We start from the raw sequence: 56702 nt of genomic DNA, 5'->3' as shown, positions 1-56702 counted from the left end.
GTCTTGCCGGCGACGTCAACGCCCGGGATGGCGGCGTTGGGACCGGACCCGTCGGGGCCGGTCACCAGCACCATCATGTCCTTGAGCATAGACGCGGTACTGGCGCTCGTGGCCTGGCTGTACACCTCGGGGCTGGTCTGGGTGACCACCGAGCGGTCCGCGTCACGGACCGAGTCGACCAGGTACGGGTGCATGACCTCACCGGAGTTGGCCACACCGGCGGCGACCATGGCCATCTGGAGCGGCGTCGACTCGACGTTGGACTGGCCGATGCCGGCGCGGCCGAGGATGCTGTCCTCGCTCTCCACCGGGGCCAGGCTCGGGATCACGTTCAGCGGGACGTTGAACTCCTCGCCCTCCTCCGGGTTGAACCCGAAGGCCGTCGCCTGCTCGGACAGGGCCTCACCGCCCATCTCGATCGCCCAGTTGGCGAACGAGGTGTTGCAGGAGATCTGGATCGAGTGCGCCAGAGTGTCCGGGCTGCCGCCGTTGCAGGTGCCGCCCGGGGTCGCGTTGGGCAGGTTCGGACCGCTGTTGAACGACAGGTTGTCCGGAGCGTCCTGGGTGCTGTCCGGGCCCGCGTCCAGGTGCTCGATGGCCGCGGCCGCGGTCACGATCTTGAACGTCGAACCCGGCGCGTAGCGCTCGCGCAGCGCCCGGTTCAGCAGCGGCTGGTCCTCCTGGTTCTCGAGGGCGACGTAGTTCTCGCCGGCCTCGGTGATGTCGGTGATGCTCACGACGTCGTTGGCGTCGTAGGACGGGTACGAGACCGAACCGAGGATCGCCCCGGTGTCGGGCTCGATGGCGACCGCGGCACCGTTCATCCCGAGCTGCTCGAACCCCTTGAACCCGGCCTCCTGGACCGCGGGGTCGATGGTCAGCTCGACGCGTGCGCCCTCGGGCTCGCGGCCCGTGATCATGTCGCGGAAGTTGCGTACGGCCAGCCGGTCGTCGCTGCCGTCCAACAGCGCGTTCTCGGTGTACTCGATCCCCGAGGCGCCGTAGCTGCGGAAGGAGCCCACGACCGGCGTGTACATGGTGCCGCCCGCGTACTCCCGCTGGAAGCGCGCCGGTTCGTCCTCCTCGGAGATGTCCGTGGAGAAGGCGACGTTCTCGTCGCCGATGACGATCGGCCCCCGCTGCTCGGTGAGGCGCTCGGTGTACTGGCGCGAGTTCAGCGGGTCCTCGCGGATCGCCTCCGCCTGGAACCCCTGGATCCAGGTCAGCTGGAGCATCAGGGCGCCGAAGAGGAGCATCGCGAAGACGCTGAGGCGTCGGATGGGAGTGTTCATCGTCGGATCACCTGCGTGGCCCCCTCGTCCTGGATGGCCTGCGGGGCGGGACGCCGCGCGTTGTCGCTCATCCGGAGCAACAGGCCGATCATCAGCCAGCTGGACATCAGGGCTGAACCGCCCGCGGCCAGGAAGGGTGTGGTCATACCGGTCAGCGGGATGATGCGGGTCAGACCGCCGAGCACCACGAACACCTGGAAGCACATGACGAAGGCCAGGCCGCTCGCCAGCATCTTGACGAACAGCTCACGCGAGGCCAGCGCGATGCGCATGCCCCGTTGCACCAGGAGGAAGATGACGAGCAGGATCGCCATGAGCCCGGTCAGGCCGAGGTCCTCGCCCAGGGAGGCGAGGATGAAGTCGCTGTCCGCGGCGAAGATGCGGTGTGCCTGACCACCGCCCATGCCGGTACCGAACACACCTCCGTAGGCCATGCCGATCTGGCCCTTGACCAGCTGTTCGCTGCCGCCCAGCCGACCGTAGACCTCCGGGTCGAAGGCGTAGAACCAGATGTCGACGCGCTGTCGGAAGTGCCAGAAGATCTGGAAGGCGAGCGCCGCCGCCCCCAAGAACACGCTGACGCCGATGATCACCCAGGAGGAGCGCTGCGTGGCGACGTACAGCATCGCCAGGAAGGTGCCGAAGAGCAGCAGCGACGTGCCGAGGTCCTTGGTGATGACCAGAAGGCCGATCGCGGCGACCCAGCCGACGACCATCGGCATGAAGTCGCGGGCGCGCGGCAGGTCCATGACCTTGAACCGGCCGATCTTGATCTGCCTGGCCGCGAGTGAGAGCACCTGCCGTTTGGTGACCAGATAGGACGCCAGGAAGATCACCAGGGCGATCTTCGCGAACTCGGAGGGCTGGAGGGTGCGGCCGGCGATACCGATCCAGCGGCGGGCGCCGAACTCGGAGACACCCAGGCCGGGGACCATCGGCAGCGCGATGAGGATGAGCGCCGCCAGAGCGCTGATGTAGGTGTAGCGCTGGAGGACCCGCGGTTCCTTCAGGAAGAACAGCAGGGCGATGCACATGACCATGCCGACCGCGGTCCAGATCAGCTGCATGCCCACACCGGCGTGCTCGATGTCCCCGGAGTCGGCGGCGTCCAGACGCCAGATCATCGCGACGCCGATGCCGTTCAGGAACAGCGCGCAGGGCAGGATCAGCGGGTCGGCGTAGGGGGCGATGAAGCGAAGCGCGACGTGCGTGGCGAGCGCCAGCGCACCGAAGATCAGACCGTAACCCCACATGGCTCCGGGGATGGAGCCGTTGAGGTTGAGCCCTGAGACCGCCATCGCGCTCATGGTGATGACGATCGTGATCCCGATGAGGACCAGCTCCGCGTTGCGGCGTTGGATCGGGGGTAGCGCTGTGGGTGCCTCAGGGGCGGTGGTGCTCACAGGGTCACCCCGATTCCTCGGTCTCGGTCTCCTGGTCGGCGCTGTCGCCCGAGTCCGCCTCGAGGTCGCTGACAATGCTCTTGGCGTCGGCCAGGTCGTCCGCCGTCCAGGTGTTCTGGATCGCCTCGCGGTCGGTCGGGGTGAGCGAGTCCACCTGGATCTCGGTGCCCTCGACCTCCTCGGACAGGCTGAAGCCGGCGATGTCGGTGTCGATGCCCTGGTAGATGCTGACGGTCCGGCCGTCCGGGGAGATACCCACGTAGTACTGGCTGTCCACGTACTGGCGGCCGAAGTAGTAGCCACCGCCCGCGACCAGGGCCACCACCACGAGGAAGACCAGGATGATCGGCCACCAGCTGCGCGTGCGGTACTCCGGCTCGGAGGCCTGTCCGCGCGCGGTCGGCGCGTCGTAGTCGTCGTGGGTGTTGTACGGCTCCTCGTGGGGGGCGCCGTAGGCGGGGTTCCCGTCGTGGCCCGGGTGGTCCTGTCGGCCCGGGATCTCCGCCTGGACCGGGTCCATCTCGGCGGTGTCGCCGCCGGTGCCGCGCAGCTCCTGCGCCCGTCTGGCGGGGCTGCTCTCGTTGGGCCCCGTCGATTCGTCGCGCTGGTCCGCGGCACCGACCGTCTGGGAGGCGGGCGTCGGCCCCTCGCGGTCGGTGTCCGTCTCGATGACGTCCGCGACGACCGCGGTGATGTTGTCCGGTCCGCCACCGCGGATGGCCAGCTCGATGAGCTTCTTCGCGGCCGCCCGGGGGTCGCTCTCGGTGGCGAGCGTCTCGTGGATGGTCTTCTTGCTGACCACACCGGACAGCCCGTCCGAGCAGAGCAGGTAGCGGTCGCCGACCTTCGCCTTGCTGATGGAGATGTCCGGGTCGACCGGGGTCTTGCCGTCCAGCGCGCGCAGGATCAGGGACCGCTGCGGGTGGGTGGCGACCTCCTCCTCGGTGATCTTGCCCTCGTCGACGAGGGTCTGCACCAGGGTGTGGTCGTGGGTGATCTGCTCGAAGCGCGGACCGCGCAGCAGGTAGGCGCGCGAGTCGCCGATGTGGATCAGCGCGACCTGGGAGCCCGACCACAGCATGGCGGTCAGGGTGGTGCCCATGTTCTCGAGCTGGGGTTCCTGCCGGATGCGGATGGCGAGGGACTCGTTGGCGTGCTCGACGGCCCGCTGGAGGACCTCGGCCATCTCCTCGGCCCGGGGGTCGTCCCGGGTGTCGAGCTGGCGGATGGACGAGATGGCGATGGAGCTGGCCACCTCACCGCCCGCGTAACCGCCCATGCCGTCGGCTACCGCGAGGAGGTGTTGGCCGGCGTAGCCGGAGTCTTCGTTGCCTTCGCGGAGGCATCCTACGTCGGAGTACGCCGCGTATCGGAGAGCGATTGTCATTTGCGCAGTTCCAGGACGGTTTTGCCGATACGGATGGGCTGACCCACCGTGATGGGCTGGGGGCGGTTCAGCTTCTGCTGGCCGAGGTAGGTGCCGTTGGTGGAGTTCAGGTCCTCGACGAACCAGCGGCCGTTTTCGGAGTAGACACGCGCGTGGCGGCCCGACGCGTAGTCATCGGTGATGACCAGGGTCGAGTCCGGGGCGCGCCCGATGAGGATGGGCTGTGAGGCCAGGTTGACCGTGGTGCCGGAGAGAGACCCCTGGGTCACGGCCAGGACCGTGGGCTCGTTGCGGCGCGGACGCTGCGGTCGCTCCTGTGACGACGACGGCGCCCGGCGCTGGGGCGGACGCGCCGCAGGGCGGGGTTTCTTCTTGGCCTTCTTCTTCGACTGGCCGAAGAGGTCCGTGCGGATGACGCCGACCGCCATGAGGACGAACAGCCAAAGCACCGCGAGGTACGCGATCTTGATCAATATGAGGGTCAAGTTGGACATCGAACTGCTCTTCAGCCCCTGTCGTGCTTCGGCCGGGGTGGCGGTCATCGGCGCCGCCACCGTGTCTGCCCCACCTTCGAGTCGGTGAGTCTAGGTCGCTGATCCGCGGCCCAGCCGGCCGCGGCCATTCTGCCCGATCGGTCAGGTCTTCGCGGAGACTACCCTCCCGGCCGGATATCCGACACAGGTCCTTATCGGTCCTGACCCGGACTTCGACCTCTCAGACGCCGGTTTGGGGCGGTTGGTTGCGGTCCGGTTGGTCCGGATCGTCCGACTGGTCGGGGTCGGGTGATCAGTCCCGGCGGAAGGTCATGGTGGTACGACCCAGACTGATCCGGGTGCCGTCCACCAGCCTGGCCTGCCTGACCTGCTGTCCGTTGACGAAGGTTCCGTTCGTGGATCCCTTGTCCTCCAGGATGACCTCTTCGCCGTCGACCCGGATCTCCACGTGGTGACGGGAGACGCCGTTGTCGACCAGGCGCAGGTCGCAGTCGGTGCCGCGGCCCAACAAGGTGACCGGTGTGGTCAGTTCGAAGGACTGCTGCATGCCCTGGCTTGCGATGTTGCCTTCAGCGGTCGCACCGCCGGGCGAGATGAGCAGACGAGGACGGCCGGTCTGGCGCTGTCCTGCGCCCGGACCCGGATCACCGACCGGCTGACGGACCTCGCCGTCCTTCACCATGGTCCCGCGCACGACACCGGAACGGATTCGGAAGCGGCCCGTCTTGAGGCCGTCGTCCGACCTGAACTGGACCCGCACCGGACCGACGAAGGAATAGCCCTGCTCGGTCGCGTAGTCGCGAGCCAGCTTGGACAGCTCCTGTCCGAGGCTGTCGGCGTAGACCTCCAGGCGCTCCTTGTCACTGGCTGAGAGCTCGACGATGAAGTCGTTCGGGACCAGTGTGCGTCCCTGGGCCACGATCGCTGCCCGCTCGTCCATTTCCCGCTGGACCGCGCTCGCGACCTCGACCGGCTGGAGCTCAGACTTGAAGGCCATCGCGAAGGTGCCTTCGATCATGCCCTCGAGCCTGCGCTCGAAGCGTTGGAGCACTCCCACGAGGTACCTCCCTTTGTACTCCACTCCGTATGTGTAGACGATCGTAACCGGGCCGGGGTGCCCCTGGTTTCAGGCGCACCCCTGTGAGGGCCCTCTCCGAGCCCCGATCCGGGCCCGCCGCAAACGGTGTGCAACCCGCCTCCAAGCCGTGCTAGCCTTATTCATGTCGCCAGGGGGAACAGGCAAAAGCCCGGATCACCTGGCAACACAACTGAATGCATGTCACTCGGGCGGGTGGCGGAACGGTAGACGCGCACGGTTCAGGTCCGTGTGTCCGAAAGGATGTGAGGGTTCAAATCCCTCCTCGCCCACTCGACTCCAGACGACCCTGGTAGCAAGCTAGCGCTTGTTCCCAGGGTCGTCTTCGTCGTGCCCTTGGGGGACGACCCCCAACCCCCCGGTGTGCCGCTCGGCCTCCGGCCGTCGCGCTTCGCGGCACGACCGTGGCTGACCTGGTCTTTCGGCTCCCCTGCTGGGGTTGGGCGCTGCTTTTCGCCTCCGGGTCGGGGTTGGGTACCGCGGCCGGCTCCCCGGGCGCGGCTGACCTGGGTTCTTCGCTCTCCCACCGGGTTCGGGTGCTGCTTTTCGCTTCCCGGCCGGGGTTGGGCACCGCGGTTGTCGTCCCGGTGGCTGAGCTGGTCTTTTTGCTCCCCGGCTGGGGTCGGGCACTGCTTTTTGCCTTCGGGGCGTGATCGGGTTCCGCGGTTGGTTCTTCGGGGTCCGAACCGGCTTTCGGGCCCTTCCTCTGAGAACGGCCGCTACTTTCTGCTTTTGAATGGTGGCAGCGCGTTGTCTTTTGTTGTGGGGGCCACCCCATGGCGACTCGGGGCGTGGACATGGGGTGGCTCCTGGGGGGATTTCGGGTTGGTCTTAATCCGGGTGAGGCGTGATCAACGATCTTGGATCGTTAGCTTCCGGGCAACCCGCCGTCCGGGGCCGGAAGCGGTCAATCCCCCTGCCGCCCGCGTGTCAGGTCCCGAAGGCCCACGTCGGCCAGGGGCTTGGGGTCGGGGTCGCCGTCGGCGATCACCACCGCGTAGCGGTAGGCGAGGGTCTGGCCGGGGGCGGCGTCCACTTCCTCGTCGAAGAACGGGGCCGGGCTGACACAGGCGTACATGCCGTTGCGGACGAACCACCGGGTCGGGTGGCCGGGGTTGGTCGGGCAGTCGACGAACACCAGGGTGGACGTGTGGTCGCTGCCGTCGTGCTGTCCGGTGAACGCCAGCCAGGGGGAGCGCTCGCCCATCAGGTCGTCGCCCCCTTCGCGGTGCTCGTTGCGGGCCCTGCCGTTGGTGAAGGAGCGCGGACCGCGCCAGAAGAGGCCGCCGTAGCCGGCGTTCGGCCTGCCCTCGGTGGTGGGGCTGCCGAACCGGATCGTGGTGTCGGTGCGGTTGGTGAAGGACGTCTCGAAGACCAGGGTCCAGGAGTCCGGGGAGACGGTGGCGGTGAAGGAGCGGCGCTCCGAGAACCAGGTCTCGCCCTGCTGGGTGACCCATTCGAGGAGTTCGGTGACGGTGGCCCGCTCCGGGGTGACGGTGACCTCCTCGAACTCCAGGTGGTCGGTGGAGCCGTTGTTGTCGAGCTGTTGGTAGCCGCCGTCGCGGAGGTAGGTGGGCCCGCCCCAGAAGTTGGCCGGGCCGACGTTGGGCAGGGACCAGGCGATTCCCTTGTGCCAGACGTGGTCGTGCGGTCGGTACAGGCTGACCGTGGCCCCCGAGAGGGTGCGCAGGGGGTGGAAGTAGGGGCGGGGCGACTCCAGCTGGGCGTCCCAGGGCCGGTAGACGTAGCGCAGCAGCTCCTGGTCGTCGTGGCTCAGCCGCAGGGAGCGGTCCTGTTCGTGGACGAGGGACAGACCTCGGGGACGGGGTTCCACGTTCACCTCACTGCTCGATGAAGTACTGCTCGGGGTTGGTGGGTCCGGGGTCGTTGTAGACCGAGGAGGACGGCATGGAGTCCGGCACGTTGCGGAAGTCGTCGGCGACGATCCCGTAGCCGGTCGGGCTGAGGCTGATGCCCATCGCGTAGAACTGCTCCTGGGAGACGGCCAGCAGCTCCTCCATGAGTTCGAGACGGAGCTCGGGGTCGGCCTCGGCCTCGACCGCGTCGTACATCTCCATGTGCTCCCGCACGTCCTGGGGCGGCTCGACGGAACGGCTGTCCTCGCCGTCGGAGACGTACCACTTGGCCCACGGGATGGCGAAGTTGGACTCGCCGTCGTGGAACGGGCCGTACCAGCGGGGGTCGTGGACGGCGTCCATCAGACCGGCGTCACCGGACCACACGTTCGCGTCGTGGTTGTTGTCCTCGCGGTTGCTCTGCCACAGGGCGCGGTCCTCGGTGTTGAGGTCCACGTCGATGTCCAGGTCGCCCCAGAAGCCCACGACCATCTCCATGGAGTCGACGATGTCGGGGCGGAAGTCCGTGGGCACGGACAGGCTGAAGCGGACGGGGGTGCCGCCGGGGCTGACCCGGACGCCGTTCTCGACCTCGTAGCCCGCTTCGTCGAGGATCTCGTTGGCGAGGTCGACGTCGTACTCGGTGTACTGCTTGGCGAGCTCCTCGCTGAAGAAGGGGGTGTCCTCGCGCGGGGCGCCCTGCCAGGGCTCGCCCTGTTCCTGGTAGACGACGTCGATGATGTCCTGGCGGTTGATGGCGTGCGACAGGGCGATCCTGAAGTCCTTGTCGTTGAAGATCTCCCGCAGCCCCTCGTCCTCGTGGGTGAGGTTGAGGGAGATCATCGCGGTGTTCATCTCGCCGGGCACCAGCTCGAAGAAGTCGTAGCCGCCGGACTCGCGGTTCTCGGCCAGCGTGGGCCGGTTGGCCAGGGTGTTGAAGTGGCGGGAGTGCATGTGGAACTCGCCGTTGAGGGCGCGGACCAGCATGACCTCCTCGTCCTGGAGGATGTCGAAGTTGACCCGGTCGATGTAGGGCAGCTGGTTGCCCTCGGTGTCGACCTTCCAGTAGTAGGGGTTGCGCTCCAGGACCATCCGCCCGGAGTCGGCCAGCGGCTCCACCACCCGCCAGGCGCGCAGGGTGGGCATGTCGGGGTTCTGCCAGTACTGGGCGGAGTTCAGCACGCCCGCCTTGTCGTCGAGCATCTCGATCCAGTCGGTGTACCCCTCCTCCTCGGCGAGCTCGTCGGCGTCGGGGTTGTACTCGATGTGGAACTGCTCCAGGTAGTGCTTGGGCTTCTCCAGCAGCTGGTAGAGGATGAAGTCGTTCTCGATCCACAGGGCGTTGCCCTCGTCGAACGTGATCGTGAGGGTGTGGTCGTCGACCTTCTCCCCGACTCCGGGGTTCGAGGCCGCCATGGGGCTGACGTCGTGGTTGTTGAAGATGTCGTTCAGCGCGAACAGGACGTCGTCCGAGGTGAAAGGCTCGCCGTCGGACCAGCGGACGCCCTCGCGGAGGGTGATGGTGATCTCAGTGGAGTCGTCGTTGTACTCCCACTCGGTGGCGAGGTTGGGCACGGCCTCCTCCCACCCGGGGTCCCATCGGACGAAGTTCTCGTACCCGACGGTCCGGCCGAGCCAGGGCCAGTCGTGCACGCCGAGGATCGCGGTGTTCCACTCGCCCCCGTACCGGCCGATCTCCTCGTGCGGCTCCACGACGAGGGGTTCGTCGGGCAGCCTCTCCTCGAGCGGTGGGAGGTCGCCGCTGTCGACGAGGGCGGCGAGCACGGGCGCCTCGCCGACCCCCTCGGCCTGGTCGGCGCTCTCGGTGTCGGGGTCGAACGAGAAGAACGAGCATCCGGTGGCCATCACGACCGCCGCTGCTCCGGCGGTGACTCCCAGGAGTCTCCGGTGTGGTCTCATTGCCTACTCCTGCCTCAGTGCGGTGGTTGCCCGGGTCAGGCCGGGCGGGGGATCGCTGGGGCCGGTGATCCCGGCCAGGTCGAGGTCGTCGGCGTGGTGACAGGCGACTTCGCGTCCCTGGCCCATGGGGCGCGGGACGGGTACCTCGGTGGCGCACAGCTCGGTGGCGTAGCGGCACCGGGGGTGGAAGGGGCAGCCCGAGGGCGGCCGGGAGGGGTCCGGGACCTCTCCGGTGAGGCGGATGCGCTCGCGCTTCCCGCGCAGCCGGGGGTCGGGGACCGGCAGGGCCGAGATGAGCGCCTCGGTGTAGGGGTGCCGGGGCGCCTCGAAGATCTGCCGGGTGGGTGCGACCTCCACGATCCGGCCCAGGTACATGACCGCGACGCGGTCGCAGACGTGCTCGACCACGGACAGGTCGTGCGAGATGAACAGGTAGGTCAGGCCCATCTCGTCCTGGAGGTCCTGCATCAGGTTGAGGATCTGGGACCGGACCGACGTGTCCAGGGCGCTGACCGCCTCGTCGGCCACGACCAGGCGGGGCCCGGGGACGAGCGCCCGGGCGATGCTCACGCGCTGGCGCTGGCCGCCGGAGAAGGCGTGCGGGTACCGGCGCAGGTGGTTGGGGTGCAGTCCGACGCGCTCCATGACGTCGCGCACCCGCGCCTCCAGCTCCTCCCCCCGCAGGTCGGTGAGCATGCGCAGCGGTTCGCCGACGATGTCGCGCAGGGTCATGCGCGGGTTCAGGGAGGAGTGCGGGTCCTGGAAGACCATGCGCACCTCGCGCTGGTAGACCGGCTCGTCCTCGCGCGGCAGGGACAGGGCGTCCAGGAGGCGGCCCTGCCCGTCGCGGTAGCTGATGGTGCCGGTGGCCTCGGGGCGGACCCGCATGACGCTCGAACCGAGCGTGGTCTTCCCGCAGCCGGACTCCCCCACCAGGCCGAGGGTCTCCCCGGCGCTGATGTCGAGGTCCACTCCGGTCACGGCGCGCACGTAGCGGGCCTCGCGCCGCGACCTGCGGCCCCGTACCGGGTAGGCGACCTCCAGCCCGCGCACGCTCAGGACGGTTTCGGGTGTGTCAGTCGGCATCGACGGTCTCCTCGCTGTCGGCCGGTGCGGTGGGGCCCTCCCGGAGCAGACAGCGGATCCGCCGGCCCGGGCCGGGGACGGTGACCGGCGGGACGGTGGTGTCGCACAGGCCCTCGACGGCCTCGGGGCACCGGGTGCGGAACACGCATCCGGAGGGCTGGTCGCCCGGGTCGGGGATGCTGCCCCGGATGGTGGGCAGGCGGCCCTTCCGCGCGGCTCCGAACCGGGGGACCGCCTCCAGCAGGGCGCGCGTGTAGGGGTGCTGGGGGTCGTGGAAGATCGCGTCGACCGGACCCTGCTCGACCACGGTCCCGAGGTACATCACGGCGACCTCGTCGGCGATCTCGGCGACCACCCCCATGTCGTGGGTGATGAACATGACCCCCATGCCGCTGTCGCGCCGCAGGTCCGCGAACAGGTCGAGGATCTGCGCCTGTGTGGTCACGTCCAGGGCGGTGGTCGGTTCGTCGGCGATGAGCACGCGCGGGCCGCAGGCGAGCGCCATCGCGATCATGACCCGCTGCCGCATGCCGCCGGACAGCTGGAAGGGGTAGGAGTCCACGACGCGTTCCGCGCCGGGCACCCGGACCCGTTCCAGCAGCTCGACCGAGCGTGCGCGCGCCTGTTTGCGGGAGAGCCCGGTGTGCACGCGCAGTGCCTCGCCGATCTGGTTGCCGACCGTGTGCACCAGGGACAGCGACGACATCGGCTCCTGGAACACCATGGCCACGTCGTTGCCGCGGACCGCTCTGATCTCGCGGCTCGTGGGTCCGAGGGCGGCCAGGTCCACCGGCTCCCCCGCGCCGTCGGGCCGCAGGAACACGTGCCCGTCCACCACCCGGCCGGGCGGCTCCACCAACTGGAGGACCGAGCGCGCCATGGCGCTCTTCCCGCACCCGCTCTCCCCGACCACGCACAGGGTGCGCCCCCGGTGGACGCGCAGGTCGACACCGTCGACGGCGCGGATCACCGAGTCATCGGTCAGGAAGTGCGTGCGCAGGCCGCGGATGTCCAGCACGGTCTCTTCGGCCGTGTCGGTGTGTTCGGTCATCGTCGGCCTCCCTACCTGTACGGGTCGGCGGCGTCGCGGACACCGTCGCCGACGAAGTTGAGTGCCAGGACCGCCACCGTCACCGCGGCCCCGGGCAGCAGCACCCAGGGGGCGCCCGAGATCGAGTGGATGTTCTGCGCCTCCTGGAGGAGCACGCCCCAGCTCACGACGGGCGCCTGCAGTCCCAGGCCGAGGAAGGACAACGAGGTCTCGGCGAGGATCATGAACGGCACGGCCAGCGTGAGCGAGGCGATGATGTGGCTGGTGAAGGACGGCAGCATGTGCCGGCCGATGATCCGCCCGCTGCGGCAGCCGTCCAGCCTGGCCGCCGTCACGAAGTCCTCCTGCCGTAAGGACAGGAACCGGCCGCGCACCACGCGCGCCAGGTCGGTCCAGCCGATGAGCGAGAGGATCACGGTGATCGCCAGGTAGGTCTGGATCGCGCCCCACTCCCGGGGGACGGCCGCGGACAGGCCCATCCACAGGGGGATCGTGGGGACGGACATCAGGAACTCGATGACCCGCTGGATGAGGTTGTCGATCCGGCCCCCGAAGTATCCGGAGATCCCGCCGAGGACCAGACCGAGCACGAACGACATCGCGACACCGGCCAACCCGATCGACATCGACACCCGGGTGCCGTAGACGATGCGCGAGGCCATGTCGCGGCCGTTGCGGTCGGCACCGAGGAAGTACACCTCCTGTGCGGGGTCCTTGGCGCCGATCAGGTGCCGGTCCATGGGGACGAGCCCCCACATCTCGTAGGGCTGCCCCTGGACGAAGAACCCCACGGGGATCTTGGTGGACTCGTCCACGGTGTAGTTGTTGGCGAAGGTCTCCGGGTCGCGTTCGACCTCGAAGCCGTGGACGTACATCCCGAGCTCGAAGCCGTCGTCGGTGTCCGCGAAGTGCAGCCGCTGGGGCGGGGCGTGGGTGCGTGAGGCGTCGTAGGCGTGCGGGGTGCTCGGCGCCACGAACTCGGAGAAGACCGACACCAGGACGAACCCGCACAGCACCAGCGCACCGATCACGGCCAGCTTGTTGCGGAGGAAGCGCCGCCGGACGAGGACCCGCTGGGGGACGTCGCCGGGGGCCCTCCCCGGATCGGCCCCGGTCCCGGTCGGGGCCGGCGGCGGGAGGTTGGGGGTGCGCACCATGGGTCAGACCCTCTCGACGTGTTGGTGCCGGATCCGCGGGTCCCACCAGGCCAGCAGCAGATCGGACAGGAGCGTGCCGACGACGGTCAGCACACCGAGGACGAGGATGAAGCTCCCGGCCAGGTACATGTCCTGGTTGCGCAGCGCCTCCACCAGGAGCGGGCCGGTCGTCTCCAGGCTCAGGACGATGGAGACCAGCACCTCCCCGCCGATCAGCGTGGGCAGGATCCACCCGATGGTGCTGATGAACGGGCTCAGGGACATGCGCACCGGGTACTTGAGGATGAGCCGCCACTCCGGCAGCCCCTTGGCCCGTGCGGTGGTCACGTAGGGCTTGCGCAGCTCGTCGAGCAGGTTGGCGCGCAGCACCCGGACCAGGGCCGCCGTGCCCGCGGTGGCGATGATCACCACCGGCACCCACAGGTTGGACATCGCGTCCAGGAGCTTGCCGAGGTTCCACGCGGCGTCGGCGTACTCCGGGGAGAAGACGCCGCCGACGCTCTGCCCGAAGTAGCGGAACGACACCCAGGCGAACAGCAGCGCGAGCATGAAGTTCGGGGTGGCCAGACCGACGAAGCCGATGAACGTGACGACGTAGTCGCCCACCGAGTACTGGCGCACCGCCGAGTACACGCCGATGGGGAAGGCGATCGCCCAGCTCAGCAGGAGCGTGCTGAGCGCCAGGATCAGGGTGAGGCCGATCCGGTTCCAGATCAGTTCGGAGACGTCGCGCCGGAACTGGAAGGACTGCCCGAAGTCGCCCCTGGTGACGATCCCGGAGATCCACTTCCAGTACTGGACGACGACCGGGTCGTTGAGCCCGTACCGCTCCTCCAGCGCGCGGATCTGTGCGCCGTCCACGCCCTGCCCCTGTGCGGACAGCTGCGCGATGTAGGTGGTCAGGAAGTTGCCCGGGGGCAGCTGGATGACCAGGAACGCGACCACGGAGATGGCGAACAGGGTCGGGACCATGTACAGGCAGCGGCGGATCACGTAGTCGCGCACACCGGGCCCCCTTCCGCGGCGGCCCCCGCACGGGCGCTCACAGCGAACGGCCCCCGTTCATGCGGTCGTGGAACGGGGAGCCGGGCCCCAGGTCGGCGGGGGCGACCGGGCGCCCCTCGAAGGAGGAGGCGTACACGGCCGCGACCAGCCGCAGGGAACTCAGGGCGTCCTGCGAGGTCACCGGGGGCGGGGTGCCCGCGCGGACCGCGTCCAGGACCTGGACGACCTGTGCGTGGTGGCCGCTGGAGACTCCGTGCTCCCCCGCCTCCCAGGCCGCGGTGACCTCGTCCTCGAACCCCGGAGCCGGGGTGAGGCGCCAGTCGTCGTCCCCGTAGCCGTACAGGTGGGTCAGCTCGACCGTCGCGCGCTCGAAGTCGATCCGGATCCGGCTCTCCTCCTGCGGGGAGAGCAGGCTGGTGACGACACTCGCGACCGCGCCGTTGGCGAAGTCGACCCGGGCGACGGACACGTCCTCGGTCTCGATGTCGCGGGCCTGGCGGCGCACGACGGCCGACACCTCCGTCCACTCCCCCAGCAGCGCGAGGAGGAGGTCCGTCTGGTGGATGCCGTGGCCCAGGGTCGGCCCGCCGCCCTCGGTCTTCCACCGTCCCCGCCACGGGAGGTCGAAGTAGTCCTGGGGCCGGAACCAGGTGGTGTGGCAGGTGGCCACCAGGGGACGCCCCAGGGCCCCCGAGTCCATGAGCGCCCGCACCCTGAGCGCACCCGAACCGAAGCGGTGCTGGAAGACCGTCGCCATCCACGGGCCGCGGTCCCCGCCCTCGGCGGCGGCCATCTTCTCCGCCTCGGCCAGGCTCAGCGCCGGGGGTTTCTCCACCAGGACCGACGCTCCGGCGCCGAGGCAGGCCTCCACCTGGGCGCGGTGAAGTCCGGGCGGGGTGCACACGTGGACCAGGTCCGGCCGCTCCGCGGTGAGCATCGACTCGAGGCCGGCGTAGCCGCGCGGTATCGAGTGCCGGACCCGGAAGGCGTCCAGCGCGTCCGGGTCGACGTCGACGGCCGCGACGAGCACGGCGCGTTCGGGTTCGGCGAGCAGCGCCTGGGCGTGGAACCGGGCGATGTTCCCGGTGCCGACGATCGCGACGCGAAGGGGCGCCGTTTCGGGGGCGGGAGCGGACTCCGCTGACGGGGGGTTCATGACGGGGGGACCTCCTCGGGGGACGGGGCGGGGGCCTGATCGAGCCGGATGTCGCAGGTGAGCCTGCGGGTGTGGTCCACGGTGCGAACGTCGCCGGTGAGGCACACGGTGACGGGCAGCCCGGCGTCTCCGCTGGAGGCGGCCAGGGTGAGGCGGAGCTCGCCCGGTTCGACGATCCGCCGGCCCGCGGGCCCGGTGTAGGAGGCCAGGTCCGCGTGGACGGTGAAGCCGACCGAGCGCGCCTCACCGGGGGCGAGGGGGACCCGGGCGTAGCCGACGAGCCGGCGGACCGGCTGCGCCACCCGGGCCACCGGATCGGACAGGTAGAGCTGGACGACCTCGGTGCCCGCCACGGCACCGGAGTTGCGGACGGTGCACCCGACCGTCACGGACCCGTCGGTGTCCACTTCGGTCGGCCGGTCCGGTCGCGGGGAAGCACCGTCGACCCGTGGGTCCGAGCACTCGAAGCGGGTGTAGGACAGGCCGTGGCCGAACGGGTGCCGCGCGGTCGGGTCGACCGAGCTGACCTGGCTGCGGTGGGCCAGGGGCGGGCCCAGGTAGGAGGACGGCTGGCCGCCGGGCGTGCGGGGGACCGACACGGGCAGGCGCCCGCTGGGGTTCACCCGGCCGGAGAGCACACCGGCCACGGCGGGCCCGCCCTCCTCCCCGGGAAAGAAGGCCTGGACCGTCGCGGCCAGCCGGTCGGCCACCGCGCCCAGGGCGTACGGGCGCCCGGTGAGGAGCACGGCGACCACGGGGGTGCCGGTCTCCGCGAGCGCCTCCAGGAACTCCTGTTGGACGCCTGGAAGGGTGAGGTCGGTGGCGTCGCAGCCCTCGCCGGTGGTACCCCGGCCGAAGAGGTCGGAGCGGTCTCCGAGGACCGCCACGCACACCTCGGCCGAGCGGGCCGAGGCCAGGGCCTCGGCGAACCCGTCGGTGTCCTCGCCGTCGACGGAACAGCCCTCGGCGTGTTCGATCCGCGCCCGCGGCAGCTCCCCGACCAGGGATTCCAGGAGGGTGGGGATCTCGACGCCCCTGGCCACTCCGGGGTGGTGGCGCCCGACGTGGGCGGGGAACGAGTAGCAGCCGAGCATGGCGTCGGCGGTGTGCGCGAGCGGTCCGACCACGGCCACGCTCCCGGTGCCGGTGAGGGGGAGCAGCCCGTCGGGGTTCTCCAGGAGGACCACGGACTCCTCGGCCAGGCGTCGGGCGAGGGCCCGGTGTTCGTCCGGGTCCAGGTCGAGACCCTCCTCGCCGCCCGGCCGGCCGTTGCCCGCCGCGGCTCCTGCGGCCGGTTCCGCTGTGCCTGCGGCCGGCGGCCCTTCCGGGGACCAGCCGGGGTCGAGCATCCCGAGCGCGCACTTCTGCCGCAGGACGCGCCGCGCGGCCCGGTCGACCGTCTCCTCGGGGACCCGGCCGGCCCGGACCTCCTCGACGAGCCGGTCTCCGTAGCAGGCCACGGTCGGGAGCTCGACGTCCACGCCCGCGTCGAGGGCCAGCGCCCCGGCCTGGGCGGGGGTCCCGGCCACGTTGTGGAGGGTGTGCAGGAAGGAGACCCCGAAGTAGTCGGCGACGACGGTCCCCTCGAAACCCCACGTGTCCCGCAGCAGTCGGGTCAGCAGGCCGGGGTCGGCAGCGGCGGGGAGCCCGTCGTTGTCGTTGTAGGCGTGCATGACGGACCCGGCCGCACCCTCGCGCACGGCCATCTCGAACGGGGGGAGCAGGACGTCCGCGAACTCCCGCGGGCCGACGGACACGGGCGCGAGGTTGCGGCCGGCCCGGGAGGCGGAGTGCCCGGCGAAGTGTTTGAGGGTGGCCACGATCCCGGCGGACTGGAGGCCGCGTACGTAGGCGGTGCCGACGGTGGCGACCAGGTGGGGGTCCTCGCCGATGGTCTCCTCGGTCCGGCCCCAGCGGGGGTCCCGGGTGACGTCGAGCACCGGTGCGAGCCCCTGGTGGACACCGACGTCACGCATGCTCCGCCCGATCTGGGCGGCCATCCGCTCGACGAGGACGGGATCGAAGCTGGCGCCCCAGGCGAGGGGCACGGGATAGACGGTGGCCGTCCAGGCGGCGAACCCGGTGAGGCACTCCTCGTGGGCGACGGCCGGGATCGCGAACCGGTTGGCCGCCATGATCTCCCGCTGGCTCCGGGCCAGGGACGTGCGTCCCGCGGCGGGGTCCACCGGGACCGTGCCGAAGGGGCGCGTGAGCTGGCCCAGGCCCCGGTCGATGGCCTCGTCCCATACGGGGGGTTCCTGCGCCAGGTCGTGCTGGTGCGGGGCGACCGGTGCGCCGGAGGTGTTCGCGCTGACCCACAGCCCGTGCAGCTGGGAGACCTTCTCCTCCAGGGTCATCGCGGCCAGGAGCAGCTCGACACGCCTCTCGGGGGGCGCCGAGGGGTCCCGCCATCCGGGGTCGGCTGCCGTCTGGTCCGCTGTGTCCGTGTGGCCGGTGGGTCGGGTCAAGGAAGACCTTCCTCGGGTGGGTTCGGGAGGTGTCCGGGCGCACCCGAATGCTCCGAAAGTTTCGTAAATTTTCGCGAAACATGTTGGCCGCGAATGTACGTCCGAGTGACTGGAAGGGTCAACCCGTTCAGAGACAGAAATCACATCCGATGACTGAAGTCCCTGTTCTGATGGGGTGAGATAAATCGGTACCGGGTACCGAAAGTTTCGCTCGCGTGCCGGTCGCCGCTTCGATAAGTTTCGAAGCCCCGAGGGCCGGTGGATGCCAGGGCTTGGGGCGAAACCACCCGGGTGGGACACTCCGGGCGTGGGAATCATCGAGAGACTTCATGAGATCGGGCGGCCGCTGGTCGCCGAACAGCTCGCACACCCGACCGTCGCCGGGATCGCCCGGGGCGACCTCGACGAGCGGGCCTTCCGGTACTGGCTGGAGCAGGACCACCTCTACCTGCTGGACTACGCCCGCGCCTTCTCCCGGCTGGCCTGGCAGGCTCCGGACGGGCACCTGGCGGAGCTGGTCGGGATCGCGCACAGCACCCTCAACGAGGAACTGGAGCTGCACCGCTCCCTGTCAGGGGACTTCGGCGCCGACCTCACCAGCAAGGACAAGGGCCCTGCCTGCGCGGCCTACACGGCCTGGCTCCTGGACGCCGCGGCGGACTACCGGGACGGGCTCGCCGCCGTCTACCCCTGCATGTGGGGCTACAACCAGCTGGGGATCGAGCTGGCCGAATCCAGGCCGGAGGACCCGCGCTACCGGCGCTGGGTGGACACCTACGCCGACCCCGGTTTCACCGACCTGACCGCGAAGTACGGGCGCATGCTGGAGGAGGCCGAACCCGACCCGGAGCGCGCGGAGCGCTACTTCCTGGAGGGGATGCGCCACGAGGTCGCCTTCTGGGACACGCCCTACACGTAGGCCGTCCCGCGCACGGGAGGCGTCCCGCGCACAAGGAAGAGGGGCGGACCGGGTGGTCCGCCCCTCTCCACGGGGTCGTCCTGGGGGTGCGGAGGGCCTAGGGGTTGAGTACCGAGTGGACCTGCTCGAAGCGGTCGATCTCGCAGCCGTTGCGCTTGTTGAACTCGGTGTCGATCTCGGTGCCGTCCACCTGGCCGGTGACGTGCACCACCTCGGGGCCGCCGATCTGCATCGTGCACATCATGTCGGAGGTGTCCATGGTGAACGGTTCGGTCCCGGCCTCCTCGATCTCGGCGCAGGCCGCATCGGGGTCGGGGTGGTCACCGCCCGCGGGGGCGCAGGTGAGGGTCCACTCGCCCTCCTCGTAGCCCTCCTCGGCGGTCAGGGCGTCGTCCTCGGACAGGGAGCGTTCGATCACGAGCTCCACTTCGGCGGACTCGTCGGGGGTCGTCTCGTCAGGGGCGTCGGACTCGGTCTCGGGCGATGTCGCGGTCACCTCGGTGGGCTCGTTGCCGCAGGCCGTGATAAGCAGGCCAAGAGCTGCGAGTGCGGCGAGGCGGGTCGGCAGGGCCGTTGCGAAGGTGTGCTTACGCATACTGCTTGGACGCGGGCCCCGGAACCGGGGTTCCACCGGTTCTCACCTTTTTCGAACACATCTGACACAGGGGGTCACCATCATGTTCGGCGGACAGGTCGCAGAGGTTCTCGTCAACGAGGTTCCCGAGGGCGTCTACCTTCTTGACGTCCGGGAGGACGACGAGTGGCGGGCGGGCCACGCGCCCGACGCCGTGCACATCCCGCTGGGGACGCTGGGGGAGCGCGCCGGAGAGGTGCCCAAGGACCAGAAGGTCTACGTCGTCTGCCGGGCGGGCGGACGCTCTGCCCAGGCCGTGATGGCGCTCAACCAGGCGGGCTGGGACGCGGTGAACGTCGCCGGCGGCATGCAGGCGTGGGAGCACGCAGCCCGGGAGATGAAGGCGGAGGACGAGGGCGAGCCCCGCGTCATCTAGAGCGGACCCAGCGTCACCCGAGGCGTCGAATTTGGACGGATTGTGCGAAGCCCTGCCACTCGGGGCCCCGCGGGTGGCACTATGACGACGTGAGTTCCGAGCGCGCGCCCCTCAGCGCCGAAGCCGTGCTGGCCTCTTCAGCGGACGCGGTGATCGGCATTGACGGCGAGCTCCGGGTCACGGTGTGGAACCCGGCCGCCGAACGGATGTTCGGCTGGACCGCGGCGGAGGTGCTCGGCGGTGAACTGCCGATCATCCCCCGGGAGCTGCGGCCGGAGTACGGCGCCGTGCTCGAACAGGTGCGCGCCGGAACCCCGTTGACGATCTTCACCCGCCGCCTGCGCAAGGACGGCACCGCCGTCGACGTGCGGGTCAGCACCGGTTGTGTGCACGACGAGCAGGGGCGGCACGCCGGGTGGGCCCTCGTGCTCTACCCGAGCGAGAAGGAGGTCCAGGCGCAGACCTCCGCGATGGAGCGCGCCCGGCTGGTGCGCCGGCTCACCGACGTGGTGGCCGACATCAACGCCGACCTCAGCCTGAAGTCGGTCCTGGACCGCATCATCAGCAGCCTGACCGAGCTCACCGGTGCCGACGCGGGCGGGTTCGTCCTGCTCAACGAGAACCGGGTCGAGCTGGTCAGCCTCACCCACCTGTCCGACGAGCTGTACGGGGTCAGCGCACCCCTGGAGTCGAGCCTGTTCGGCGAGCTCCTGCGCAGCGGGAAGTCCGTGCTGCTGGCCAACAGCGCCACCCGCAGCCTGGAGGACCTGGTCTGGGCCGACCTGCCCGGCCTGCACACCATCGCCCTGTGCGTGTCCAACGTGCAGGGCCGCCCCTACGGCGCCCTCTACGCGCTGTACAGCCAGCGCAAGGTCGGGCACGTCGAGCTGGAGCTCCTGGAGCTGCTCGCCGAGCACGCCGGGGTGGCGATCGGCAACGCGATGGCCTACGAGGAGCTCAAGCTCCAGCGGGCCAGGGAACAAGCGGTGTCGGACTCCAGCGCCGACGGAATCGCGGTCCTGGACTCCAGCGGCAAGGTCCGCAAGTGGAACCGTTCGGCTGCGGAGCTGACCGGCTACACCTCCGAGCAGATGGAGGGGCGGCACCCTCCGTTCCCGATCCCCGCCGCGCACGGCGAACCGGTCAAGCACCGGAACCGGGGCGGTCGGTGGCTGGAGATCCTCATGGCGCGGATCCCGGACACCGACGAGTGGGTCGTGGACTTCCGCGACATCACCGCGCAGAAGGCGCTGGAGGAGGAGCGGGAGTTCTTCCTGGCCAGCACCGGGCACGAGCTGAGGACCCCGGTCACGGTGATCCAGGGGTACGCGGCCCTGCTGTCCCGCAAGGGCGAGCGGCTGGGCCCGGAGGGGCGCCAGGAGGCGAGCGAGATCATCCTGGACCGCGCCCGCTCGCTCACCAAGCTGGTGGAGCGGCTCCGGCTGGGTTCGGACGTGGCCAGCGGTGAGATGACGGTCGACAAGGTCCCCTTCGACCTCGTGGAGCTGCTCGGCCAGTCCGTCACGGCCTTCCGCCCGCTGGCCGAACGGCAGGACCTGACCCTCGACTCCGGCGGGACCCTCTGGACCGTCGGGGACCCGCTGGTCACCGGGATGGTCATCGACCAGCTGCTGGAGAACGCCCTGAAGTTCTCCCCCAGCGGCGGGACAGTCCGGGTCGAGGTGGAGGAGGGCGAGGACACCGTCACGATCCACGTCGACGACGAGGGCATCGGCATCGACCCCGGCGACGAGGAACGGATCTTCGAACGCTTCTTCCAGAGCGGGGAACGCGGCGACCGCAGGGGGTACAGCGGCCTCGGGATCGGCCTGTACATCGTGCGCCAGCTGGTACGGGAACAGGGCGGTGAGGTGACCGCCCACCGCCTGGAGAACGGCACCCGGATGCGGGTCACCCTGCCCCGGCACAGGGGCGAGGAAGCCGAGCTCGGCACTGTGGTGTCCGAAACACCGAAGGGGAGGGGCGGAGCGGAGATCCCGTCCGCAAAGGCGTAGAACGGTCACCACCCTTCGCAGGAAACAACAAAAACCTCAGAAGCCCCCGAAGCCCTGCGCTGTCGGAGATACACGTCTTCGCGACGGGGAGCGCCCCCGTTGATTCATCTCTCAGCGGGTTTCCCTCGCGGTGGATCGGGGCATTTCCACCCCTGGTGGAATTCGCCGACACACTTCGGGCGGGTTCCGGGCTGACCGAGAAGCACGAACTCGCAGGGACGAAAGCTGTGTCAGGAGACAACGCCGAACGCGGCACCGGGGATCCCCGGAGCCCTCGGAAGGTCGAGCGAAGCGTCGTTCTTCCCTATGCTCCAGAGAGCGTCACCGGGGCCAGACAGGGACTGTGCGCCGATCTGCGCGCCCTGAAGATCCGCACCGACCGCGTCGACGACGCCGCCCTCATCCTCAGCGAACTGGTCAGCAACGCCCTCAGACACGCGAGCCCCCTGCCCGGCCACACCGTGGGTGTGTCCTGGCGGATCGAGGGCGCCCCGGACGCTCCGACCGCCGACTGGTTGGAGATCTCGGTGCGCGACGGCGGCTCCAGCACCATGCCGCGGGTGGCACGGCCCTCCCTGTCCGGCCTGGGCGGGCGCGGCCTGAGCATCGTGCAGTCCCTGGCGGGCCGCTGGGGCACCGAGATGGACGCGACGACGACCACGGTGTGGGCGGTGCTGGAGATCGCCTCCGAAGAGGTGGCCGAGGACCGGAACGGCACCGCCACCGACCTGCCCGTCTCCACCGCGGAGGAGCGGTACGGCCTTCCGGACGCGGCCGACGTGGTCGAGTTCGACCTCCGGGTCGGAGGGGGCGCGCCCGCCTGGGGCGCCCTGCTCTGAGAGGCCGGGCCGAGGCGCTCCGGCCGACCGGCTCACGCGGCTCCCGCGAGCCTGTCCGCACCGTTCCGAGCAGCTGTTTCGGCCTCTCGGGGCGGAGGAACGTGATTGATGGAGCGAAACGCCGCCAACGAGGTGGCCTGGCCACGGCCTGGGCGCTACAGTCGCGACCGTGGAGTTGAAGATATCAAGCCGATCTCAAGATGACGTCGCAGTGGTAACCGTGGGCGGTGAGATTGATCTGTACACGGCCCCCCAGCTGCGCAACGAGCTCGTCGGGGCCCTGGAGGTGGGGGCACGGCGCCTCGTCATCGACATGTCGAGGACGGAGTTCTGCGACTCGACGGGGATCAGTGTCCTGCTCTCCGCGATGAAGCGCTCCCGTGACCGGGGCGGGGACCTGGAACTCGTGGCGCCCAAACCGGCGGTCATGAAGGTCCTCCAGGTCACCGGACTGAACGAGGTCTTCGTCATCCACGCCGATCTCGACGCGTTGCCGGTGGCCGCGGGGACCGGCACCGCGCAGTAGCCGGTGCCAGTGACGCGGAGCGGGCCCGAGGGGCCGACCGGGGCGGGGGTCGCCGTGGTGATCGCCGCCAAGAACGAGGCCGACCGTATCGGCACCACCGTCACCGCGGCGCGCACCCTCCCCGGGGTCGACCTGGTCGTGGTGGTCGACGACGGTTCCAGTGACCGCACCACCGACCTGGCCCTGGAGGCCGGGGCCCGGGTGTTCGGACACAGCCGCAACCGGGGCAAGGGCGCGGCCATGGAGACGGGCGCCGAGGGCGTGCGTCTGGTGGAGGAACGGGAAGCGGCCGAAGGGGCCCCGGGGGTCCCGAGGCACCTGCTCTTCCTCGACGCCGACCTGGGGGCGACCGCCAAGAACGCGGCACCCCTGGTGGAGCCTGTCCTCGAAGGCGCGGCGGACATGACCATCGCGCTGTTCCCCGCCACCCGGATGCGACTGGGCGGGCACGGCTTCGTGGTCCGCCTGGCCCGGGAGGGCGTGCGCAGGACCACCGGTTGGGAGCCGGAGCAGCCGCTGAACGGTCAGCGCTGCCTGACCCGTGCCGCCTTCGACGCGGCCCGTCCGCTCGCCCCCGGCTTCGGCGTGGAGACCGGGCTGACCATCGACGTCCTGCACGGAGGCTTCCGGGTGGTCGAGGTCGAGGTCCCGTTGGAGCACCGCGCGACCGGCACGGACGTGCGGGCCCAACTGCACCGGGCACACCAGTTCGTGGACGTGGCGCGGGCCCTGGCCGCACGGGAGCTGCGACCGACCCTGCACCGGACCTGGCAGGGCGTGACGGAACGGACGCGCGGCACCGGACGTGAACTGTCCCGAAAACTCGGGCACATTGCTCGCAAAAATCGCTAAGACCACACCATGAACGCGATGTGTAGCGATACGCTCGCGCTGTGTTCACTACGATCATGGTTTCCATCGCTCTGCTCGCCGGGCTGGGTGGGCTCGCCCTTGGCCTCTACGCGCTGAACCGGACCCGTGAGATCCGCGGCGAGTACCAGGTACTGGCCCAACGGGCCCTCGCGGTCAACACCTCGGGGGCCGATCCCCGTGCCGTCCGCGACGTGGCCGTGCTGCACTACGACGCCCTGGAGGAGATGTCGGGCGCCCGCTCCTTCTCCCTGGCCATGCTCAACAGCCACGGCGACGGGGTGGTCGTCACCTCCATCAACGGGCGCACCGAGACACGCACCTACGCCAAGGCCGTCACCCGCGGCGAGGCCGACCACCTGCTCAGCCCCGAGGAGTACCGGGTGATCCGCTCGGCCCGCCTGGGCAACGGGGTCGGCGCCGCGCTGCCCGAACCCGCCGCACCGGAACCGGCCCGTACCGGGACCGCCGATGCCGGCACCGCCGACGCCGACACGGGTGCCGGCGCCGAAGAGGACGCGGAGGCACTGGTCACCGTGGTCCAGGGACCGGAGAAATCCGAGGCCGGCCGCGACGGCACGACCGATCGCGACGGTCCGGCCGACGTCCCGGCGGGCACCCCGGCCGAAGGTTCGGCGGACGTCACGGCGGCAGCCGCAGCGGCTCGGACCGCCGCTGACGGGGCCACCGGAGACGGCGGACCCCGGGCGCCGCGGCCCCGTCCCGAAAGCTGACCCGGGGACGGGCCGGGAACCGGCCACCCCCGGGCACCGGGTCCGTATAGCCTGAACAGCATGCCCAACCGTTACGCCTACCTCGGTCCCGAGGGCACCTTCACCGAAGCGGCCCTGCGCGACCTGCGTCCCGACGCCGACGACCGGTCCCGCATCCCGTGTGACGGGGTGGGTGCGGTCTTCGAGGCGGTCCGCGCCGGGGTCGTGGACGGCGGGGTCGTCCCGCTGGAGAACTCGGTGGAGGGCGGCGTCACCACCACGATCGCCGAACTGGTCAACGGCGAACCCCTGCTCATCACCGGTGAGACCGCGGTCCCGGTCGAGTTCGCGCTGTTCGCCCGGCCCGGAACCGTGCTGGAGGACGTCAAACGGGTGGCCACCCACCCCCACGCCCTCGCCCAGTGCCGGGGCTGGCTCGCACGCAACCTCCCGGACGCCGACACCCACACCGTCTCCTCCACGGCAGCCGCCGCGCGCGCCGTGGCCGAGCCGGGCGCGCCCTACGAAGCCGCGATCTGCGCGGTCATCGCGGGGGAGCGCTACGGGCTGCACTCCCTGGCGACCGGGGTCGGCGACCGCTCCGACGCGGCCACCCGCTTCATCTACCTGTCGCGGGCCGGCACGCTCCCCGAACCCACCGGCGCCGACCGCACCTCCCTGGTCGCCTTCATCACCGACGACCACCCCGGTGCGCTCATCGAGGTGCTCAACCAGTTCGCGGTCCGCGGCGTCAACCTCACCCGCCTGGAGTCGCGCCCCATCGGCGACGGCCTGGGCAGCTACTGCTTCTGCATCGACGCCGAAGGCCACGTGGCCGAAGCCCGCGTGGGCGAGGCGCTCATGGGCATCCGACGGGTCTGCCGGGACGTGCGCTTCCTGGGCAGCTACCCGCGCGGCGGCCGGAACACCGAGATCACCCCGGCGATGCGGCCGCGCTCCGCCACCGACGCGGATTTCGCGGAGGCCGAACTCTGGCTCGCCCGTATCCGCGCCGGCGACATCGACTGAGGGCTGTGCCTTTTTGGGCCTCCGCTTCGCTTCGGCCCGTGTTCGGCGCCTTTGCGGAGGGATTCTTCATCCTCGTCCACGCCTGGCTCGTCCCTCGCTGGCGGCTTGACTCGTCTTGCAGAACCCTCCCGGCGCTCGAACGAGAACCCCTTTGGGCCTCCGCTTCGCTTCGGCCCGTGTTCGGGCGCCCAGAAGGGGAGGAACCTTCGGCGTCTACGGTGTGATGGCTCGTTCCTCGCGATCCCACCTTCGGCACCTCCAGAACCCTCCCGGCGCCCTCACGGCAACCCCTTTGGGCCTCCGCTTCGCTTCGGCCCGTGTTCGGCGCCTTTGCGGAGGGATTCTTCATCCTCGTCCACGCCTGGCTCGTTCCTCGCTGGCGGCTTGACTCGTCTTGCAGAACCCTCCCGGCGCCCTCACGGCAACCCCCTTGGGCCTCCGCTTCGCTTTTTGGGCCTCCGTTTCGCTCCGGCCCGTTCCAGGTCCCGGACCGTCCCGCCTCAGCCCTCGGACCGGCCCTGGCCCGCGGTGGCCTTCGCCTCGGTGCCGTCGCTCTCCGACCCGTCCTCGAAGAGCCACTCGTCGGCGGCGGCCCGGCGCAGCTCCAGGTACAGCGCCAGCCGTAGCGCGGTGTCCTTCGGGCGCGCGTCGTCGAGCGCCTCCAGGGCTTCGGTGAGTTCCTCGGTGGTCATCTCACCCAGCGGTTTCACGACTACTCCCCACGGTCGGTGTGCCGCCGGGAGCTCGTGTACCCCGACCGGCCCTTCGACGGAGATACGGCGCCGGGCACGGTTCATGACGTCACTGTCGGCAAAAGATGTGGGCCGGGGGTGAGGTGGGCGGTAACCTGCAAGACGTGATCGACCTTCGCGCTCTTCGAGAAGACCCCGAACGACTCCGTGCTTCGCAGCGGGCCCGCGGTGAGGACCCCGCCGTGGCCGACCAGCTGCTCGAACTGGACTCCAGCCGCCGTTCCGCGCTGGCCCGGTTCGAGAACCTGCGCGCCGAGCAGAAGAGTGTCGGCAAGTCCGTCTCCAAGGCGTCGCCGGAGGAGCGCGAGGAGCTCCTCACCCGGGCCAAGGCGCTCTCCGCCGAGGTCAAGAAGGCGGAGGCCGAGGCCGGACAGCTCGGTGACGAGCTCGACGCCGTCCTGAAGCGCGTGCCCAACCTCGTCGAGGAGGGTGCCCCCGCGGGCGGTGTGGACGACTTCGTGGTCCTGGAGACCGTGGGCGAGCCCCGCAGGTTCGACTTCACCCCGCGCGACCACCTGGAGCTGGGCGAGATGCTCGGCGCCATCGACATGGAGCGCGGCGCCAAGGTCTCCGGCGCACGGTTCTACTTCCTCAAGGGTGTGGGCGCCCAGCTGGAGCTGGCCCTGCTCAACATGGCGATGAACCAGGCCATCGAGGCCGGTTTCACCGCGATGATCCCGCCGGTGCTGGTCAAGCCCGAGACCATGGAGGGCACCGGGTTCCTCGGTGAGCACTCCGACGAGGTCTACAACCTGCCCGCCGACGACCTCTACCTCGTGGGCACCTCCGAGGTGGCTCTGGCCGGGTACCACGGCGGCGAGATCCTGCCCGCCGACGCTCTGCCCAACCGGTACGTCGGCTGGTCGTCCTGCTTCCGCCGCGAGGCCGGTTCCTACGGCAAGGACACCCGCGGCATCATCCGCGTCCACCAGTTCAACAAGGTGGAGATGTTCGTCTACACCCGTCCCGACCAGGCGCACGAGGAGCACAAGCGGCTCCTGGCCTGGGAGCGGGAGATGCTGGACAAGCTCGACCTGCCCTACCGCGTGGTCGACATCGCCGGCGGCGACCTCGGCACCAGCGCGGCCCGCAAGTACGACTGCGAGGCGTGGGTCCCCACCCAGGAGACCTACCGCGAGCTCACCTCGACCTCGAACTGCACCGAGTTCCAGGCCCGCCGCCTCAACGTGCGCTACCGGGACGAGGACGGTAAGCCCCGCTTCGCCGCCACTCTGAACGGCACGCTCGCCACGACGCGGTGGATCGTCGCGATCCTGGAGAACCACCAGCGCGAGGACGGCTCCGTGGTCGTCCCCGAGGCCCTGCGCCCCTACCTGGGCAAGGACGTCCTCGAGCCGGTCCAGGCCGCGAAGAGCAAGAAGTAGGCACCGCGCAAGAAGCAGGCACCGCGCAGGAAGCAGGCGCGGTGCAGGAGGAACGGTGCAGGAGGAACGGTGCCGGAAGCAGCAGCGCTGACCGCACCGCCGGACGCCTGACAGCAGGAACGGAGCCCGCCCCCCGAGCGAGGGGCGGGCTCCGTCCGTGTGGTCGTCGTCGCGGGTCCCGTTACAGGTAGGGCCCCGAACCCATGTGCGGCTGCTCCTCCTGGGCCTCGGCCCCGGGACCCTGGGCCTGGAGCCCGGACATCCCCGGCGGGAGCGCCTTGCGCATGTTCTCCAACTGGGCACGGGCCGCCATCTGCTGGGCGAACAGCGTGGTCTGGATGCCGTGGAAGAGGCCCTCCAGCCAGCCCACCAGCTGGGCCTGGGCGATGCGCAGCTCGGCGTCGCTGGGCGCCGAACCGTCGGCGAACGGCAGGGTCAGCCGGTCCAGCTCCTCGATGAGCTCGGGTGCGAGCCCGTCCTCGAGCTCCTTGATCGAGGAGGTGTGGATCTCCTTCAGGCGGGTGCGGCTGGCCTCGTCCAGCGGGGCCGCCTTCACCTCGTCCAGCAGCTGACGGATCATGCTGCCGATCCGCATCACCTTGGCGGGCTGCTCCACCATGTCGGCGAGCGAGCGCGGTTCCCCCGAACCGTCGTCACCCCCGGATCCGTGGTCCTCGTCGGTTTCGACCACCAGGACCTGTGGTTCCTTCTGGTTGTCTGCGTTGCTCATCGATCCCCTAGTTCGGCTGTGTCCGGCACGCTGTCAACGGGTGAGAAGGATCTTGCCGGTGTGCGCGCTCGATTCCATGACGCGATGCGCCTCCGCCGCTTCTCCGATGGGCAGTGTGCGGTCCACGACGGGGCGGATGGCTCCTTCCTCTACCAACGGCCAAACCTGCTCCAGTACTCCCGAGACGATGGCCGCCTTCTCCGCTTTCGGCCGAGAGCGCAGCGTGGTCGCCTGGACGGAGAGCCGTTTGGCCAGCATGCGGCCCAGATCGATCTCGGTCTTGCGTCCGCCCATCAGGCCGATGATCACCACGCGGCCGTTTGTGGCCAGAGAGCGCAGGTTCGCGTCCAGGTAGGAACCGCCCATGATGTCGAGGATCAGGTCGGCTCCGCCCTCGGCCCGCAGCACCTCGGTGAAGTCCTCGGTCCGGTAGTTCACGGTGATCTCGGCGCCCAGCTCGCGGCAGCGCTCCAGCTTCTCGTCGCTGCCGGCGGTGACCGCCACCCGGGCGCCCAGGGCCCGGGCGAACTGGATGGCGAACGTGCCGATCCCGCTGCCGCCGCCGTGCAGGAGGACGGTCTGCCCGGAGCGCAGGCCGCCGACCATCACCAGGTTGGACCACACGGTGCAGGCCACCTCGGGCAGCGCCGCCGCCTCGACCAGGCCCACGCCGCGTGGGACCGGCAGGAGCTGGCCGACCGGTACGGCGACCCGCTCGGCGTAGCCGCCCCCGGTGAGCAGGGCGCACACTTGGTCGCCGACGGACCAGCCGGACTCCGCCGTTCCGGGACCGAGTTCGGCGATGGTGCCCGAGCACTCCAGGCCCGGGTACTCGGAGGCGCCGGGCGGTGGCGGGTAGTTGCCCTGGCGCTGGGCCACGTCGGCCCGGTTGACTGCGGTGGCGGCCACGTCCACCAGGACCTCGCCCTCCTGGAGGACGGGATCGGGGACCTCGGACCAGGACAGGGCCTCGGGGCCGCCCGGTTCAGTGATTCGGATCGCGTGCATGGGGCCGACAGTACCCAGCTCCGGAACGGAGCGGGAGGAGGGATCTCTCTGTTCAGCGCACCCGCGAGGATGCTTTGCTGTGTCTGTGCGGGTAAGAGAACCCCGAGGGCCCACCCCCGACGATCCCGAAAGGGTCCTTCCTCCACAGAACACCCCCTTCACGCAGGAGAGCCCCGGTGGCACAGCACGAACAGAACGGGTCAGGCGCCGAACAGGAGCCGCACGAGCGCACGGAGTCGGCCTGGCGCCGGACGGACGACTCGGAGGAGTTCGGCGATCCGGCGACCGAGACCACCCAGGGCCCGTCCGCGTCCGTCCCCACACCCAGGGAACAGTGGTTCGGCGGGTTCGAGGGCGCTGCCCCGCCTCCGCCGCCCTACGCCCGCATCCCCCAGGACACCCCGCCGCCGTTGCGGGGGACCGCCTTCCGGGCGCCGGCCCCCGAGGAGGAAGACGAGGAGACCCTCGGCGACCTGGCCGAACCCGCCCTCGACGACTCCGAGGAGACCGTTCCCGAGGAGCCCGACGAGCCCGCCGAGCCCGCCGAGGACCCGGAGGAGATGCGCAGCAGCACGGTCCGGCTCATGCCGGGAGCCCGTGACCGACCCCGGAACCCGGAGCCCTGGCAGGAGGAGCGCCGCCCCCAGCGGCCCCAGCGCCCCTCCCGGCCGGGGGAGGAACAGGACCCCCTGGGCCCGCGCAAACTGCGCCACGACTCCGACGTCCCCGAACCCGAACAGCTGCCCCCGCTGGAGGCCGAACGCACCGAGCGGCTGGCACCGGCGCCGGGGTCACCACCGCCGGATGCCTCCCCTTCCTCCTTCTCCTCCCCCTGGACGGAGCCCGCCCAGGGGTCGCGCTGGCAACCGGGGGTCACGCAGAACAGCGAGGCCGCCGAGCCCACGGGTACCGAGGCCGCCGACAGGCAGGACCCGGGCGCCCCCGACCCCTGGGACGAACCCGGGAACGGGGCGGCCCCGGTGGGACGGACCGAACCGCTCCCTGACAGGCCGAGCCCGCCGCCGTCCCTGACCGGGCCGCGCGCCACCGGGGCGGAACCCCCGCCCTGGGGCGGGTCCGGTGCGTCCGGCGGGTCGGGCGGGTTCGGCGCACCCGGCCAGTCACGCGCGCCCCGCCAGGACGCCGACCACGGGGAGACCTCCGACTCGCTCAACGCGGCCACCCTGGTCCGCAACCGCCGCCAGGGCCCCAGCGGCGGCTGGCGCAGAGCCGTGCACAGCGCCAGCCTCGGTCTGATCAACCCGGGCGAGTCCCCCAAGGTGCTGCGCGAACGCGAGCTCGTCGCCCGCGCCTGCACACCGGTCGCGTCCGGCCACCACCGGGTGGCGGTCCTCAGCCTCAAGGGCGGGGTCGGCAAGACCACCACCACGGTCGCCCTGGGCGCCACCCTGGCCTCCCTGCGCGGAGACCGGGTCCTGGCCGTCGACGCCAACCCCGACCGCGGCACGCTCTCGGACAAGGTGCGTCTGGAGACCGCGGCGACCATCCGGGACCTGCTCAACGAACGACACCTGGTGTCGCGCTACGCCGACATCCGCGGCTTCACCTCCCAGGCCCCCAGCCGACTGGAGATCCTCGCCTCCGACCGCGACCCGGCGGTCTCGGAGGCGTTCAGTGACGCCGACTACCGCGAGGTGGCCCGGATCGTCGAGCACTTCTACTCCATCTGCATCACCGACTGCGGGACCGGGCTCCTGCACGCCGCCATGCGCGGAGTGCTCGGCCTCGCCGACCAGGTGGTGCTGGTGAGCTCGGCCTCCGTCGACGGGGCGCGCAGCGCCAGCGCCACCCTCGACTGGCTGGAGGCCCACGGCCACGGCGGGCTGGTCCGCAGCGCCGTCGTGGTGCTGTCCATGGTCCGCTCCAACAGCAAGAGCAGCGTCGACCTCAACCGGCTGGAGGAGCACTTCGCCGGACGCTGCCGCGCCGTCGTGCGGGTCCCCTGGGACGGACACCTGGAGGAGGGCGCCGAAGTGGACCTGGAGCAGCTCGCGCCGACCACCAAGGACGCCTACCTGCAACTGGCCGCGAGCGTGGGAGAGGCCTTCGCGCGCTAGCGAGGGCTCCGCAGGGAGAGCCGGAGAGGGAGGCCCGACAACGCGCGTCCCTTCCCTCTCTGGTTTCTCACCGCACTGTCACGACAATGGAAGGGAGGGGAAGAGGTGGACATGAACGCACAGGAACGCCCGCCGGCGGTCATCGTGGGGGTGGACGGCTCGACCGCCGCCCACGCGGCCCTGGTCTGGGCGACGGAGGCGGCCGCCAGACGCGGGGAACAGCTCCGGATCGTGCACGGCCTCGGCACGCCGATGGCGATGGGAACCTTCTCCGACTCGAAGGCGGGGCGGGACAGGACCGGCGAAGCGCTCCGGGACGCCGGGCACACGCTGCTCACCCAGAGCGCCGACCACGCGCGCGGGGCCAGGCCCGGCCTGGACGTGGCGACGGTACTGGCCCCGGAGGACGCCCCCGGGGCCCTGCTCGACGAGGCCGGGCACGGGGACGTCATCGTCGTCGGCTCACGCGGACTGGGAGCGGTACGGGCGATCATGCTCGGCTCCGTGAGCGTACGGACCTCGTCGCACGCGCCCTGCCCGGTGGTGGTCGTGCCCGAGGCGGACGACCGGGACCGGCACCGGGGCAGGGTGGTGGTCGGGGTGGACGGCTCGGACTCCTCCCACCGGGCCCTGCGCTTCGCCCTGAACCACGCGCTGGCCACGGATTCGGAAGTAGTGGTGGTCAACAGCTGGGAAGTGCCGCTCCCCGCGGACGAGGCCTCACTGGCCGCCGACGAGCAGTCGCTGCACGAGGAGGTGTTCGACCGCCAGTCCGAGGAGGTGGTCGCCGGGGTGCTGGCCGAGGTGATCGACGACCGGACCGAGAACCTGGAGATCAGCGCCGTCCGGATGCAGGCCGACCCGGTGGAGGCCCTGCTCAAGGCCGGGGAGGACGCCGACCTGATCGTCGTCGGGTCCCGTGGGCGCGGAGGGGTCCGGGGGCTGGTCATGGGCTCCACGAGCCAGGGGGTCCTGCACCAGGCACACGGACCGGTCGCGGTGCTGCCGCCGCACTCCGACGAGACCGGCTGACCGACCGGCGACGAAGGTCCCTGTGGAGGGGGTCTCTTTCCCCTGCGCCGCTCCCGCATGAATTCGTTCTACTCGGTGATGATGGTGGGCAGCTCTGGATCACGTCTCGAGGGGGAACTATGGCAAGCAGCCAGGAACGTTCGGCCAGGGTGGTCGTGGGCGCGGACGGCTCCGACCACTCGCGGGCGGCCCTCGAATGGGCCGCCGCGGAGTCCGTGCGCCGCGGGGTTCCGCTCCACATCGTGCACGCGCTGGGCATGCCGCTGATCGTGTCCGCCTACGGCGGCCCGACCCGGTTCGAACCCACCGACGAGATCTCGGGGCAGGCCACCGTCGTCCTCACCAACGCCGTCGACCTGGTCCAGAAGGCCCAGCCGACCGCCCAGGTCGAGTCGGTGACCGCTCTTGAAGAGGCGCCGACGGCGCTGCTCCACCACAGCGGACCCGGTGATCTGATCGTCCTGGGCACCCGCGGCCTGGGCACGGTCAAGTCGATGTTCGTCGGCTCCGTCAGCGTCCGCGTCGCCGCCCAGGCCCCGTGCCCCGTCGTGGTGGTCCCGTCCGACGACAAGGGCGAGCCGGCCACCACCGAGCTCGACCGCATCGTCGTCGGCGTCGACGACTCCGAGACCGCCCGTCGGGCCCTGGGCCTGGCCGTGAGCCTGGCCGCCGAGACCGACGGCGAGGTCGTGGTGGTCAACAGCTGGGAAGTGCCGTACCCGTACGATCCGCTCGCGATGGCCGCCGCGGGCTACCAGCCGCAGGAGAGCGTGTTCGACCAGCAGTCCGAGGTGATGGTCGCCGAACTCATCGCCGATGTCATGGACGAGCAGCGCGAGGACGTCGACGTCCAGGTCACCGTGGTGCGTACGCAGTCCAACCCGGTCGAGGCCCTCCTCGAGGCCTCGACCGAAGCCGACGCCGTCGTCGTGGGCTCCCGGGGCCGGGGCACCGTGCGGGGGCTCCTCCTCGGCTCGGTGAGCCAGGGCGTCCTGCACCGCAGCAAGATCCCCGTGGTGGTTCTGCCCAAGCACGCCGACGAGGGCGAGTAGCACCCGGCGAAGGGGCCCGGCCGAAGAAGGAACGGTCGGGCCCCTTTCCTGTGTCCGGCGGATTTGGCACCATGTCGACATGACCACACGAAAGGCCGATGCCGCGTAGACGCCCCGGCGCCCTACGCGCGGAACGCCTCCGCCCGACAGCGCCCCGCCCCCACATCCGAGGGCTCTCCTCCGCCACCTGCCACGCCATCCACCTGGTGGAGCGGCGTTCTCGCCACCCTGCCCACTCCGTCGGCTTCACCGCCAAGGCCCTGAACCGGTACGAGCGGTTCTTGGCAGCAAGCCGCCGCGAGGACCCCTTCCCGGACATCGAGGTCTCTGACTGTCCGGGCTGCACCCTCAACAACGTTCGGCACTTCCGCGACGTCCTCGAGCACGTCCTGCGAAAGCTCCCCAGAGGAGCCCGCAGAGAACTGAGCCGCCACCTGGTTCCCCTGGACGCCCGGTACCTCCGCCGCACCCTCCCCAACCCCTTCGCCTACCCGGATCAGCCTTGGTGGCACCGCCGCTTCGACGCCGACTGACCGACGTGATCGCCAAGTCTCAAGGCGTGCGGTCGCCGCGCAGGCGAATGGTGTACACCCGAGCTCCGCGCTCCCCGGATTCCGCCGGGATGGTCCACTCGACGTCGATCGCCGCGGATCACGAAGGCCGCCCGCGAACCCCGTGGGCGGCCTTCTGGCCTCTTTCGGCCAGTCGACACTTCTGGTGCCGCTCCGAGTGCCTTGTCAGACTCGAATCAGCCGTCAGCCGCTGTCCCGGTTGGACGACCGGTAGTCACTTCGAGCCTCTGTGAGCGCCATGCACCCCTCTCAGCCGGACGGTCCTGCCCACCTCGTCGCAGCCCTGGGGCGCGTGCCCGAGGAGGCTGCGGAGTTGTTGGTATGGATCGGAGCCTTTCCCGGTCCTGACCTGCCCACATCGATCATCGTCCAGGCAATGTCGGGCAACGGCCTGGACGAGGAGCCGGTCGACCCACTGAAGGAGCGGGTCGCGCAGATCCTCGACCTTCTGCACGGTCTTGCCCGGCAAGGGCTGATCGCCCGTGCTCCTGACATAGGGCCCGAGCGTTGGACCCTGGACCCCGAACAGGGCGACTTCGCGCGCCGACTGGCCGCCGCCAAAATCGCGTCGGATCAGCAGGAGATCAACTCGTGGGCGGAGAATGCCACCGAGACTCCGGAGCGTTCTGAGGAGAGCCCGGACGACCTTTTCGCGGCGACGATGGAGGAACTGTTCGGACAGGAGCTGAGGATCTACATGGCACAGGAACTCCAGACCATGTCCCGGGAGTCCGGTGACCGTCACAGGGAAGCGGTGGCGACCAACAATCTCGGCCATGTGCTGTGCGATTTCGGACGCTACTCCGAGGCGGTCGGCCTGCTCGAGGCCGCTGAGCGCCTGTACGCCGAGACCGGTGACCACGTCTGGAGCGCGCGTGCGAGGGAGAAGCTGGAGGAGGCCCGTCGTCTCTCCGAATCCTGAGACCGGGCCGGGGCCGGCCGGCCCCGGCGGGGCCGTTTTCACGGAGCGGCTGCGGCTCGAACCGGTCGACTCCGCGAACGCCGCCGACCTGTGGCGGGTGCACCGCGACGACGACGTGTGGCCCTGGTACGGCGACCGCAGGCCGAGCCGGGAACAGGTGGAACGGTCGGCCGCGTTCATGGGCGAATCGTGGCGCCATCACGGTGTGCACAAGTGGATCGCCTATGACCGTGAGAGCGGCGAGGCCGTCGGCCGCGGCGGACTCTCCCGCACACCGGTCGACGACGACTGGGGGCAGCTCCACGCGTTCCTGCCCGCGGAACCGTGGGTGGGCGCCGCACACGAGTCCGAGCGCCCGTTCACCGCGCACGCGAACTGGCTGGAGATCGGCTGGGCGCTCCGGGGCGGGTTCCGGGGCTGCGGCTACGCGTCCGAGATCGGCCGCGCCGGCCTGGGGTTCGCCTTCGACGTCCTCGGAGTGCGGGCCGTGGTCTCGTGCACGGTCCGGCACAACGTGCGTTCGCGCGCCGTCATGGAGCGCATCGGTATGCGGTACGCCGGGGAGATCCGCAGCCGCGGTGTGGTCGAAGGGATCGGCGAACAGGACGACGCTCCGCACGCGGTCTGCGTGCTGCTGCGGGAGGACTGGCAGCGGTAGGGCTCTGACACGGCGAAGGCCGCCCACCGTGCCGGTGGGCGGCCTTCGCTTCTGCGGAGGGTATGGGATTTGAACCCATGAAGCCCCGTTGCACCGGGGGACCCTAACGACCTGTCGACAAAGCGACGAATAGCTTTGTGACCTGCGCTGACGTTCCGGGAGCTTCCCGGCGGTTCCGGGGTCCTCTCGGAGCTATGTGCACTGAATGTGCATCGCGGGGCGTGATCGGGCAGAGGAAGTCGCGCCGGTACCCCAGGAAACAGCAACCACGGGTTCGGTCCCGCGCGGGTTCTGGCGCGGTCGGCCTGAGCTCCCGCACGTCCGGTGTCGCGCCAGGTTCCGTGTGGGCTCGCGGGGTCCATGGGGGCGCGAGCCCTCTGGTACCACCAGTGCTTGATCGATCTCTCTGCGGGGAGTTGCTGACCTAAAGCGGTATTCGATTGTTTTCAGGCTAGTGCACGAGTAACGCTCGAAGACTGCAAAAAATCACCGCCCCTCGAGTTTTTCCCGACCAGGATTGCTTTGATTGATGTCCTCCGCTAGGCATCGAAATAACTCATTCTTCTTCTTGTAAAAATCTATTTTGCAGAGATGTATGCTTGAAAGAAATTCCTGCCGACGGGATTCTCTTTCTTTGTTCGACGGTTCGTATTTCTCGGAGTTGATTATGGGAGAGTCGGGGCGAGGGCCGTACTTATCATTTATCAGACCTTGGGCAGGGTTGTGCAAGTTGGTGAACTCATTGATGGCACGGTATAGTGCTTCTCGAGTTCTATCGGAGAGTAGGTACATTCTTCTTGAGATGGCCCTACTGGGCCGCGAACTCCCCCAGGGAATGTCGTCGACCTTCATTCTCATGGACCGGGCATCTTTCGATTTTGCACGGTCGGATTCGTGAATGTCGGCAATCACATCGTCAATATAAACTTCTAGGTCATGCATCCATTCGCTGACGTCGCTGTAGAGCTCTGTTTGTTCTTTAAGTAGAAAGATGCTCCGCTCTTTCTTGGTTTGTAACTCGATTTGATCGATCGCGCTTTCTGCTTGCAGTTTTCCGGATATTATTGCTGAGTTGATTGATGCCTTTGCTCCTGTCCTTGCCGCAAAATATGCGATTAGTGCTGAGAGGGCGGCGGTGGAAGTTAATGTAGTGATTAGTGTCTGTAGCAAGGATGAGTCTTTCTTTCAGTAGGGACTCAGTCGACTCGGGACCGGGCGCCAGCCCGCAGCCCGAGCCGCTGCGACGGCGCTCGCGCCGTCGCCTTGATCCCATACAGCCCAACTCGGCAAAGCTATCTTAGCGTGTGATATGAATTCTTTCCGGCATCAGTCACATGAGCATGGGAAAGGCTTCGTATTTTTTCTTGCGGTTATCGAATGCAGGCTTTGTTCCTTCCAGGACATCAACAGCGAAGCGTGCTACGTCGACTTCTGATATGCAACCACTGCTGACGGACAAGGTGCGATTATCTGCCTGGCAGTGAATAATTTGGTCTGCATCTCCAACCACTGCAAGATTGGCATTATGTGTTACCACGATTGTCTGCCTTCGGCCAGCAGCTTCATGAATTGCTGGCACTAGGAGTGAAGCTATCGTCGCATTATCAAGATTCTCTTCTGGTTGATCTAGGATCAACGGAGAATTTCGTCGGTCCACAACAAGATAGAATAGCGCCAAAATGAGTCCGCGTTGACCGGGGGAGAGCTGAGATAGAGGAAGGCCATCCCCAGTGATGCCAAAGCGAACTTCTAGCCATGTAAGGTCGAGAAGTTTGGTAAGAAAATCTTCTATCGAAGTTGCTGTGCGGAGAGATAGTTTGGGGTTTCGATGCGCCTCATCGGGGTCTCCTTTCTCATGTTCAAGGCGAATCAGCGAGTTTTTTAGATCATGGCCAAGATGCTCCCAATCTGTGCTTTCAACTCGATTCGGGAAGCTGTTTAGCCATTCCGGAAAGTCTCCGTTTCGTCGGCCATCTAGACTGCTAGATATGCTTCTCCAACTAGGCAAGATCCTAAGCTCTGCTTTGAATTGAAGCCCAGCGTTCTTGACTACACTCGAATCTGCAATGAAGCGGGAGGCCGGCTCATAGAGATCCTGAACGGCAAAAAGCTGCCCGTACAAAGCGTTATGAATCAATCCAGCATGATTGATGAGCGCCTCACGAGCATCATCAATCAATGAAGGGGTTTGGGCTATACGTTCCTTTAGGTGCTCTAGGCCGAGCAAAGAATCCTGGTCATTTTTGCTTCCTATAAGAGAACGTAGGTACTCTTCAGCCTGTAGTACTTCTTGGCGAGCCCGTTCCCTGGCAGCGTCTGCTGAGGCCAGGTCTGACTCGACATTCTTTATCTGGCCCTCTATATTTTTTATCTCGTCGGCCATGGCGCGCTGTTGCTTTTGTATTTCTAGGTTTGCAGTATTGAGGTTATCGAACCAAGTTTCGTAATTGCTAAGGGTTACAGTTAGAGATAGTTCGTGGGCTTCGGATTCCGACTGATCCTGGAAGAATCCTCTGATTTTGAGGTTTAGATTACTCACCTCATCTTTTATCCTGTCAATTTCTTGGGTTACGTTTTCCATGAAAGCTTTATCTCGCTTCATGTCAGCGGATCGGCGATCCATGGAGTTCTTTCGCTCGCAAGCCTCACGATGCTGATCGTCTAGCAGTCGTGATTTCTCCCTTAGTTCTTCGAGTTCTTCATCCTCCCTGCTATTTGCATCGAGCGTCGCAAGCCTCACCGAAGCCTCATTCAAAGCCGATTTGGCATTATTGGTTTGTTCGTTCTTTAGGAATATCTTCGTGTCGACATCTTGTGCATGATTGTCAGCTCGGAATTGAGTAAGGTCGACGTAGGATGCGATTAGTGGACGCAGTCCGCTTCGAAGGCGGTCGATATTATCTTGAGCGCTCCCAGATTTTTGACGTAGAAGTGCATCGAAGTTTGTTTCTCCTGCGCGGTCTTCTTTGCTTATGTGAGTGAAAAGAACGTCCCGCAACTCCTTTTCAAATTCGTCAGCATCTCCCGAAAGCGGATCCGAACTGCAAACTCTTTCGACGAATGATTGGGGGAGGTATTCGACGGATACTGGGGATGAATAGTCCAGTTTGGAATCTAGTTGAACTGTACGGGGCGTACCAGAAGCCCAGTGGATTTTTACGCTGTACTCTCGAGCTGCGGGTCGATTACCTGAGTTCAAGAATCGCTTAGGGTTCAGGAAAGCGAACTCGTGTTGACGTGATGAGTTTCCTGCCAGTGCAATACAGTCCAGTAGCGCTGACTTGCCCTGCCCTTTGTTTCCTACGACGGCAACAAAACCGCTGTTAAGAGGTACCTCATAATCGAATACAGGGTTCTCGATAGGATGGTTTGGCCGGATGGAGACATTTGAAATGAATCGGTCAGGATTTTTCCTGATACGAGTCAAATTTGGCGGCTCATTCCCTACATACACTCGACGGTCGAACTCCTCAAGGGCATGAACGAGACCTGCAAAAGTCGGTGTTGTGTTCATCCAGGTATGGCAAGAGCCGATTCGATCCTTTTCCTTGGAATCTGAAAAGTGGTGGGCGTCGCTACAATCAAGCAGCCTATGGTTAACGTTTGATGCCCGAAGTTTCTCTACTTGCTTACGCCAGGTCGAGATATCTTTGAAGGCAGTGAAAACCAAGCTGGATGAGTTTATGATGCTCTTTTTGGCTGCAATGGATTGGTTGTTCCACTTGACATCAGCCCACTCCGTTTTTCCTATTCCAAGAATTGCGCGACCTTGGAAGTATGACTTCTCTAGAGCTTTTTGGACAGTTTCAAAAGGCACGTTGAAGTTGTTGAATCCTTCAATGGCATCTGCCCCATAATTGTGAACTTCACTCTCGGGAACGCTGGCTTTGATTTTCCTTCCGATATCCGCGAATGCGTCCGGTGTTACGATCCCCTTCCATGAATATGATTCGGAAAAAGGATTTAGCCTGAATTCAGCAGAAAGGGCTGCTATGAACTGCGATTCGATAGTCTCTGGGGGAATTTCAGGATCAAAGATAACATGCAAATTGACGCGTGAGAGATTGCCGTCTGTTCCGCCAAACTGGGGAATCCTCATTTCGACTACAGGGAATACCTGATAAAGATTCTGAAGTCGCCCCTTCGAGCGAGCTTCGATCACTTTTTTGTAGCCCTCAAGGAACCAATAGTCATTGATTCCAATTACTCGGACATCTTTTGGGAGTGATTCCAAATCATCTAGGAATTTATCCCAGGTTTCTTGGTTGTCTGGGCCGTAGTCCTGCACTATTGATGATGGTGTGTGTACATGGAGATCCCAGATTCCCCATTGTGTGCCAGATTTATTTTTCATGATGCCCATGATGGATTTCTTCTGTCTTGTTTTGGGGATTATTTAAAGACTTTGGTTGCGTATTTCAAGGAGAGTGTCCAAGGGAATTTGTTTTTTGCATTCGATCCGCTTCCAGGATCATGCGGTGTGAATCCCTCTGGGTCGATGAGTACGAGGGCTTGTTCCCCACGTAGTTTTTCAACGCTTGCCTTGAATGGTGCACGGTTGGCGTAAGCCGTGTTAACGAAGGGGAGGATTACGGTTGGTACACCGAGGCCGATTGCCTCGTTGACGACGTCCAACACGTAGTTGTCGGCGATGCCGTTGGCCAGCTTGTTGATGGTGTTGAATGTGGCCGGGGCGAGGATGATGGCGTCTGCTTTGGGAGATCGAGGGTCTCCCGGCGCTCGATGTTGGCTGCGGACTGGGCGGCCGGTTTGCTTCTCTAGCGCCTTGACGTCAATGAAGCTGACTGCGGCCGGTGTAGCCATGACCTGAACGGTCCAGCCTTGGTCTTGAGCCAAGCTAATCAGTGTGCCGACTTCCGAGGCCGGCCCTGCCGCGCACACCACCACGTAGAGCGTCTTTTGGTCGCTCACTGAGTTCAGGCACCGACCCTTTCCGCGAGTTCGCTGACGTTCCCGTACAGGTGCCCGCTGGCGCGGGTACGGATGTCGTTGATCAACTGGTGCACGACCGGTCGCGCGGTTAGTTCCTCGCTCGCCATCTCCTCGGCGTTGCGCAACGCGTGGTAGGCATGTTCGGTCTTCCCCCACTGCTGGTAGGCACGGGCCGCGTCGATGAACAGCGTTACCTTGCGCTCCATGACCTCGATGTTGTCCAACTGCACCTGACGCGCATAGTCAATGGCTCTGCCCGCATCACCCAGCTCGACAGCTGCACTGACACGGTGAAGGAGAACGTTGGTGGGGCCGAAGGCGGTCCACTGGTAATTGAAGTCGCCGCCGAGTCGTTCGCCCGCGCTGCCGGCCTCGTCAAGCAGGCTGAGTGCCTGGCCCCGGTCCTCGCGCTTGGCCGCTGATACCGCGCCGCTCAGGAGAAGTGACCCGTACACCGACAGGGATTCCGGCGTGGGCTCGTCCATGGCGCTGTCCACACGTTCGGCCGTGTTGGTTGCCAGTTCCGTCGCTGCCTTGTAGTGCCTTTCACGCATGAGCGCTCGGGTGAACGCTCGGGCGCTGGCTCCCACGACCGCGGGGCTCTCGCTGTCCTCAGCGGCTCGCATGCTCCGATCGGCTGCGAGGTAGGACAATCCCCGCTCCTCGCACTTGAGTAGCAGGCTCGCCGCGACGTGATACGCCTCCGCGCGGAGCGCGTGGACCTGGGCGACGTCGTCCCCGTCTACTCCGGTGGCAGCATCATCCAGGTTCCGAAGCAACTCGGGGAGCTGCTTGGCTACGGCCGTGTAGTGGCACGCCTGATATCCGACCTTGGCGGAGTGCGTCCGCTGGGCGAGTTCTCTCAGACTGGTCGCCGCTCGGGCGGTGCTTCGGTTGGCTCCCGCGTACCTGGTGAGTGCCGCTGCGATCTCGTCCATGTCCAGCATCGAACCACCTGTGGCTTGGAAAAGGGCCGTTCCGGCCAGTCCGAGGAATTTGCGGCGGCGCACCTTTGAGACCTCCCCTGAGCCTGGGCTCCTCTGCGCGGGCAAGCTCGGGACTGCCGAGGCCACCGCGCTCTCATGTCCAGTGAACGCGCCCGGGTTCCTCGGGGCAAGGCCGAACATCATCCGAGACGTGTCGGGCATGCTGATGCCCTCGGCGATCCGCTCGTACACCTCGAAAGACGTGACGGTCTTGCGGCCGTTCAGAATCTCGCTGACCCGTCCCTGAGACAGACCGGTCGCCGCCGAGATCACCATCTGGCTCGCGCCGCCGTACTGGCGCACGAACTGGAAAAGCGCCTGGACATCGCGCCTACGCAGGAACTCGGCCGTGTGTTCTCGCTCCCATGCCCACGACGGGATGGTGATCCGGCTCGTCGGGTGTCCCTGCATCCTGACTCCTCGGCGCTGCGAGTACGGGGACCGCCAGTATCCCTCTTTGTCATCCCGAGGAGGAATGGGTTTCGGAATCCCAACCCGGGATGGTTGGCCCTATGGATGCCAGGAACGGAATGAAGTGCAGGTCATGCCGTGGGCGGGGTTGGAAGTCCGTCCGACCGCGACGACTGGTCGTCGTTCGATCTGTGCCTGGTGAGAAGCAGGCAACGCGTGCAGCGGCCTGTCCCTTTTGCAAGGGGACGGGAGAGGGCTCCGTCACGGCTGAGCCCTCCACTGACAGCGGTCTCGCCTGCTGATCCATGACATGACAGACCCCCGCGACGCGTGCGAGGCGTCCGGGGGCGCGGCCAACCTGAGAAAGCAGGCTGACGTGAGCGACCTTATCGCCCTGATTCGGGCTCTGGTGACTCTGATACGACCCAAACCACGGGGGAGGCATCACCGGACCGGGCCCCGGACGGTGCACCTGCCCCCACCTGTGCGGGTGGACCTGTGGCCCGCACCGGAACCCATCGTGATGGACAGTGGCGACCCCCGTGCCTACAACCTCCTGCGCGGCCCCTACGCGCACTTCGAGCGCAAGCGCACTGCGCATTGGAACGAACGGGACAGGCGGGGGCTGCGTCTGCTCGAACAGATCTCGGCTCCGCCCTCGGCAGTCGATGACATGGCCGAGTTGCGTGACCTGGTGCGCACGGCCATCGCGGTCGGGGCGGTGCGTTCATGAGTGGCGAACACGCCTCACCTCCGGCGGATCGTGCCGCGTTCTACGCCTGGTCTCGCGCCCATGGTGTGCGGGTACGAGTGGCCTGCGAGGACTGGCAGTCCATCACCTACGAAACCGTGGGTACCGGCCCTGACGGGAAACCGGTGGTGCAACGCCTGCGGTGTGAGTTGCCGCCCCAAGTGGCCCGGCGCCGGCTGCGGCTGTCCTACGTCGTGGGCCTGTCCCACGTGGTGGACGGTGCGGTGTGCAACCACGTCCGCACGGTCACCCCTCCTGTGCTGACCTCAGGTGAGGTCGCCGCCCGGCATGACGTGAGTCTTGTGGCCGCTGCCCTGGTTGAGGGCGAACGCCGTGGCCTCTGCGGTGCCACGGTGGAGAACCTGAGCGTCTATGTCGTGGAACGGGCCGCGAACTGGCGACCGTTCTAGATACCCCCGCGTGCCCTGACGTCTCGCCCGAGACCACGGAGGCCAGGGCACGCGGGCTCTCCTCCTCCGGCGATGTGCGCACCTGCTCCGGTTGCGCTTCCCGCCCTCTCCCGGTCGCCGTGCGGGGTTCAAATGTGCCCCCACCTGCTGACAGGGCCATGCAACGCGAGTAAGCTACTCGACCATACGAGTACTAGAGTCACCAGGTGGACATCATGTCGAGTCTGGAGTTCGCTCCGCCCAAGTACGTACAGATCGTGCGGGCGATCCAAGAGCGCATCGAAGACGGGACCTATCCCGTGGGGGAGATGCTTCCCTCCGAGTCCCGAATGGTCCGCGAGTTCGGGGCTGGACGCTCCACGGTCGTACGGGCGCTGCAAATCCTGAGCATGCAGGGCTGGATCGAACGCGAACACGGGCGCGGCTCGTTCGTGCGCGGCGTCCCTCAGCAGACCTCCGAGCGCTCCCATGCCGGGGCCAGTGCCTTCGACGCCTCCGAAGACGCCAGGAACAACCGGATCCTCAACGCTGGTCGTGCTCCTGTCCCTGCCTCTCTGGCCGAGACCCTGGACGTGCCCGCTGAGTCCCCAGCGGTGACGCGCCGCCGCCTGGTCCTGGACGCCGATGGCGGGCCGAGTGAACTGGTCACTCTCTGGTTCCCCCTGGACGTGGCAGAGGGAACCGACCTCGGATCTGAGGCACCGATCAGCATCGGGGCGCGCGACCACGTGCAGATGGTCAAGCAGCTTCGCCCCGCCCGCGTCGTGGAACGCCTGTGCGCCCGAGCAGCCACCGGTCAAGAGCGCGAGATTCTGGAACTGGACGAGGCGACGCCCGTTCTGGGCATCACCGCGCGGATACTGGACGCCTCTGATCGCATCATCTCCGTTGCTGAGATCGTCCTGCCCGGTGACCTGCACGAATTGGAAGACTCCTACCCGGCGGTGTAACCGCCTCAGCTTGTGCCCGCCTTCTTATCCACTTGTCCGGACGAGTAAGGCGGGCTATTCTGACATCCACTTGACCGAACAAGTGGTTGAGTGGACATCAACTGAGAGGCTGATCAGATGGCTATTCAGGGAGCGCTGCCGGTCGCGTTCGGCGCGGTCTTCCCGCACGGTGCGTTCGCGCTCGGGGTGGAAGCGATCACCGATTTCGAGACCAAGCGTCCGCAGATGGACAAGGACACCGGGCTGCCGCTGTGGGCGGTGGACGTGATCGACGCCGACCCCGAAGCGCGAGGCAAGGCCAAGTCGGTGAAGGTCAAGGTCGCCGCGAACGTGTGCCCCACCCTGCCGGACGAGGTTCCGGGGCTGCCCTTCCGCCCGATCGAGTTCGAAGCGATGGCCGTCATGCCCTACGTGGACGACTCCGGCCGTCGCCCCCGGGTGGCGTACTCGCTCCGGGCTCGGGGTGTGAAGGCTCCCGGCGCTGCTGGTGGTCGTCGTGCCCCCGCCACCAAGGAAGCGGCCTGACCGCCTCTTGACACATAAAGCGGGGCGGCCTGGTGCTCCAACACCTAGCCGCCCCTTAACCCCCTGCTGGACTGCGAAATCTCAGAAGAGGTGCCCCCAGTATGTCCGAGAACCGAACCAACCTGTCCGCTCTGACCGGCCCTGAGCTGGTCCGGGTGTTCCTGGCCGAGTACGACAAGCCCCGCACCACTCCCGAGGAGCGGGCGGAGTTCTTCGACTTCAAGTCCCGTGTCTTCGCCGCGATCGCTGAGCGGGACGGCAACCCCGACGCTGCCCGCTTCGCCGCGTGCGCCAAGGCTGACTCCGACCTGCTGTGGGCGGAGATCGCTGCCGCTGAGGCTCTGAACGGTGGTGGTCGGTGATGATGCGCCAACCCAAGATCGGGGCTTCCCAATCCTCCCCGACCCTGCCCACCCCGGCGCAGGGGGTGCGGTGGACGACTCCGATCGTGGAGACCCCCGGAATCGTCGTCCTGGGCTCCTGGGTCTGGCGGCTGGTGCTGCTGCTGGTGCTGCTGCCGTTCCGCTTCCCCGTCATGGTCGCTTCGATCACGGCCGTGGTGGCCTGCTGGTGGTACCTGTCCTGGCCCGGACTGGCTGGTCTGGCTGGGGTCCTGGCAACGGTGTCGCTGGTGTGGTGGCGTACCTGGCCGGGCTCTTACCGGTGCTGCGTCACGTGGCGTCTGCTGGCCTGGTGGCGACACCTGGCCGTGTACCGGCGTCATTGGCAACCGGTCCTGGTTATCTCCGGGCTGGCCGAGTCCTATCAGGAACGCCGCTACCTGCCCCGCATCCGCTCCGTCCGCTGCAACGACCGGGCCGACTACGTCCGGGTCTCCCTCGTGGCCGGAACCTCCCCGACCGACTTCGAACATCGGGTGGTGGAGCTGGCGCACGGGTTCGCCGCACCCTCCTGCCGGGTCACCGTGAACGGGCCGCGTGATGTCACCTTGGAGTTCCCCCGACACGACACCCTCGCGGACCCCCTCGACGCGCTCCCCGTCCCCGAGTGCCCGGACCTGGCGGCATTGCCGGTCGGCAAACGGGAAGACGGCACCCCGTGGAAGCTCCGGCTGCACGGCACCCACGTCCTAATCGTCGGCGTCACCGGGGCGGGCAAGGGCTCGGTGCTGTGGTCGGCGGTGCGCGCCATGCTCCCCGCCATCGCGGACGGGACGGCGCAGGTGTGGGGGATCGACCCCAAACGGATGGAGCTGGCCTACGGACGCGCGTTGTTCGCCCACTACGCCGATGACGGCGAATCCGCGGTGGAACTCCTCGAACACGCGGTGGCCCAGATGCAGGAACGCGCGCAGCGCTACGCGGGCAAGCAGCGCTCGCACACCCCCACCACGGCTGATCCGTTCGTGGTCGTGGTCCTGGACGAGGTCGCGTTCCTGACCGCCTACCACCCCGACCGGGACGTGCGGAAAAGGTCGGAGTACGCCATCGCCACCCTGACCTCACAAGGACGCTCGGTCGGCTTCTGCGTGCTGGCCGCGTTGCAGGACCCTCGTAAGGAGGTGATGAACCTGCGCAACCTGTTCCCGGACAAGATCGCGCTTCGTCTGGATGAGGCATCGCAGGTGGACATGGTCCTCGGAGAAGGCGCTCGGGAACGTGGCGCTGAGGCGCACCTGATCGACCCCACCCTTCCCGGGGTGGCCTACGTCCGCCTGGAAACCTCACCCTCCCCGGTACGGGTACGGGCCGCATTCGTCTCCGATGACGACATCACTGCGATGGCCAGCTCCTATGAGGAGGACTGATGAGCAAGGTACGCGTGCCGGGCCTGGACGTACGCCTTCCTGCGTTGGACGAAGAGAATCGCGGTGATCATGGCCCACGCCATGGTGATGACCAGGCCGCTCCATTGGCCATAGGTGAGGAACGCAACAAGGCTCACAGCGGCAAGGGCGACTTGTACTACCAGGGCGATCGCCAACGTGACGTGCAGCCATTTACGTGGCGGTTGATGCCGCATCTGCTGAGGGCTCCCGCTCTGTGGTTGTGGGTGTGGCGCTGATGCCGACTCCTACCGGTAAGTCCACCCGGGCCGAACGACTCGCGCAACCCCTGGCCCGGGAAGTGGCCGAACAGGTCGCTGCCGATCACGGCGTGTGCATCCGGCCCGTTTCCCTTCGGCGTACCGGCATCGGGACCGGTCAAACACAGGTGATCGACGTCCCCTGCGGATCAACCCTGGAGTCACGATGTCCGGCCTGCGCAAAGAGGAAACGGTCTCTGCGCAGAACTCAGTGTGAAGTGGGCTGGCACCTGGAAGCAGAACCCGTGGTGGAACCTGACCCACCCACGGAGCAGCAACAGGCGTGGGTGGAACAGCGCGCCATGGTCACCGCCGAACGCGACCGCCTCGCCGCCACCGGGGCCGCTGAACCCCAACAGCTCGCCGCACTCGATGGGGCCATCGCGGACCTGGACGAGGAGATCACCGCCTCCGGGCTCCGGGGATCGGTCACCCGCTCCGCCTCCTCCGAGTCGGGGCCGCGTCGGGTGCGCTCCACCAAACGCCGTCAGGACGCCCCGGATCTGCCCAAGCGACCCATGACGAGGAAGACGGTCGGTCGGGCGTTCACCGATCCAGCCTCGGGAAAGGTGTTCCGGCCCTCCCTGTTCCTGACGCTCACCCTGGACTCCTACGGGCGGGTGCGCTCGGACGGCACCCCCGTCGACTTCCCGACCTATGACTACCGGCGGGCCGCTCGGGACACCCTGCACTTCTCCAAGCTCGTGGACCGGTTCGTGCAGAACCTCCGCCGAGTGGCCGGGTTCGACGTGCAGTACTTCGCCTCCGTCGAACCACAACGCCGCCTCGCTCCGCACCTGCACATGGCCACACGCGGCACCCTGCCCCGGGCTGAACTGCGCCAGATCGCCGCCGCGACCTACCACCAGGTGTGGTGGCCTGCCGCTGACACGGTGCGATACGAGGGCGAAAACCTGCCTGCCTGGGAGGAACCCATAGGTGGCTATGTCGACATGACGACTGGTCAAGTGCTTCCGACCTGGGATGAGGCACTGGACGAGATCGACGCCCAACCCGACCCGGAACCCTTCCACGTGGTGCGATTCGGCCGACAGGTGGACGCCAAAGGGGTCGTGGCCGGCACCGAGGACGCCGCGCGGTGTGTGCGCTACCTGGCCAAGTACCTGACCAAGGACATCGCCGACTGCCACGCCGCCGAGACCACTCGGCAGGAACAGCACGTGGACCGGCTCATGGAAACCCTGCGCTTCGAACCCTGCTCGCCTCGGTGCTCTAACTGGCTGCGCTACGGCATCCAACCCCAGGACCCCAAAGCCGGTCAGCGTCCCGGGTTCTGCCGCTCCAAAGCCCACCGACGCGAACACCTCGGCTACGCGGGCCGCCGCGTCCTGGTCTCCCGCAAGTGGTCCGGCAAGACCCTGGCCGATCACAAGGCCGACCGGCTGGCCTGGGTCCTGGAAGCGCTCGGTGTTAACGGCGTTAAGAACGACCCCGCCAACGAGGACCAGGGCGACAACGAACATCCGCGTCCCCCGGTGCTGACCTCGGTCAACTCCGGTGACTTCGCCTGGGAAGTGGCCCGAGCCACCGACCCTGACGTGGCTCCCCGAGAACAACGCCTCCTCCGGGCTGTCGGCGAAGCACTCAAACGCCGAACCCAACTCCACGCCGCACGCACCCCCGAAGATTCGGCAACCACAGGGACGAGGGCCGCATGAGAACCGCTGGCACCACTCCAACCGTTCCCCGGCCCCGGACTGACGAAGTGCTCTGGTCGGTCACCGACACCGCCGCCTACCTCCGAGTGCCGCCCAAGACCCTCTACGAGTGGCGCTACAAGGGCGACGGACCACCCTCCCACCGCATCGGCCGCTACGTGCGCTACGTGCCCGCTGAGGTCCACGCCTGGGTCCGCACCCGGTAACCCTCCAAGGAGACTGACTATGGCCCGTGCCTGGGTCTACGACCGCACCAAGGACAAGGCGTACACCGAAGCCGTACGCAAGGCCAAAGCTGCCAAGCGCACCCCTCCCGCCCGGTGGATGGTCCGCTACTACGACCCCTCCGGGAGGATCAAGAGCGCCGGCACCTACAAGAAGAAGCCGGACGCCGAGAAGCGGCAGACCGAGATCGAGAACAGCCTGCGCGAAGGCTCCTACCGCGACCCCAACGCCGCGAAGGTCACCCTCGGGCAGATGGCCGAGAAGTGGCTGACCACCCGGACCGACATCAAGCGGTCCACTTGGTGGCAGTACCGGGCCGTGCTCGACAACCATGTGCTTCCGCGCTGGGGAGACCAACCGCTCTCGGCAATCCACGGGGAGGTCATCGCCGTGTGGGTGGCCCGGTTGCAGAAGCCGCGGGACGAGGGCGGATCGAACCTCGGGGCCTCGCAGACCAGGCACGCGCACGTCGTGCTGTCGATGGTGCTCGGCTGGTGCGTGCCCCGGCGCATCCCCTACAACCCGGCCAAGGGTGTTCCGCTGCCCAAGCCCTCCGAGGCCGAACACGTCTACCTCGACCACGTCCAGGTGGAGGCTCTGGCCAACGCCGCTGGCGGGCTGCGCACCAAGTACGGGCAGATCGCATCGAGTGCTCCGGTCAACCGCGCGCTGATCCTCCTGCTGGCCTACACGGGTCTGCGCTTCAACGAGGCTGCTGCCCTGCGGGTGGGAAGGATGGATCTGGAGCGGCGCCGGGTGCGGGTGGTGGTGGCCTTCGCAGAGGTGGAGGGCGAACTCATCGAACAGACCCCCAAGACGGGCAAGCCCCGCACGGTGCCCGTTCCTCCCTCGCTGGTGCCCGAACTGCGGCCGCTCCTGGAAGGGCGCGACCCTGGCGAACTGGTGTTCACGACGCGTCGGGGTGCGCCGCTGCGCATCCGTAACTGGCGCTACCGGGAGTTCGGCAAGGCGGTGAAGGCGGCCGGCCTGGCGGGCATGGGGCTCACTCCGCACAAGCTCCGGCACACAGCCGCCTCGCTCGCCATCGCCTCTGGGGCCGACGTGAAGGTGGTGCAGTCGATGCTCGGCCATGCCACGGCCACGATGACCCTGGACCGGTACGGGCACCTCTTCCCGGACCGCCTGGACGAGGTCGCAGAAGCGATGGACGTCGCCCGCCTCGCCGCGCTGGCCGCGTGACCCCCTCCTCAACGGGGACGGCACCAGACACACCGAAGGCCGGTGGCCTGCGGACCGTGTGCACTGAATGTGCACCGGCCCGGGACCACCGGCCTTCGCCGTGTTCCGTGGAAGCCTCCCACCTGGGAAAACTTCCTGATTCTGCGGAGGGTATGGGATTTGAACCCATGAAGCCCCGTCAAGGACTTGGTGCTTTTCAAGAGCACTGCACTCGGCCGCTATGCGAACCCTCCCGGGGAGAGTGACTCTCCGCCAGACATGGTAGCCCACGGCGGGGACGGGTTCGCGGGGGTATTCCGGGTTGTCTTCCCGACGGCCGGCCGGGGGTGGCACAACTTGGTTACTCACGAGTAACCTGAGGGTATGACGAAAATGGACGCCGAGACGGCGGAGTTTGTGAAGTCCGGGTTCCTGGACGCGGTTCCCTTCGTGCGACACCTGGGGATCGAGTTCACCGACCTGGACCACGGGACCGCCAGCATGCGGCTCACCGACCAGGCGGACCACCACAACCACGTCGGCGGTCCGCACGCGGGCGCGATGTTCACCCTGGCCGAGTCCGCCTCCGGCGCCATCATCATCGGTACCTTCGGCGACCAGCTGAACCGTGCCGTGCCGTTCCCGACCACCGCCGAGATCAGTTTCCTCAAGGTGGCCATGGGCGACATCACCGCCAAGGCCACCCTGGGCCGCTCGCGGGACGAGATCGTCGCCGAGCTCGACGAGGGCAAGCGCCCGGTCTTCCCGATCGAGGTCGAGCTGAGCACCGAGGACGGCACCGTCACCGGGAAGATGACCATCATCTGGACGCTCAAGCCCAACCGGAAGTAGCCCCTTCCGAGCCGTGCGGCCCTCTCCCGGGCCGGGCGGCACCTCCCGGTTCCGGCCCCGGTCAGACGCCTCTTCCGCACGTCTGACCGGGGCCTTCGTGTGTCCGCGGCCCGGTTCGGCCAGAACCGGTCGATTGTCGGTATCGCTGGGTACGTTGACCGAAAGGGAAACAGGTCGACCGGGAGGCAGTCCAGTGAGACTTCGAGTGGATCGCGACGCGTTCGCGGAGGCGGTCGCATGGACCGCTCGGGCTCTGCCGACCAGGCACTCGGTACCCGTGCTCGCGGGGATGCGGATGGAGGTCTCCGCGGACGGGAGCTCCCTGCACCTGTCCGGCTTCGACTACGAGGTCTCCACCCGGGCCTCGGTCGAGGTGCTGTCGGAGGAGCCCGGGGCCACGCTGGTCCCCGGCCGCCTGCTGGCCGAGATCGTGAACACCCTTCCCTCGGGCACGGTGTACATCGACACCGACGGCCCCAAGGTGCTGGTCAGCGCGGGCGCCGCCAAGTTCACCCTGATCACCATGCCGTTGGAGGACTACCCGAGCCTGCCCGGGATGCCCGACCGGATCGGATCGGTGCCCGCGGACGCGTTCACCGCCGCGGTGCGCCAGGTGACCCCGGCGGCGAGCAGGGACGACACCCTGCCGATGCTCACCGGCGCCTACCTGGACTTCTCCGGGGACACCCTCAAGGTGGTGGCCACCGACCGCTACCGCATCGCGGTCCGCGAACTCTGGTGGCACCCGGAGGACACCGGGATCGACGTGTCCGCGCTGGTGCCCGCCCGAACCCTGTCCAACACCGTCCGAGGGCTCATCAACCAGAGCAACGTGGACATCGCCCTGTCCACCGTCCAGGCGGGCGAGGGGGTCAGCCTCTCGCCGGGGGAGGGCATGATCGGCTTCGCGAACGGTGAGCGCCGCACCACCACGCGGCTGATCGACAGCGACTTCATCAAGTACGGCACCTGGTTCCCCACCGAGTTCTCCGCCCGGGCCGAGGTGACGATCGCCCCGCTGCTGGACGCGGTCAAACGGGTCGCTTTGGTGGCTGACCGAAACACGCCGCTCCGGCTCGCCTTCACGGAGGGTGAGGTCGTGCTGGAGGCGGGTTCGGGAGAGGACGCGCAGGCCGTCGAGGCCATCGAGGTCGGCTACGAGGGGGACCCGATCCGGCTCGCGTTCCGCCCCGACTACCTGGTGGACGGGCTCAACGGCGTGGAGACCGACACCGCCTACCTGAACTTCACCGAGCCGATCAAACCCGCCGTGTTCACCGACGTTCCGGCGAAGGAGGGTGAGGAGCCCGCGTTCCGCTACCTCGTCCAGCCCCTTCGAGTTACTTGACCTGCAGTTTTACTGCTCTTGGGAAAGTTCCCCACAGGACTGTCCACAGGTTATCCACAGGCTTCTTCCTCAGCCTGTGGATAACCCCGGGTGATCGGCCCTCTCAGGGACCCGAACGCCCTCTCGAATCGGCTCGCATTTCCGCTTTGACATGGGAAAACAGCGTCCCTGGGGATTCTGTGCACAGCCTGTGGACAACTTGGGGTGAAGAGCTATTCGCCCTCAGCCAGAGTGGACGCCCGTCCGCTGGTCACCGGGGTGTCCAAGCCCAGCTCCGCCTGGCGTCCGCGGCGGTATCCGGCCCGGTATCCGGCCGCGCTGTGGGTGCGCTCGGGTCGGTGTTTGCGCAACTGTGGGAATTGCTTGTGGAACTCTTCGTTCACACGGTGCAGATCGTCCTGGAGAACCAACTCCGCACCACGTGTTGAACCGTTCTCACCGTTACCCTCGGTGACTCCTGCCTCTCCGTCATGAGAGGCCATTTCCTGGAGCCGTGCCCGGAACTCACGAATGCGTTCGGCCACCGCCCGCCCGTAGGCGCGCACGAAGGACCGGTAGTAACGCTTGCGCTCGGTCTCCAGTTCGGACCGCGTGTAGTTGCGCAGTTCCCGGATATCGGCCACGTGCGAGGAACTCATGAACTTGGCCGAGGCCTCCATCTGCATGGAGATCGAGGGCATGAGCATGCGCAGCGCGTCCAGGGCGCTGACCGTCCCCACCAGGATGATGGTCCGGTCGGTGTTCTCGGAGTTGTTGCCGCGTACCGCCGACTGGCATCCGTAGGCGGCGGCGATGTCGGCCAGGGCCCGGACCCGTGCCTTCCCGTGGCCGCCCACCCCCGGGACGGTGTAGTCCATACGGCTGATCGCGTCCGGTTCCTCGCCTCTTTCGGCGCGGGCCTCGGCCTCTGCGATCGCGTGGCGGGTCATCAGCTCGGCGGCCTTGGCGGTGAACGCCTGGCTCTCGGCATCAGTGACCGAGGGGTCCTCCGCCATGCGAAGGAGCCCTCGGACCCGCTCGACCATCTTCTGACGAGCAGCTTCAGTCATCGGCGCCGGTTGTCTCCCGTAGGTGAGGTGTGGTCCATCCGCTCCTTGGCGGAAAACATTGAGCCTAGGCCCTTCTGTTCCCCGCCACCATCACGGTGGCGCAGAACCACCACCCGAAAGCGCCTACTTCTTGTCCCCCGCGACCATGGCCACGACGCCGATGATGAGCCACAGGGCAAGGCCCGCGCCCAGACCCGCGAAGAGGCCGCCGAACAGTCCGCTGAAGATCGCGAACTCGGTGATCACGGCCATGACGTAGCTCACCACGGCGACGGCGCCACCACCGATGACGGCCGGGGCGCTCGCGTAGCGGAAGGGGTAGGTGGCGGCCCAGCGGCGGCCGCGACGGTCGCCCTTCTTGCTCAGTACACCGCCGACTCCGCCGACCAGGGCGAAGAAGAAGATGCCGGTGGTCACCGCGGCGGGGATGCCGGCCAGACCGAAGTTGGTCAGGAAGGAGAGGGCACCGGCCACGGTGCCGCCGATCAGGGACGCCCCCCACGGCCAGATCATCGTCGCCGAGGCGACGGGAGTGAATGCGTTACCGCGCTCCAGCGTCATGTTCACAGCTCCAGTCGAATCGCGTGGCACCCGCTCTTCGCAGGGCCGTCCCCTCAAGGATGCGGGGCAGAGGCACCCGGCACATCAGGGCCCGCCCCTGACTTACCCCCTAGTCGGTGCCTTGGCACCTGACCCGGTGAGGAAAGCCGACACGAATCATCCCAGAGTGGTGCGGCTGGTGCCTCTTCCGGTACCAACGACCAGCCGGACCCGGAAGTGCCCGCCCCGCAAGGATGGTGCGTCCCGGTTTCCCCGCTGTGCAGTCCCTGTCGTGCCACCGCCTGCCTCCGGCCCTCAGCCCCCGGTCCCGCCGTGCCGCCGTCCGCCCCGGTCCCGCCGTGCCGCCGTCCGCCCCGGCCCCGCCGTTCCGGGGGCGCTTGTCGGCACCCGCTGTTCCGCAGGCGGATCGCGTCAGGTCCCGCGCGGGGTCGTCGCGGCCCGCCGGAACCCGCTCGGGCTCATGCCGACGACCGACGAGAAGTCACGCGTGAAGTGGGCCTGGTCGGCGTACCCGAGGTCGGCCGCGAGTCCGGCGAGGACCTGGTCCGGATGGGTGCGCAGCTCGTGGGCGGCCTCCTGGAGGCGCCGCCGGCGGATGAGCCATTTGGGTGAGATCCCGATCCGGTCGTGCAGCAGGCGCTGGAGCCGCCGCTCCGCGATGCCGAAGCCCTCGCACAGCTGCGAGACCCGGGTCAGCGACGGATCGGTCTCGACGCGCTCGCAGACCGCGTCGACCAGGTCTGCCTCGTCGTCACGCTCCACGACCGCGTCGACAGCGGCCTCGACCAGCGCGAGGCAGGAACGGTGAGCCTCGGTGTCGTGCGGGTCGTCGGCCATCGCGCCACGGATCGCGGCGGTGAGCTCCGCGCCGTCGAGAGCGGACAGCCGGTCGAGGCCGAGGTGGCTGTCGACGAGTTCGGCCATCGGTCGGCCGAGCAGCGGCCTGCCCGACGACGGCTGGAGCGCCACGCCGAACGCCCACCCGCGTCCGGAGAGCTCCACCGAGGAGAGGCCGGTGGCGACGCCGTAGAAGCGCGCGTAGGACGAGGACACCACGATCAGCGCGTGCGGGTACTGGAGGGTGCGCTGCGGCCACGAGGAGCCCTCGGGGATGTCCCACACGGGGACCCAGGCGTGCCGCACCGCGGGGGAGGCCGACGGGTGGCGGTAGATCGGCGGGCTCGGCGCGAGCATGTTGGTGAGGTGGCCGCGGGGCACGGTGTCACCGGAGACGCCGGCGCCACCCGGGGATCCGGTCCGGGACTGTCGGAAATCATCAAGACCGGCACCGTTCCCGGAGGAGAGGCTGGGCCCATGTCGACTATCCATGAGACCTATCGTGCCGCAGCCCGTCCTCTCGGTGAGCTCCTCCGTACCGTCCCGGCGGAGCGGTGGTCCGCCCCCTCGCCCTGCGAGGGGTGGTCCGCCGCCGACGTCGTACACCACGTGATCGAGACCCAGAGCTCGCTCCTGGAGGGCGCGGGCGTCACGCCGCCGGACCGCCCCGGCACCGGTGCCGACCCGGCCGACGCGTGGGCCGCCCACGAGAAGGGCGTGCTCGACCTGCTCGCCGACCCCGACGTCACCGGCAGGGTCTACGAGGGCGTGTTCGGCCCGACCACTCTCGGCCGGACACTCGACACCTACTACGTCTTCGACATGATCGTCCACCGGTGGGACGTCGCCCGGTCCGTCGGCGGCGACACCGGGTTCACCGACCAGGAGGTCGAACGGCTCGAGGCCGCCGTCGACGGTTTCGGCGAGCACGCGTACACGGAGGGGGTCTTCGTGCGCGGGCCGGAGGCGGCCCCCGACGCCTCGCGGCAGGAACGCGTCCTCGCCAGGATGGGGCGGAGCGCGTAGCCCGACGCCGGAGTGAGGAGCACGCGGTCCTTCGCGGGGCGAGGAGCCCGCGGGTGGCGGTGGGACCGGTCGCGGTCCGCCGGTTGGGCGGGGAGCGCCCGATCTGTGGCCGGGGCGCGGGCGGGCCCAGAACCCGGGCGGAGGGGCCCGCCCGGAGGCCCGTGGGCGCGCCTCAGCCGCCCCCTGGGGCGTTCGCGCCGTCCGAGTCGTGCGGAGCCGCTGCCCCGACCGTCGCCGAGCGCAGGCCGGCCAGCAGGTGCGGCCACGCGGAGCGGAAGGCGGGCAGCAGGGGGAGCCCTTCGGTCGCGTCGACCCGGACCCACCGGATCTCCTTGCTCTCAGAGTTCCCCGGGCGGAACGGGGTCAGAGCGGGCACGCGCAGCAGAAACGTGTCGTAGCGCCACACGGCCAGGTCCTGTTCGTGGCTGCCCAGGAGCGAGTACTCCCCGAGGTCACCCGAGACCTCCTCGCGGAACTCCCGCACGGCGGCCTCCAACGGAGTCTCGTCCCGGTTGCGGGCCCCGCCGGGGATGCCCCAGGTCCCGCCCATGTGCGTCCAGCCCGCGCGGTGCTGGAGCAGAACATGACCGGAACCGGCCACGTCAGTGGCGTACAGCAGCAACCCGGCGGCTCCGTAGACACCCCACCGCCGAGTCCCGTCGGGCAGGCTCACCCAGCCGTTTCCGTCGCCCTCCTGCATCAAGCCCCTCCAACCAGAGCGGTTGCTCGTGTCCGTCGATCACACGCCCGCTCGTCCACAGCCTGTGGACAACCGGAAGTCACAGGGATCATTCCCGCTAATCTCATGAACCTATGGCCCGGCTGACCTCTTCCACAGCGATTCTGCCCGCGTACACCTTCGTCCTCCTCGGACGGTACTGGGCACCCCTGCTGTGCGCCTACAGCGTGGGGTACATGGTGCACTGGTGGCTCATGCGCGGGCTGGTCCGGGTCGCCGGGGTGCACCAGGCGATCGGCCTCGCCGGCCTCGGCCTGACCCTGCTGGTCACCCTCGCCACCACCATCATCATGTTCCACCTGGTCCGGCCCAGCCTCCACCTGGTCGACTCGGAACTGAGCAACGACCCCGCCTCGAAGGGGCGCACCACGATGGCCCAGCGGGAGCGGCGCGTGGTGGACGGGGTCGCCCTGGCGATCCTGCCGTTCCTGCTCTTCTACAGCGCCTGGGGCCTGATCGGCGAGGAGTTCGAGGAATACAGCGTCGGGTTGCTCAACGACGGCGGCATCGACTCGTTCGCCGCCCCGCACGAGGTCAACGCGGTAGGCCTGCCGCTCCTGGTCGCGCTGGTCGCCTGGCTGCTGCGCCGGGTGTGCGAGTACTTCTACCGCAGGGGCGGCAACGGTCTGCTGGGCCTGCTCACCGCGCTGTTCGAAGCGGTGTGGATGTTCATGTTCGTGTTCTCCATCGGTGT

General features: G+C 68.0%; 54 protein-coding genes and 2 tRNA genes (2 of these 56 only partly in view). 30 read left to right on the top strand and 26 right to left on the bottom strand.

The window, feature by feature from the left end; all coding sequences use genetic code 11:
• The 5 genes from D458_RS0129045 to D458_RS0129025 form a co-directional block, all read right to left on the bottom strand.
• Window positions 1-1292: the 5' portion of a peptidoglycan D,D-transpeptidase FtsI family protein gene (locus D458_RS0129045; RefSeq protein ID WP_017590235.1), read on the bottom strand. It extends 172 nt beyond the left edge of the window; 1292 of the gene's 1464 nt are visible here — the first part of the coding sequence; it begins with the start codon at window positions 1290-1292; its stop codon lies beyond the left edge, outside the window.
• Window positions 1289-2695 (bottom strand): FtsW/RodA/SpoVE family cell cycle protein, encoded by a 1407-nt coding sequence (locus tag D458_RS0129040; protein ID WP_017590234.1) that lies wholly within the window; start codon window positions 2693-2695, stop codon window positions 1289-1291. The genes D458_RS0129045 and D458_RS0129040 overlap by 4 nt, the downstream gene beginning before the upstream one ends.
• Window positions 2696-2699: 4 nt before the next feature.
• Window positions 2700-4082: a Stp1/IreP family PP2C-type Ser/Thr phosphatase gene (locus D458_RS0129035; protein WP_017590233.1), complete on the bottom strand. Its 1383-nt coding sequence runs from the start codon at window positions 4080-4082 to the stop codon at window positions 2700-2702.
• The gene (locus tag D458_RS0129030) at window positions 4079-4576 is read right to left on the bottom strand and encodes an FHA domain-containing protein FhaB/FipA (protein ID WP_193374665.1); all 498 of its coding nucleotides are present in this window, start codon (window positions 4574-4576) and stop codon (window positions 4079-4081) included. Before D458_RS0129030 ends, D458_RS0129035 begins: the two co-directional genes overlap by 4 nt.
• Window positions 4577-4868: 292 nt before the next feature.
• A complete protein-coding gene (locus tag D458_RS0129025) occupies window positions 4869-5633 on the bottom strand; it encodes an FhaA domain-containing protein (protein ID WP_449406595.1) in 765 nt (254 codons plus the stop codon).
• Window positions 5634-5861: 228 nt separating this feature from the next.
• Here D458_RS0129025 and D458_RS0129020 point away from each other — a divergent pair.
• Window positions 5862-5944 (top strand) — tRNA-Leu (locus D458_RS0129020).
• 635 nt (window positions 5945-6579) lie between these two features.
• Here the strand turns inward: D458_RS0129020 and D458_RS0129010 are convergent.
• From D458_RS0129010 to D458_RS34540, 8 genes are read right to left on the bottom strand one after another with little or no spacing between them, the layout of a single operon-like run.
• Window positions 6580-7512: a DUF6807 domain-containing protein gene (locus tag D458_RS0129010; protein WP_017590229.1), complete on the bottom strand. Its 933-nt coding sequence runs from the start codon at window positions 7510-7512 to the stop codon at window positions 6580-6582.
• A 1-nt stretch (window position 7513) separates the two neighbouring features.
• Entirely contained in the window at window positions 7514-9394 is a 1881-nt protein-coding gene (locus D458_RS0129005; protein WP_017590228.1) for an ABC transporter substrate-binding protein, read from the bottom strand.
• A gap of 57 nt (window positions 9395-9451) precedes the next feature.
• A complete protein-coding gene (locus D458_RS34545) occupies window positions 9452-10534 on the bottom strand; it encodes an ABC transporter ATP-binding protein (RefSeq protein WP_017590227.1) in 1083 nt (360 codons plus the stop codon).
• Complete coding sequence (locus D458_RS0128995; protein WP_017590226.1) at window positions 10524-11585, bottom strand: ABC transporter ATP-binding protein; 1062 nt, start codon at window positions 11583-11585, stop codon at window positions 10524-10526. The genes D458_RS34545 and D458_RS0128995 overlap by 11 nt, the downstream gene beginning before the upstream one ends.
• Window positions 11586-11596: 11 nt before the next feature.
• Window positions 11597-12742, bottom strand: coding sequence for an ABC transporter permease (locus D458_RS0128990; protein WP_017590225.1), 1146 nt, complete (start codon window positions 12740-12742; stop codon window positions 11597-11599).
• Window positions 12743-12745: 3 nt separating this feature from the next.
• Window positions 12746-13747: an ABC transporter permease gene (locus tag D458_RS0128985; protein WP_017590224.1), complete on the bottom strand. Its 1002-nt coding sequence runs from the start codon at window positions 13745-13747 to the stop codon at window positions 12746-12748.
• Window positions 13748-13784: 37 nt separating this feature from the next.
• A complete protein-coding gene (locus tag D458_RS0128980) occupies window positions 13785-14903 on the bottom strand; it encodes a Gfo/Idh/MocA family protein (RefSeq protein WP_017590223.1) in 1119 nt (372 codons plus the stop codon).
• Window positions 14900-17371: a beta-xylosidase/alpha-l-arabinosidase gene (locus D458_RS34540; protein WP_017590222.1), complete on the bottom strand. Its 2472-nt coding sequence runs from the start codon at window positions 17369-17371 to the stop codon at window positions 14900-14902. Before D458_RS34540 ends, D458_RS0128980 begins: the two co-directional genes overlap by 4 nt.
• A gap of 307 nt (window positions 17372-17678) precedes the next feature.
• On the opposite strand from D458_RS34540, the gene D458_RS0128970 reads away from it, so the two are divergent.
• The gene (locus D458_RS0128970) at window positions 17679-18290 is read left to right on the top strand and encodes a TenA family protein (protein WP_017590221.1); all 612 of its coding nucleotides are present in this window, start codon (window positions 17679-17681) and stop codon (window positions 18288-18290) included.
• A 97-nt stretch (window positions 18291-18387) separates the two neighbouring features.
• On the opposite strand, the gene D458_RS0128965 is transcribed toward D458_RS0128970, so the two are convergent.
• Window positions 18388-18885: an SSI family serine proteinase inhibitor gene (locus D458_RS0128965; protein ID WP_026119788.1), complete on the bottom strand. Its 498-nt coding sequence runs from the start codon at window positions 18883-18885 to the stop codon at window positions 18388-18390.
• Between the two features lie 82 nt (window positions 18886-18967).
• Here D458_RS0128965 and D458_RS0128960 point away from each other — a divergent pair, with 82 nt between their 5' ends.
• From D458_RS0128960 to pheA, 7 genes are all read left to right on the top strand, one after another.
• Window positions 18968-19300, top strand: a complete 333-nt coding sequence (locus tag D458_RS0128960) for a rhodanese-like domain-containing protein (protein ID WP_017590219.1) — start codon at window positions 18968-18970, stop codon at window positions 19298-19300.
• Window positions 19301-19389: 89 nt separating this feature from the next.
• Entirely contained in the window at window positions 19390-21315 is a 1926-nt protein-coding gene (locus tag D458_RS0128955) for a sensor histidine kinase (protein WP_017590218.1), read from the top strand.
• Window positions 21316-21542: 227 nt separating this feature from the next.
• Window positions 21543-22154, top strand: coding sequence for an ATP-binding protein (locus tag D458_RS0128950; RefSeq protein WP_017590217.1), 612 nt, complete (start codon window positions 21543-21545; stop codon window positions 22152-22154).
• A gap of 169 nt (window positions 22155-22323) precedes the next feature.
• Window positions 22324-22680 carry an STAS domain-containing protein gene (locus D458_RS0128945; protein WP_193374664.1) on the top strand — a complete coding sequence of 119 codons (357 nt, stop codon included), beginning with the start codon at window positions 22324-22326 and terminating at the stop codon, window positions 22678-22680.
• A gap of 54 nt (window positions 22681-22734) precedes the next feature.
• Window positions 22735-23532, top strand: coding sequence for a glycosyltransferase (locus D458_RS0128940; RefSeq protein WP_017590215.1), 798 nt, complete (start codon window positions 22735-22737; stop codon window positions 23530-23532).
• A gap of 41 nt (window positions 23533-23573) precedes the next feature.
• Window positions 23574-24284, top strand: coding sequence for a DUF4446 family protein (locus D458_RS0128935; RefSeq protein ID WP_017590214.1), 711 nt, complete (start codon window positions 23574-23576; stop codon window positions 24282-24284).
• A 60-nt stretch (window positions 24285-24344) separates the two neighbouring features.
• Entirely contained in the window at window positions 24345-25292 is a 948-nt protein-coding gene (gene pheA, locus D458_RS0128930; protein WP_017590213.1) for a prephenate dehydratase, read from the top strand.
• Window positions 25293-25792: 500 nt separating this feature from the next.
• Here pheA and D458_RS34535 read toward each other — a convergent pair whose 3' ends face one another.
• A complete protein-coding gene (locus tag D458_RS34535; protein ID WP_017590212.1) occupies window positions 25793-26002 on the bottom strand; it encodes a hypothetical protein in 210 nt (69 codons plus the stop codon).
• 146 nt (window positions 26003-26148) lie between these two features.
• On the opposite strand from D458_RS34535, the gene serS reads away from it, so the two are divergent.
• The gene (gene serS, locus D458_RS0128920; RefSeq protein WP_026119785.1) at window positions 26149-27429 is read left to right on the top strand and encodes a serine--tRNA ligase; all 1281 of its coding nucleotides are present in this window, start codon (window positions 26149-26151) and stop codon (window positions 27427-27429) included.
• Between the two features lie 181 nt (window positions 27430-27610).
• On the opposite strand, the gene D458_RS0128910 is transcribed toward serS, so the two are convergent.
• Both D458_RS0128910 and D458_RS0128905 read right to left on the bottom strand, forming a co-directional pair.
• A complete protein-coding gene (locus tag D458_RS0128910) occupies window positions 27611-28159 on the bottom strand; it encodes a bacterial proteasome activator family protein (protein ID WP_017590210.1) in 549 nt (182 codons plus the stop codon).
• A gap of 33 nt (window positions 28160-28192) precedes the next feature.
• Window positions 28193-29167 carry an NAD(P)H-quinone oxidoreductase gene (locus D458_RS0128905; RefSeq protein WP_017590209.1) on the bottom strand — a complete coding sequence of 325 codons (975 nt, stop codon included), beginning with the start codon at window positions 29165-29167 and terminating at the stop codon, window positions 28193-28195.
• Window positions 29168-29343: 176 nt separating this feature from the next.
• On the opposite strand from D458_RS0128905, the gene D458_RS35900 reads away from it, so the two are divergent.
• The 6 genes from D458_RS35900 to D458_RS0128875 all read left to right on the top strand — a co-directional run bounded on the left by D458_RS35900 (window position 29344) and on the right by D458_RS0128875 (window position 35481).
• A complete protein-coding gene (locus tag D458_RS35900) occupies window positions 29344-31245 on the top strand; it encodes a MinD/ParA family ATP-binding protein (RefSeq protein WP_083936460.1) in 1902 nt (633 codons plus the stop codon).
• Window positions 31246-31356: 111 nt separating this feature from the next.
• Complete coding sequence (locus D458_RS0128895; RefSeq protein WP_026119784.1) at window positions 31357-32277, top strand: universal stress protein; 921 nt, start codon at window positions 31357-31359, stop codon at window positions 32275-32277.
• Between the two features lie 119 nt (window positions 32278-32396).
• Window positions 32397-33329 carry a universal stress protein gene (locus D458_RS0128890; protein WP_026119783.1) on the top strand — a complete coding sequence of 311 codons (933 nt, stop codon included), beginning with the start codon at window positions 32397-32399 and terminating at the stop codon, window positions 33327-33329.
• Between the two features lie 98 nt (window positions 33330-33427).
• Entirely contained in the window at window positions 33428-33862 is a 435-nt protein-coding gene (locus D458_RS0128885) for a hypothetical protein (protein WP_017590206.1), read from the top strand.
• Between the two features lie 268 nt (window positions 33863-34130).
• Window positions 34131-34823: a hypothetical protein gene (locus tag D458_RS37765; protein ID WP_017590205.1), complete on the top strand. Its 693-nt coding sequence runs from the start codon at window positions 34131-34133 to the stop codon at window positions 34821-34823.
• Window positions 34777-35481 (top strand): GNAT family N-acetyltransferase, encoded by a 705-nt coding sequence (locus tag D458_RS0128875; protein ID WP_239648092.1) that lies wholly within the window; start codon window positions 34777-34779, stop codon window positions 35479-35481. Before D458_RS37765 ends, D458_RS0128875 begins: the two co-directional genes overlap by 47 nt.
• A gap of 486 nt (window positions 35482-35967) precedes the next feature.
• On the opposite strand, the gene D458_RS36600 is transcribed toward D458_RS0128875, so the two are convergent.
• The 4 genes from D458_RS36600 to D458_RS0128870 form a co-directional block, all read right to left on the bottom strand.
• Complete coding sequence (locus tag D458_RS36600; protein WP_152521281.1) at window positions 35968-36651, bottom strand: hypothetical protein; 684 nt, start codon at window positions 36649-36651, stop codon at window positions 35968-35970.
• A gap of 160 nt (window positions 36652-36811) precedes the next feature.
• Complete coding sequence (locus D458_RS35895; RefSeq protein WP_083936461.1) at window positions 36812-39844, bottom strand: TrlF family AAA-like ATPase; 3033 nt, start codon at window positions 39842-39844, stop codon at window positions 36812-36814.
• A gap of 29 nt (window positions 39845-39873) precedes the next feature.
• On the bottom strand, window positions 39874-40422 hold the full coding sequence (locus D458_RS35890) for a flavoprotein (protein ID WP_193374667.1): 549 nt from the start codon (window positions 40420-40422) through the stop codon (window positions 39874-39876).
• On the bottom strand, window positions 40419-41831 hold the full coding sequence (locus D458_RS0128870; RefSeq protein ID WP_017590203.1) for a hypothetical protein: 1413 nt from the start codon (window positions 41829-41831) through the stop codon (window positions 40419-40421). The genes D458_RS35890 and D458_RS0128870 overlap by 4 nt, the downstream gene beginning before the upstream one ends.
• Before the next feature lie 523 nt (window positions 41832-42354).
• Between D458_RS0128870 and D458_RS0128865 the strand changes: the two genes are divergently transcribed.
• The 10 genes from D458_RS0128865 to D458_RS34525 all read left to right on the top strand — a co-directional run bounded on the left by D458_RS0128865 (window position 42355) and on the right by D458_RS34525 (window position 49617).
• A complete protein-coding gene (locus D458_RS0128865; RefSeq protein ID WP_026119782.1) occupies window positions 42355-42564 on the top strand; it encodes a hypothetical protein in 210 nt (69 codons plus the stop codon).
• Entirely contained in the window at window positions 42561-42992 is a 432-nt protein-coding gene (locus tag D458_RS0128860) for a hypothetical protein (RefSeq protein ID WP_026119781.1), read from the top strand. The genes D458_RS0128865 and D458_RS0128860 overlap by 4 nt, the downstream gene beginning before the upstream one ends.
• A 206-nt stretch (window positions 42993-43198) precedes the next feature.
• Window positions 43199-43942 (top strand): GntR family transcriptional regulator, encoded by a 744-nt coding sequence (locus tag D458_RS0128855; RefSeq protein ID WP_017590200.1) that lies wholly within the window; start codon window positions 43199-43201, stop codon window positions 43940-43942.
• Window positions 43943-44059: 117 nt separating this feature from the next.
• Window positions 44060-44467, top strand: coding sequence for a hypothetical protein (locus tag D458_RS0128850; RefSeq protein WP_017590199.1), 408 nt, complete (start codon window positions 44060-44062; stop codon window positions 44465-44467).
• A 101-nt stretch (window positions 44468-44568) separates the two neighbouring features.
• Complete coding sequence (locus D458_RS0128845; RefSeq protein WP_017590198.1) at window positions 44569-44829, top strand: hypothetical protein; 261 nt, start codon at window positions 44569-44571, stop codon at window positions 44827-44829.
• Window positions 44829-46235 (top strand): FtsK/SpoIIIE domain-containing protein, encoded by a 1407-nt coding sequence (locus D458_RS0128840; RefSeq protein WP_017590197.1) that lies wholly within the window; start codon window positions 44829-44831, stop codon window positions 46233-46235. Before D458_RS0128845 ends, D458_RS0128840 begins: the two co-directional genes overlap by 1 nt.
• The gene (locus D458_RS36595; protein ID WP_152521280.1) at window positions 46235-46492 is read left to right on the top strand and encodes a hypothetical protein; all 258 of its coding nucleotides are present in this window, start codon (window positions 46235-46237) and stop codon (window positions 46490-46492) included. Before D458_RS0128840 ends, D458_RS36595 begins: the two co-directional genes overlap by 1 nt.
• Window positions 46492-48192: a replication initiator gene (locus D458_RS0128830; protein ID WP_026119780.1), complete on the top strand. Its 1701-nt coding sequence runs from the start codon at window positions 46492-46494 to the stop codon at window positions 48190-48192. The genes D458_RS36595 and D458_RS0128830 overlap by 1 nt, the downstream gene beginning before the upstream one ends.
• Window positions 48189-48398: a helix-turn-helix transcriptional regulator gene (locus D458_RS0128825; RefSeq protein WP_026119779.1), complete on the top strand. Its 210-nt coding sequence runs from the start codon at window positions 48189-48191 to the stop codon at window positions 48396-48398. The genes D458_RS0128830 and D458_RS0128825 overlap by 4 nt, the downstream gene beginning before the upstream one ends.
• A gap of 19 nt (window positions 48399-48417) precedes the next feature.
• On the top strand, window positions 48418-49617 hold the full coding sequence (locus D458_RS34525; protein ID WP_017590193.1) for a tyrosine-type recombinase/integrase: 1200 nt from the start codon (window positions 48418-48420) through the stop codon (window positions 49615-49617).
• 144 nt (window positions 49618-49761) lie between these two features.
• Here the strand turns inward: D458_RS34525 and D458_RS0128815 are convergent.
• Window positions 49762-49850, bottom strand: a tRNA-Ser gene (locus D458_RS0128815).
• Between the two features lie 139 nt (window positions 49851-49989).
• Between D458_RS0128815 and D458_RS0128810 the strand changes: the two genes are divergently transcribed.
• Together D458_RS0128810 and dnaN are read left to right on the top strand one after the other, a co-directional pair.
• Window positions 49990-50448: a DUF4442 domain-containing protein gene (locus tag D458_RS0128810; protein WP_017590192.1), complete on the top strand. Its 459-nt coding sequence runs from the start codon at window positions 49990-49992 to the stop codon at window positions 50446-50448.
• Between the two features lie 205 nt (window positions 50449-50653).
• The gene (gene dnaN, locus D458_RS0128805; RefSeq protein ID WP_026119778.1) at window positions 50654-51796 is read left to right on the top strand and encodes a DNA polymerase III subunit beta; all 1143 of its coding nucleotides are present in this window, start codon (window positions 50654-50656) and stop codon (window positions 51794-51796) included.
• A 212-nt stretch (window positions 51797-52008) separates the two neighbouring features.
• On the opposite strand, the gene D458_RS0128800 is transcribed toward dnaN, so the two are convergent.
• The 3 genes from D458_RS0128800 to D458_RS34520 all read right to left on the bottom strand — a co-directional run bounded on the left by D458_RS0128800 (window position 52009) and on the right by D458_RS34520 (window position 54624).
• On the bottom strand, window positions 52009-52821 hold the full coding sequence (locus D458_RS0128800; protein ID WP_026119777.1) for a DUF2786 domain-containing protein: 813 nt from the start codon (window positions 52819-52821) through the stop codon (window positions 52009-52011).
• A 147-nt stretch (window positions 52822-52968) separates the two neighbouring features.
• The gene (locus D458_RS0128795; protein ID WP_017590189.1) at window positions 52969-53406 is read right to left on the bottom strand and encodes a hypothetical protein; all 438 of its coding nucleotides are present in this window, start codon (window positions 53404-53406) and stop codon (window positions 52969-52971) included.
• 411 nt (window positions 53407-53817) lie between these two features.
• Window positions 53818-54624, bottom strand: coding sequence for an AraC family transcriptional regulator (locus D458_RS34520; RefSeq protein ID WP_017590188.1), 807 nt, complete (start codon window positions 54622-54624; stop codon window positions 53818-53820).
• Window positions 54625-54720: 96 nt separating this feature from the next.
• On the opposite strand from D458_RS34520, the gene D458_RS0128785 reads away from it, so the two are divergent.
• Entirely contained in the window at window positions 54721-55269 is a 549-nt protein-coding gene (locus tag D458_RS0128785) for a maleylpyruvate isomerase family mycothiol-dependent enzyme (protein ID WP_017590187.1), read from the top strand.
• 172 nt (window positions 55270-55441) lie between these two features.
• Here the strand turns inward: D458_RS0128785 and D458_RS34515 are convergent, their stop codons facing one another.
• Window positions 55442-55969 (bottom strand): NUDIX hydrolase, encoded by a 528-nt coding sequence (locus D458_RS34515; protein WP_017590186.1) that lies wholly within the window; start codon window positions 55967-55969, stop codon window positions 55442-55444.
• Between the two features lie 113 nt (window positions 55970-56082).
• On the opposite strand from D458_RS34515, the gene D458_RS0128775 reads away from it, so the two are divergent.
• Window positions 56083-56702: the start of a hypothetical protein gene (locus tag D458_RS0128775; protein WP_017590185.1), read on the top strand. Its footprint extends 688 nt past the window's final position; only the first 620 of its 1308 coding nucleotides appear in the window; its start codon is at window positions 56083-56085; its stop codon lies beyond the right edge, outside the window.

It is taken from the genome of Nocardiopsis ganjiahuensis DSM 45031 (genome assembly GCF_000341085.1).
Lineage (GTDB): Bacteria > Actinomycetota > Actinomycetes > Streptosporangiales > Streptosporangiaceae > Nocardiopsis > Nocardiopsis ganjiahuensis.
The sequence above is the reverse complement of the archived record's forward strand: the minus strand, read 5'-3'. Positions and strand labels throughout refer to the sequence as shown.

Coding starts and splice junctions, on each gene's coding strand:
- D458_RS0129005 (WP_017590228.1), bottom strand. CDS start 9,394: ATGGCCACCGGATGCTCGTTCTTCTCGTTCGACCCCGACACCGAGAGC.
- D458_RS0128785 (WP_017590187.1), top strand. CDS start 54,721: ATGTCGACTATCCATGAGACCTATCGTGCCGCAGCCCGTCCTCTCGGT.
- D458_RS0128840 (WP_017590197.1), top strand. CDS start 44,829: ATGATGCGCCAACCCAAGATCGGGGCTTCCCAATCCTCCCCGACCCTG.
- D458_RS0128980 (WP_017590223.1), bottom strand. CDS start 14,903: ATGAACCCCCCGTCAGCGGAGTCCGCTCCCGCCCCCGAAACGGCGCCC.
- D458_RS0128795 (WP_017590189.1), bottom strand. CDS start 53,406: ATGACGCTGGAGCGCGGTAACGCATTCACTCCCGTCGCCTCGGCGACG.
- D458_RS0128870 (WP_017590203.1), bottom strand. CDS start 41,831: ATGCAGGGACACCCGACGAGCCGGATCACCATCCCGTCGTGGGCATGG.
- D458_RS0128990 (WP_017590225.1), bottom strand. CDS start 12,742: ATGGTGCGCACCCCCAACCTCCCGCCGCCGGCCCCGACCGGGACCGGG.
- D458_RS0128960 (WP_017590219.1), top strand. CDS start 18,968: ATGTTCGGCGGACAGGTCGCAGAGGTTCTCGTCAACGAGGTTCCCGAG.
- D458_RS0128885 (WP_017590206.1), top strand. CDS start 33,428: ATGCCGCGTAGACGCCCCGGCGCCCTACGCGCGGAACGCCTCCGCCCG.
- D458_RS0128865 (WP_026119782.1), top strand. CDS start 42,355: ATGGACAGTGGCGACCCCCGTGCCTACAACCTCCTGCGCGGCCCCTAC.
- D458_RS0128850 (WP_017590199.1), top strand. CDS start 44,060: ATGGCTATTCAGGGAGCGCTGCCGGTCGCGTTCGGCGCGGTCTTCCCG.
- D458_RS34515 (WP_017590186.1), bottom strand. CDS start 55,969: ATGCAGGAGGGCGACGGAAACGGCTGGGTGAGCCTGCCCGACGGGACT.
- D458_RS0128845 (WP_017590198.1), top strand. CDS start 44,569: ATGTCCGAGAACCGAACCAACCTGTCCGCTCTGACCGGCCCTGAGCTG.
- D458_RS0128825 (WP_026119779.1), top strand. CDS start 48,189: ATGAGAACCGCTGGCACCACTCCAACCGTTCCCCGGCCCCGGACTGAC.
- pheA (WP_017590213.1), top strand. CDS start 24,345: ATGCCCAACCGTTACGCCTACCTCGGTCCCGAGGGCACCTTCACCGAA.
- D458_RS0128890 (WP_026119783.1), top strand. CDS start 32,397: ATGGCAAGCAGCCAGGAACGTTCGGCCAGGGTGGTCGTGGGCGCGGAC.
- D458_RS0128905 (WP_017590209.1), bottom strand. CDS start 29,167: ATGCACGCGATCCGAATCACTGAACCGGGCGGCCCCGAGGCCCTGTCC.
- D458_RS0128810 (WP_017590192.1), top strand. CDS start 49,990: ATGGACGCCGAGACGGCGGAGTTTGTGAAGTCCGGGTTCCTGGACGCG.
- D458_RS35895 (WP_083936461.1), bottom strand. CDS start 39,844: ATGGGCATCATGAAAAATAAATCTGGCACACAATGGGGAATCTGGGAT.
- D458_RS36595 (WP_152521280.1), top strand. CDS start 46,235: ATGAGCAAGGTACGCGTGCCGGGCCTGGACGTACGCCTTCCTGCGTTG.
- D458_RS0128830 (WP_026119780.1), top strand. CDS start 46,492: ATGCCGACTCCTACCGGTAAGTCCACCCGGGCCGAACGACTCGCGCAA.
- D458_RS0128910 (WP_017590210.1), bottom strand. CDS start 28,159: ATGAGCAACGCAGACAACCAGAAGGAACCACAGGTCCTGGTGGTCGAA.
- D458_RS0128965 (WP_026119788.1), bottom strand. CDS start 18,885: ATGCGTAAGCACACCTTCGCAACGGCCCTGCCGACCCGCCTCGCCGCA.
- D458_RS34545 (WP_017590227.1), bottom strand. CDS start 10,534: ATGCCGACTGACACACCCGAAACCGTCCTGAGCGTGCGCGGGCTGGAG.
- D458_RS34525 (WP_017590193.1), top strand. CDS start 48,418: ATGGCCCGTGCCTGGGTCTACGACCGCACCAAGGACAAGGCGTACACC.
- D458_RS0129030 (WP_193374665.1), bottom strand. CDS start 4,576: ATGTCCAACTTGACCCTCATATTGATCAAGATCGCGTACCTCGCGGTG.
- D458_RS0128860 (WP_026119781.1), top strand. CDS start 42,561: ATGAGTGGCGAACACGCCTCACCTCCGGCGGATCGTGCCGCGTTCTAC.
- D458_RS0128895 (WP_026119784.1), top strand. CDS start 31,357: ATGAACGCACAGGAACGCCCGCCGGCGGTCATCGTGGGGGTGGACGGC.
- D458_RS0128995 (WP_017590226.1), bottom strand. CDS start 11,585: ATGACCGAACACACCGACACGGCCGAAGAGACCGTGCTGGACATCCGC.
- D458_RS0129035 (WP_017590233.1), bottom strand. CDS start 4,082: ATGACAATCGCTCTCCGATACGCGGCGTACTCCGACGTAGGATGCCTC.
- D458_RS0128800 (WP_026119777.1), bottom strand. CDS start 52,821: ATGGTCGAGCGGGTCCGAGGGCTCCTTCGCATGGCGGAGGACCCCTCG.